Raw genomic sequence first — 57671 nt, forward strand, 5'->3', positions numbered from 1 at the left:
AACCTTAAAATCTCGTAAACACTAAATCAATCTCTCAATCTTTTCAGTGCTTTAGCGATTAGCCAATCTCTCAATCAACCAATCTCAAGGGCGAAGCTCTCTGCCGCTAGCAGCGCCGCCGCCCTCGTTGTTGAGCTCATATAGACCTCACCAAGCCAAACTGTCAACACGACAAAACGAAAATAATGCAATTTTCTCAATCTTTCTTTCCACAGGGAAAACTTCAGATTTTAAGAAATTATTAACCATCAGCCAGAACCCGTTAATCCGGATTCGACTGCTTCCCCCCCTCCTCCCCGCTCTCAGCATTTGATACCTGTAAGCAGCTGCGCTACACATAGAGTGCAATAACTATATAAAGCAGGGAACACCGCTTACATGCTGACTAAAAAAGGGAAATACGGCCTCAAAGCCATGGTGCATCTGGCCGAAGCCCCGCAGGACAATCTTATTTCTGTGGGCGAGATTGCCAAAGCCCGCAATATACCGCGTAAATTTCTGGATAATATCCTGACGGATTTGCGTGTAGCCGGCTTTGTACAAAGCCGTAAAGGCAAAGGTGGCGGCTTTTGTTTAGCTAAGCCTGCCGATCAGATATCCATAGGCAATATTATTCGCAGCCTTGACGGCCCGCTGGCCCCCCTCCCCTGCGCAAGCAAGACCGGATATAAAGCCTGCGAGGATTGCATTGAAGAAGACTGCAAAATCCGGCGCATGATGCTTGAAGTGCGTGAAGCCATCGCCAATGTACTGGATAAGCGCACACTGGCAGATGGCTACAGCGATTATTGATCGTAATTATTGCAGACAGCTCTTGAGCGACGTCGCGAGATTACGGATCAGCTGCGGATAAAGCTCCGGCCCATCCTGAAGCTCAGCGCCAAGCGGGTCCAGAACACCCGTTTTGGCCTGCGTTCCCTCAAGAACAGTTTTAACCAGAGCAGATTCAAATTGCGGTTCGGAAAAGACGCAGGTTGCCCCCAGTGATTTTACCTTGGTCTGAATTTCACGGATACGCGCTGCCCCAGGTGCTTTTTCCGGATTTACTGTAATAGAGCCTGCCGATGCGAGGTCAAAACGGCGCTCAAAATACTGATAGGCATCGTGGAACACAATATATGGCTTGGTGCGTACCGGCTCGAGTTCTGCGGATACTTCTTTCTGCAACGCATCAATCTTATCGGCATAGGCAGCCGCATTGTCCTGATATTGCTTTGCATGTTCCGGATCAGCCTTACTCAAAGCCGCCGCGATCGGCTCCAGCATTAGTTTAGCATTTTGCGGGTCAAGCCAGATATGCATATCATCATGATGATGGTCATGTGCCTCAGCCTCCCCATCATGGCTGTGGCTATGCCCGTGATCGCCATGATCATGGGCTTCAAAATTACCGCCTTCACGAGCCGACAGGATTTCAAGCCCTTTCACCTGATCCAATTGCACGATTTCCGCTTTTGCACCGAGACTGCCCAAAGGCTTTGTCAGATAAGTTTCCATTTCCGGCCCTACCCAGAAAATGACCTTCGCCTTTTCCAGCGCACCCGCATCTGAAGGTTTCAGACTATAACCGTGCTCTGACGCTGCGCCTTTAACGATAAGCTCCGGCTCCCCTGCTCCCTGCATCACTGCGGAGACCAAGGAATGGATTGGTTTAATGGAAACGACGACATCACCTTTTTCCGCGGCAAAAACAGCCTGCGCTGAAACAGACAACAGAGCGGATGCAAGTAAAACCCGTATAACAGACATAAAACCTCACATAAACGAATTGAACGCCATCACGGTTGCAATGACAAAGGGCAGATACAATATGTTATAAAGTTACATTATTGCGTAATGCTATAACGTATGAGATAACCCGTGACAAGAGCACAAAATGCTTTTCTGAAATCCGAAAGCGAACAATGCATCATCCGACATCAGTTGCGCCTGCCGCACCGAAACCTGACATTCTTCTGCGTTTAGAAAATGTAGGTATTGAACGAAACGACCGCTGGCTGGTTCGCAATATTACGCTCGATCTGCATCGCGGTGAGATCGTGACCTTAATCGGCCCCAATGGCTCCGGTAAAAGCACCACGGCGAAACTGGCGCTCGGCATCCACAAACCGGATGAAGGATCGGTGAAGCGCGACAAGCACTTACGCATTGGTTATGTACCGCAAAAAATCACCATCGATCCCAGCCTTCCGCTCACTGTTGAGCGAATGATGTGTATGACCGCATCATTGAGCAAACAGGCAATTGATGAAGCACTCACTCTTGCTGGCATACCGCATCTGCTCAATGCACAGGTGGTACATTTATCCGGCGGTGAATTTCAGCGTGTGCTGCTTGCCCGTGCTTTTGGGTGTAAACCAGACTTATTGGTTCTGGATGAACCGCTGCAAGGCGTCGACTTTGCCGGTGAAGCAGAGCTTTATGAGACCATTGCCAAATTCCGTGACCATACCAGCTGCGGTGTGCTGATGATCTCCCATGATCTGCATATTGTAATGGCTGCAACAGATCGTGTGATCTGTCTCAACGGCCATATCTGCTGCAGCGGCACACCAGTTGATGTGGCTGCCAGTCCGGAATATGCCAGACTATTCGGCCTGCGCTCCCCACGCGGCGCAGAAATACCGCCATCTCTGGCCGTGTACACTCACCACCATGACCACACCCATCTGGCTGACGGGCGTGTGCAACATGCAGACGGCACAGTGACCGATCATTGTCACCACGATGACGGCCACCACCATCATGACAGCGAATACAATTCAGAAGCCGGCGGACATAAACATGCTTGATGACTTTTTCTTCCGCGCCATGCTTGCCGGTGTCGGCCTTGCTTTGATCACAGGGCCAATAGGTTGCTTCATAGTCTGGCGACGTATGGCCTATTTTGGTGACACCATGGCGCATTCCGCCCTGCTCGGTGTTGGCCTCGCCATGCTGTTTGATCTCAATATTATGATCTCTGTTTTTGTGATCGCCTTTACCATCGCCATGTTGCTGGTGGTTTTGCAAAAACGGCACACGCTCTCGGCAGATTCACTGCTCGGCATTCTTTCCCATGCTACTCTGGCTTTCGGCCTTGTGCTGGTTGCCTTCATGTCATGGATCCGCTTCGATCTGATGTCACTGCTCTTTGGCGACATTCTCGCGGTATCCGTTTCAGACCTCATCGCCATCTACGCCGGTGGCACACTGATATTGGCAGTGCTTATTAAACTATGGCGACCATTGCTTGCCGCAACGATTAGTGAAGACATTGCCCGTGCAGAAGGCCTGCAGCCGGAATTGCACCGCACACTCTTCATGATCCTACTGGCACTGCTCATTGCTATTGCAATGAAGATCGTCGGTATTTTGCTAATCACCGCCCTGCTGATCATTCCGGCAGCCACGGCACGACGCTTTGCTTTGTCGCCGGAGCAAATGGCCATTTATGCGGCTTTTATCGGCGTATGTTCCGTTATCGCTGGACTCTTTGGTTCACTGAATTATGACACGCCGTCCGGACCATCCATTGTCGTGGCATCTGTGATCTTTTTTGCTATAAGCATGTTACCATGGCAAAAACTCAAAACATCTCTGCCATCTGCACGTCATAAGGAGCCAACATCATGACCGGTCACACCCATTCCGGAACTGCATCCGCAGCAGCACGCGCTCCGAAACTGACACGCAATCAGAGCCTTGTTTTAGACTCTCTGGCGAAAGCAGAGTTTCCGCTGAGCGCCTATACAATTCTCGACCAGTTGCGTGAGGAAGGCTTTCGCGCGCCTCTGCAAGTCTATCGCGCCTTGGATAAATTGCTGGAATATGGCCTGATCCACCGCCTTGAAAGCCTGAATGCCTTTATCGCCTGTGCGCATCCGCATCATCAGGAACACGGCCATCTGCATGGTATTGCGGCTTTTGCGATTTGCGATAAGTGCGGCTTAGCCTCGGAATTTACAGAACCGGAAATTGAAGATTGTGTTCAGCACTGGACACAGAAGAACCATTTCCATCCGACGAAGACAACGCTGGAAATTCGCGGGCTTTGTGCAAGTTGCGCGCATAATTAAATTTCATGGATTACTCCCGCGCCTCTCATAATTGGCGCGGGAAAGATTGCCATAACCTCAGCTCTGAAGATGGGATGTATCCGGCAGCGGAATAATCCCCAGCGACATTGCTACCGCAACTGCGGAAGTGCGGTTTGCGCAACCGAGTTTTATCTTGGCATTTTGCAGATAGGTTACCACCGTCCAGCGGGCAATGCTGAGAATATCCGCAATTTCGCCATCGGTCTTGCCCCGTGCAGCCCATTTCAGACAATCAATTTCACGCGGCGTTAAAGAGACCAGCGACTGCACTTCTTTCTTTTGCGTTGAATGATCGCTGACCGCTGTGAGAACAGCCTCATGCACCTGCGTCGCCGCCTGCATAAACTCTTTCTCAAGCAAGCGGATCAGATCTGTTGCACTCATATCATGCTTACCGTTCTGATCTTTCAAACGATCAAACGCAAAAATCGTATGAGCATCGCCATATCCGTTCAGGCGTTGCGTGACCATAATATAGGTCTGGCCGAACTGATGCGCGCGCATATCATCAACAAAACCTTGCAATGCCGGTGTATTTTGCTTTGGCGGGTAAATTTCCGTAAGGCTGACGCTTTGCGCCGGCGCAGGACTTGACCATTTCTGATGGAACAGCGGATCAATATCAAAATAGCTTTTTACCGCATAATTAACGACCCAGTCTGACGGATAAGTCGAGACAACAGTTCTGACATCTTCCTGCCCCGGATACTCATCCGGATGCTTTGGCGTAATATGCGTGATATGTTTGCAGGACAGCCTTTTGCGCACTGCGCAATATGTCTCAAGTATTGATGAGCGATATTCTTTGCCAAAGAAACTGTTCTGAAAGTCAGGGAAATGGATGAATTCAAATTCCATGAAAAAATTCCGTTCTGAACACCTTTAAACGTCGGTGAAATGAAAACATAAAATATAAAGCACCATAAAAACGCGCAAATGTGAAAATGATTCGAAAGCGCCAAGCGCAAAAACTGTTTCTTGAATTAGTAGTAAGTCTTAAATAAAGCAAAAATTGTATTTTATCATGATGGCGCAAATCAGACATTCCCGATTCCAATAAACATTACTTACCGTCTGAAAATCCCTCCTTCTCTCTGGCTTCGCCTGCGAAATATATTTATAAAAATAAACATTAAAAATCATACAATTAATATAAATTCCTACAGCCATAAAATCAAAAAGGCCACGTAGAACTGAAGTATTTTATTAAAATGTTTTTATCACAATGCACAACCACCAAATAGTTACCCGCAATAATTAGCTCATTTACGACATTGTTTATTTTAGAAAAATGATATTTTCTAAAATTTCAAATCGCAATTCCAAAAACATTAGCGCTCGATAAAAATCAATTTATTCAAGACATTAAGTATATTGCGGCTTTTTTTGTTTTTCATTGCTTGCAAACTGTAACATTCAATTGATTGCGCTATAAAAACATGGTTCACTTGGCCAACACAAAAGATAAACGATAGCTGTCATGGTACTTTCATAAAAGCAGCATATCGGAAAAACACGAGGATGGCCTGAAGCAGGCATCCCGTAGATCGAAGGGGAGTATGTCAATGCTGAACAGAACAACGCGCTTGTTGTCCCTGACAACTGCAATCGCTTTTGCCGGAACCACATTATCGGTGGCTGCTCCGTCAGAAGAACTGATTGCTGCAGCCAAAGCAGAGGGTCAGCTTACCACAATTGCACTGCCACACGACTGGTGCGGCTATGGTGAGATCATCAAGAGCTTCAAGGACAAATACGGTATTCAGGTCAATGAACTGAATCCGGATGCCGGTTCCGGTGATGAAATCGAAGCCATTAAAGCCAACAAAGACAATAAAGGCCCGCAGGCGCCTGATGTGATCGATGTCGGCTTCACATTCGGTACAACGGCCAAAGCAGCCGGTCTGCTGCAGCCATATAAAGTATCAACATGGGATTCGATCCCTGATGATGCAAAAGATGCTGAAGGTTACTGGTACGGTGACTATTACGGCGTGCTGGCCTTTGAAGTGAATAAAGACATTATCAAAGACGCACCACAGGATTGGGCTGACCTGCTCAAACCAGAATTTGCGAATGCGGTTGCCCATTCCGGTGACCCGCGTGCTTCCACACAGGCAATTCTCAGCGTCTACGCTGCCGGTCTCTCCCTTGGCGGCAAGCCAGGTGAGGAAGCAGCCCAGAAAGGTCTGGAATTCTTCCGGGATGTGAACAAAGCAGGCAATTTCGTACCGGTTATCGGTAAAGCCGCCTCTTTGGCACAGGGTTCAACCCCGATCGTCATCCGCTGGGACTATAATGCTCTGGCCGACCGCGATACGCTGAACGGCAATCCGGAAGTTGAAGTGATCATTCCGAAGACCGGCGTTGTCGCCGGTGTTTACGTGCAGGGTATCAGCGCCTACGCACCGCATCCGAATGCCGCCAAACTCTGGATGGAACACCTCTATTCCGATGAAGGTCAGGTCGGTTACCTGAAGGGCTATTGCCATCCGATCCGCTTCAACGCCATGGCAAAAGAAGGTAAGATTCCTCAGGATCTGCTAGACAAGCTGCCACCGGCAGAAGCTTATCAGAAAGCCGTTTTCCCGACCTTGGAAGAGCTTGATAAATCTCAGGCCGCTATCACCAAGAACTGGGACAGCGTTGTCGGCGCAAATGTTCAGTAATCTGAACAACTAAACGCACAAATCCTGTTGCGGAATGATATCAATCATTCCGCAACACCATCTGTTTTTAAGCAGATCAAGTGCAGACAACTTTGGAAAACACCTTTTCCGCTAACGCGAAATTACCTCGTCAGCCGTGTTTTCAGCCTTTATCCTTTTCAATCTGCGGAAATCTTTCCGCCGCAGACCATAAAAAGCAAAAATAATATGAGCTTATCCAGCAATGGTATAACATCTGACACGCCTCCGGTGCGTCGCTCCAAGCGTCGCCTGCCTTTAGAGTGGCTGGGTGTTGCCCCTTTTTTCGCTTTCGCAATTTTGTTTCTGCTCTGGCCGACCATGTATCTGGTGGTTGGCGCATTTCAGGATGATCAGGGTAATTTCACCCTGCAAAATATTATCGGTCTGTTTGAACCCGGCATTATGAGTGCCTATTGGGTCTCGATCAAAATCAGCTTTGCCTCCGCTTTGGGTGGCGCTGTGATCGGTTCCTTCATGGCATGGGCAATTGTTTTGGGCAAACTGCCTCGTTTTCTGCGCCCGACCGTGCTCACTTTCTCCGGCGTAGCATCCAACTTTGCCGGTGTGCCACTGGCTTTTGCCTTTCTGGCCACTTTGGGACGCACCGGTTTTGTCACCATTTTGCTGCGGGAATGGTTCGGTTTTAATCTCTATGCCACCGGTTTTAACCTGCTCAGCTTCTTCGGCCTTACACTAACCTATCTGTTTTTCCAGATTCCGCTGATGGTGCTGATTCTCACCCCCGCTTTGGATGGGCTGAAAAAAGAATGGCGTGAAGCCTCATCCATTCTTGGTGCTACCACTTTTCAGTATTGGCGTATGGTCGCCTTTCCGATTCTCTGGCCAAGCCTGCTCGGCACCAGCCTGTTACTGTTTGCCAATGCCTTTGGTGCTATTGCCACAGCCTATGCGCTGACCGGCTCGTCTCTGAATATCGTACCGATTCTGCTTTATGCGCAGATTCGCGGCGATGTTCTGCACAATCAGAATCTCGGTTATGCATTGGCTCTGGGCATGATCCTGATTACCGGCATCTCCAATCTGCTTTATATCTGGCTGCGTATGCGTGCAGAACGGTGGCAGAAATGAAACTGAAATATTTCATTCCTAAAACCCTCGGCGCATGGATCGCCTTTCTCATCGGCGCGATCTATTTTGTCGTGCCTCTGATCGGCACCTTTGAATTCTCGCTGCGTATGCGCCGTGGTGAATATTCTTTTGACGCTTACCGCGTTGTGCTGACAGACCCGAATTTTCAGGCGACATTCGGTTATTCCATCCTGCTGGCAATCATGACGATTATTTTCGGCGTGCTTCTGGTGGTGCCAACTGCCTATTGGGTGCGGCTGCGCATGCCATATTTGCGCCCTGTCATTGAATTCATCACGCTGATGCCACTGGTTATTCCGGCTATTGTTATCGTATTCGGCTATTTGCGGATTTATAACTCATCCTCATGGCTGCCATTTACCGGCTCAACATGGGCAACGGACCTGCTGCTGATGTTCGGTTATGTGACACTGGCGCTGCCTTATATGTATCGCTCAATCGATACAGCCATGCGCACGATTGATGTTCGTACCCTGACCGAAGCCGCTGAAAGTCTTGGCGCAAGCTGGCCGACGATATTGTTCAAAGTGATTTTCCCGAATGTGCTTTCCGGTGTTATGAGCGGTGCGTTCATCACCTTTGCCATTGTTATTGGTGAATTTACACTGGCGTCGCTGCTCAACCGTCCGGCTTTCGGCCCTTATTTGCAGCTTGTCGGTGCAAACCGTGCCTATGAACCATCAGCGCTCGCGATTATTGCATTCGGCATCACATGGCTGAGCATGATCATGCTGCAGCTTGTCACCCGCTTCTCCAAATTTAAGACAGCAGGCAATTAAGTCATGGCTTTTCTCAATATTAAAAATCTCAAAAAAAGCTTCGGCGCGAATACTGTTGTTCATGATTTCAGTCTGGCTGTTGAAAAAGGCGAGTTCATTTCCTTTTTGGGACCATCCGGCTGCGGTAAAACCACCGTTTTGCGCATGATTGCGGGTTTCGAGACACCTGATCAGGGCGTGATCGAGATCAACGGTCAGGATGTTGTCGATCTCAAACCGAATAAACGCAATATCGGCATGGTGTTTCAGGCCTATGCGCTGTTCCCGAATATGACTGTCGCACAAAATGTTGCCTTTGGTCTGCGTGTTTCCGGCAAGCCAAAAGCCGAGATTGATGCGACCGTCAAAGAAATGCTGGAACTGATCCGCCTTGAACATCTGGCTGACCGCTTCCCTTATCAGATGTCCGGCGGGCAGCAGCAGCGTGTAGCGCTTGCCCGTGCATTGGCAACAAAACCACAGGTCTTGCTGCTGGATGAACCGCTTTCCGCATTGGATGCTAAAATCCGTATTTCGCTGCGTGAAGAAATTCGAGCAATTCAGCGCCAGCTTGGCATCACAACCGTATTTGTTACCCATGATCAGGAAGAAGCCCTGTCGATCTCTGATCGTATTGTAGTGATGCATGAAGGCAAGGCTGATCAGATCGGCACGCCGTTCGATATTTATAACCGGCCGGCCTCACGTTTTGTCGCGTCTTTCGTCGGCACGCTCAATATGCTCGAAGCACGGGTCACCGATCCGCAGCAGAATCAAGCTGATCTTGGCGGCGCAATCATCACCGTTCCACAATCCTTGGCCGCTTATAAACAAGGCGATATGGTCACGCTGGCATTGCGTCCGGAAGCGATCAGCCTTGATACCTCCCCTGCCCGCGACAGCAAAGCGGAAGTCATCGTGCAGGATGTGCATTTCTTAGGCTCTGTGATCCGCACCCGCGTGATGCTCGGCGGCAATCAGCTGTCTTTTGATAGCTTCAATAATCCTGCCGTGCGCCCGCCACAACATGGCGACAAAATCACCGTGCATTTCTCGGCACAGGATTTACTGGTACTTGGTAAATAACAAAAAAGCCCCGAACGTCACGTTCGGGGCTTTTTTATAAAACCATTCTTTTACAGGCCATCACCCCAAGGACCATGGAAATCACCTTGCTTGTCGATTCTTTTGAATCCATGGGCACCAAAGAAATCGCGTTGCGCCTGAATAAGATTTGCCGAACCGCGCTTTTGTCTGAAGCCGTCAAAATAGCTGATCGCCGAACTCAGAGCCGCAACAGGCACACCGGCACTCACAGCCGTAGCAACGACCTTGCGCAATTCCTGAGCAGCAGTGTTCATTGGCACCACAAATGCAGGCGCCAGTAACAGGTTCTCAACCTCACCAGCCGCAAAAGCTTCACCGATTTCATCAAGGAATTGCGAACGGATAATACAGCCGGCGCGCCAGATACGGGCGATTGTTGCCAGCGGCAAATTCCACTCATGCTCCTTGGAAGCGGCGGCCATTACCGCAAAGCCTTGTGCATAGGCAGCAATCTTCGCTGCAAGCAAAGCCTGCTCCAGTGAATCAATAAAGGCCTGATCCGCTTTGATCGCCCCTGCCTGTACAGGATCGCCGTAAGTTGCAGCCAACTTTTGTCGTAACTCAATCGCAGATGAAATCGAACGGGCGGCAACAGCCGCTTCCATACCCGTTGCCGGAACACCGAGGATCTGGCTTTCAATCGCCGCCCAGCGTCCGGTACCTTTCTGCCCTGCCGCATCCAGAATAATATCCGGCACCGGCTTGCCCGTTTCCGGATCCAGCGCCTTCAAAACCTCTGCCGTAATTTCAATCAGGTAAGAGTTCAGCGGCCCTTCATTCCATTTTGCAAAAATCGGGGCGATTTCTTCCGCCTTCAAACCGCAGGCATCACGTAGGATGCCGTATATTTCCGCGATCATCTGCATATCGGCATATTCAATGCCGTTATGGATAGTTTTAACAAAATGCCCCGCACCGTCCGGTCCCATACGGGCACTGCATGGCTCACCTTTATAACGGGCAGCGACTGCATCCAGTATCGGCTCGATTCGTGCATAAGCCTCTGCCGTGCCACCAACCATCATTGACGGGCCGTTACGGGCACCTTCCGCACCACCGGAAATTCCCATACCTACGAATGTCGGATCATTCTCACCAAGGGAGTTCAAACGGCGGATTGTATCGCGGTAATCGGAATTGCCGGAATCAATGATAATGTCGCCCTTCTCAAGAAAGGTCTTGAGTTTGGCCATTTCCGTATCAACCGGACTACCAGCTTTAATCAGCATAATAATCGGGCGCGGCTTCGCAATATTCTGGCTCAGCTGCTCCATACTCGCGCAGGGGATAATCCGCTCCTGTAACGCACCCGCATTGGCGTGGAACTTCTCCAGCACCTCTGCCTCACGGTCATAAACGGCAACACGATACCCTTTTTCAGCAATATTGAGTGCCAGATTGGAACCCATAACGCCAAGCCCGATCAGTCCGATATCCGCCAGTTGCATGCTGTTTTCCCTAAATATGAACCATTCCGGACAAAAGCCGGATCAAAAACGCTCGTTCTATATAGGTATGTTATTCAAAAGCGGTTTCAACTGAAAGCATAAAGCGGACAGCTGAAACCGTGTTGTTCTCAAAAAATAGTAATTTTAAACAGCAAGTGCCTGACGCTCAGTGATCAGCTTGCCGGTGGCAGTTAGCACACCGGATGCACCATCCAGATAGTTTTCTTCCAGCTCCAGCGCCAGAAAACGATGCCGCTCAACCGGCCCCGGCATTGCCAGAGCAGATGTTTTGGCAGCAACAAAACCAAACCGGCTGTAATAGTCAGGATCGCCCACCAGCAAAATCGCTTTGTGGCCAAGTGCCTGCGCGTTGCGGATAGCCTGACGCATTAACCCTGAGCCAACACCGCGCCCCGCATAGGCATCTTCAACCGCCAAAGGCCCCAACAACAAAGCAGGTACATCCTCACCTCCGGCTTTTTTGCCGGCAGAAATATGCCAAAGCCGAACAGTACCAATCATGGCACCGTTATCATCGCGGGCAACAAGCGCCGCTCCAAAGGCAGGCACACGTTTACGGCGCAGCTTTTCAGAAGATTTGCGCTTGCGTCCCTCTCCCATCACACGGTCGAGCAGAGCTTCACGCGCACTGCTGTCCGCAGGCGTTTCATGAGCAATCGAAAAAGAAGCCGGATTATGGGTCGGATTATGGGCCAGAGTATGGGTTTGCGTGACTGACAATTCAGCCGTGGTTCCGGCCGCAACAGAAGAAGCAGACATCAGCGTGAACCTTAAAGCATTTGCGTGTCAAAAATGCGTAGCAGTTTTGGCTCGGATAATGCGCTAAAACAAAACGTTAAGAGGTATTGTGTCCTCACACATATGTAAGAGGATAAACACAAAGCAAAAATGTTATGTGACAAAACCGGTGAAATCTCTTCACCGGTATCATTCGCAATACGAGACCCAATATGCGTCCCTGACGAGACGCATATCAGCTTCAGATCACATAAGAGCGCAGCGGTTCAAAACCGTTAAATGCAACAGCCGAATAGGTTGTTGTGTAAGCGCCTGTGCCTTCGATCAGCACTTCATCACCGATGGTCAGCGAGACCGGCAGCGGATAAGGTGTCTTTTCATAAAGCACATCTGCACTGTCACAGGTCGGGCCTGCCAGAACACAAGGTTCCATTACATCGCCGTCACGTGGTGTCACGATCTGATAACGGATCGCTTCATCCATAGTTTCTGCAAGGCCACCAAATTTACCGATATCGAGATAGACCCAACGGTTGTCATTGTCAGCTTTGCGAGAAACCAGAACCACTTCGGTTTTGATCACACCGGCATTACCAACCATACCCCGACCCGGCTCGATAATGGTTTCCGGCAGACGATTGCCGAAATGACGGCTGAGTGCGTCGAAAATCGCTTCGCCATAGGCCTGTGCAGTCGGAATATCCTTGAGGTAACGGGTCGGGAAACCACCGCCCATATTGACCATCTTCAGATTGATACCTTCTTTGGCCAGCAGGTCGAACACGCCCTTGGTGTCTGCCAGAGCGCGATCCCATGCAGTCAGATCCACCTGCTGTGAACCGACATGGAAGGAAACGCCATAGGCATCCAGACCAAGCTTGTGGGCGGCACGCAGCACATCAACAGCCATTTCCGGCACGCAACCGAATTTGCGCGACAACGGCCACTCAGCGCCTTCACCATCAGCAAGAATGCGGCAGAAAACGCGGGAACCAGGAGCCGCACGGGCAACCTTTTCCGCTTCTTCAACGCAATCAACAGCATAGAGGCGAATGCCATATTCATAGGCACGAGCAATATCGCGCTCTTTCTTGATGGTGTTGCCATAAGAAATGCGATCTGCTGTTGCACCGGCATTCAGTGCCATTTCAATTTCTGCAACCGATGCGGTGTCGAAGTTCGAGCCCATGGAGGCGAGCAGCGACAGGATCTGCGGTGCAGGATTTGCCTTTACAGCATAGAAAATGCGCGAGGCAGGCAAAGCCTTTTCAAAATGTTCATAATTTTCACGCACAACGTCGATGTCAACGACAAGGCAAGGGCCTTCCGGACGTCGGGTGGCGAGAAAGTCGATAATGCGCTGTGTAGCCATCCTGATCTCCTGAACTGCATTTAAGCAGTAAAAAAAGCCGCATCTTCATATCATTAGCGATGCGAAAGCCTGCCCCCGTGCGATGACGCACAAGGCTGAGCATGATTTCAAAGGACTGATGAGCAAATACCTGCGCTTTCACGCAACAAAAGTCATCAGAGGGACAAAATGCCTTGCGGCAAATATGAATCAGCCTCGCGCGTAACCAACCTTTGGAGATGTGGGAAACACGGAACAAATACATATGCAGATGGATCAACGCCCTGAATTTAGCGTTTCTCCGCTTTGTCTGCCTTGGCTTGGAATGGGGAAATCCCGGTTCCGCACTTAGGGCAATGAGGGTGTGCCTCTTTGAGTTCCCGACCTGTGGAGAGCCGGAAGACACCAGAAAGGCCCGCACCGTCGTTGCTTCAAGATGTCCTCGATCCGTGGTTGGCCATCAGATCGACTGGAGCGGTTAGGTCCAGGTTACCGTACCGGGTCATTCTCCATTAAGAATACCGGCGGACACCCACAGGCACGTGCGACTTTGGGCAAGGGCGATATAAGATGATTTATGTGTCCACACAATGACAAATTTGAGCCGATTTGATTTTTTTTGGTTAATAAATCACTTCTTTATTCAAAATACGGCGTAGTGCTTTATGAAGATCATTAAAATTGCTGTCACAGAAGCCGATTATGACGAATCACTTTGAAATTTCTGAGACATTTTGAATATTCAGGATCGCGATATATGGTGCGGTTTCGTCCCTGATCCGGGGCCGATTTGGAGGGAAGAGTTCATGGACACATTGACACGGATGCGTGCTTTTATTGATGTTGTGGAGGCTGAAGGCTTCTCCGCAGCAGCACGCAAAATCGGCCGTTCAAAAGCACTTCTTTCCAAATATGTCCGCGAGCTGGAAGATGATCTGGGCGTACGGCTGCTGAACCGCACAACACGGCAATTCTCGCTCACAGAGAGCGGCCACACTTATTACCACCGTGCGACGGAAATCCTGCGCGAGCTGGATGATCTGCAAGATTCCATCTCTGAAAGCAGCGGCGATGTACGCGGCAAAATCAAACTGACCGCGCCGCGCAGCTTTGCCGATGCTTCACTGGGCATGTCCCTGATTGATTTTTGCGCTGATCATCCTGAAATCTCCCTCGACATTCATCTGGATGACCGTTTTGTGGATCTGATTGAAGAAGGTTTCGATCTTGCCATCCGTATTACCCGTTTGCAGGATTCATCGCTGATCGCCAAAAGACTGACCGCTTTTCACACTGTTGTTTGTGCCTCACCGGATCTGATTGCACGGCTTGGCATGCCGGAAACACCGGAGCAGCTGCGGGATATGCCATGCATTGTCGACACCAACAGCCGCTCACGTAATAACTGGCAGTTCCGCAATCAGGACGGCTCGATGATGACCGTCGCCATTCGCGGCCCGCTGGAAGTAAACAGCCCGCTCACCACAATGGCTGCAACCGTCAAAGGTCTGGGTTTCAGCGTCTTGCCGCGCTTTGTCGCCGATAACGAACTGGCAAAGGGTACACTTGTACCGGTGCTGCGGGAGTTCATGCTCAATGACGGCGGTATTTACGCTGTTTATCCGCACCGCACGTACCTTCCTGCCAAAGTGCGCCTGCTGGTCGACTATCTTGCCAAATGGTTCAAAGATAATCCCTGCAAAGAACTGACCGGCGGCGAGGAATAAAACGCGATAGCGATAAACCAGCCGTAGTTTTGCCTCACTACTCACTCAATTTGCCACTTTGCGCATTAAAAGATTTTCGATTCATGACGAACAGTAACAACAGGCATTTTCTGAATCTGTCCGGACTGGCCTGCATAGTTGCAGGGCTTAGCGCTGTGCCAGCTGCAGCACATCCGCATGTTTTTGCTGAAGCACGTCTGGAAATCACTATCTCACCGGAGCGCATGGTTGAAAAACTGGCGCATGTCTGGCGTTTTGATGACTTGTTTTCATCCACTGTGCTGCTGGAATTTGACAAGAAAGGCACATTGAAACTCGATGCAGCAGAGCTCAATGAACTCAGCACAACCATCGACACATCAATTGCCGAATATAAATATTTTCAGACCGTTACGCAGGACGGCAAAGATATAACCATGAAAAAGCCCGAGCATCTGATTGCCGATCTGCCTGATAATCAGTTGATTGTGCTGTTTGAAAGCAAGCCTGACAAACCATTGAAACTGGAACCGGGTCACAAAGTCAGTTTCGGGGTCTATGATCCGACCTTTTACACTGCAATTGACTATCTGAAAGATGAAGATCTGGTGGTCACAGGTATGCCTGCCGGTTGCAGTTCTGCAGTCGTGCGCCCTGATCCAGATGAAGCACTGGCACAAAATCAGGACAGCCTGACCCAAGCGTTTTTTGACGAAGCAGCGGCCATGACCAATGATGTGTCCAAATTCTTCGCCACCCGTATAGAAATCACCTGTAAATAATCTCCCGGCGGCCACTTAATTGGTCGCGTATAAACCGAAATCGTTACGTTATATCATCAGAGGTACCGCAGTATGAATTTCATCAACAGGCAAACGCTTCATCTCTTCCCCGTAAAGCGTTCCGCTCTGCTCCTGACCATACTGCTTACCAGTCTTTTACTTGTCTCCGTTTCGCAGACATGGGCGCAATCTTCACTGGGCATCGGTGCCAGCGAAGTCTCACTGCAACCAACCGGCCCCTTTGCCCATCTGATCCTGTGGATCAATGCCGAGCAAAAACGCTTTTATCTGATGATGACCACGGCGCTCAAAGCCATGCGGGAAGACCCTTGGGCGGCATGGACATTGGTGAGCCTGTCGTTTCTCTATGGCATATTGCATGCCGCAGGCCCTGGTCACGGCAAAGCGGTGATTTCTTCCTATATGATTGCCAATGAAACTGCTTTGCGTCGTGGTATTTTCCTGTCGTTCATCTCATCCATATTGCAGGCAATCTCTGCCATTATTCTTGTCGGACTGGCATGGTTCGTTTTGCGCGGCACCGGCATCTCTATGGGCATGACAGGGCGCTATATGGAAATTGCCAGCTATGTGCTGGTGATCCTCTGCGGCATCTATATTCTCATCCGCAAATTCCGCACCAAACCACAGGTTGCTCCGGTTATACCGGCAGAGGTGGCAGCGCCGTCACCTGTCTGGCAAGGCTCACTCTCAGCATCCGCCACACAAAAACCGACCGCGCTCAACACATCCATGCGGCTCAAATATCAGCCTGCCAATGCCAAAGCAGCGACTTTCGATCATGAGTTTTCCGGCAGCGGTGCCAATTGCACTGCCTGCGGCCACAGCCACCTTGCAGACCCGTCCACGCTGAGCGGTGATTTCAACTGGAAAACCGCATGGGCTGCCATCATTGCAGTGGGCGTTCGTCCCTGCTCCGGCGCTATCATTGTGCTGACATTCTCGATGCTCAACGGCCTGATGCTCGGCGGCATTCTTTCCACATTTGCTATGGCAATCGGCACATTCATCACTGTGGCTGCGCTGGCAACTTTGGCTGTCACCGCCAAAAACACTGCATTGCGACTTGTTAAAAACCCGCTGATGTCAACGCGGCTGCAAACGGCAATCGAGGTCGCCGCCGCATTATTTATCATTCTCACCGGCGTATTATTGCTAACCGCCGCTCTGAGTTAAACACCGGTCAATGTTGGCGTTTTTTCTGTGCTTTTGCCCGCAGCCAAAACACAGCGAAAAACGCCATCACAAAGACTATGGCAATCAATGCAGCCAGCACATGACTATAGGGTCCGACTGCCAGCATGATAATCGGCATAAAGTAAAACAACGCACCGAACACCACCAGTATCAGTGCGGCAGCGATAGCGGAGTTGCGCGTTTCATTGTTATTTTGTTGCGGCGCTGTCATATGATCCTCCCCGATCCTGACTACGGCATAATTCCTTAAATCCTTATCAGTTTAAGGTAAAATTATGCTGTAAATAAAAAGCGTTAGAGCGAGTTTTGTGCACCCAAGAGGGTGCGCGGCGCTCTAATTACGAAACGCTTCCAGCTTTTGAATTTGCTGCCCGTCCGCATCAAAATTCTCCGGAGACAACCAGTTCTGATAGGCCTGCTTCAAAGCCGGCCACTCGCTGTCGATCATAGCATACCATGCTGTGTCGCGGTTCTTGCCCTTAACAATCAGATGCTGGCGGAAAATACCTTCAAACTGGAAACCGAAACGCTCTGCAGCACGCTTTGATGGCAGATTGTCATTGTTGCATTTCCATTCGTAACGGCGATAGCCAAGTTCATCGAAGATATATTGCATGAACAGATATTGCGCTTCTGTTGCTGCCGGTTTGCGGGAAATCAATGGCCCCCAATAGACATTGCCGATTTCAATACTGCCGTTCTCTGCATCAATACGCATCAGCGCCTGACGACCGGCGATTTTGCCTGTAGCCTTGTCAATAATCGCATAAAACAGAGTTGTCTGGCTGGCTGCGGATTTCTCCAGCCACGGACGCATATCTTCCAAGGTTGCGGGAACAGTATCAAACAACCATGTAAAGCGGCTGTCTGCATCCTCAACACTGGACGCCTCAAACAGACCTTGCCCGTGCTTATCCGCGTCAAGCGGTTCCAGCCGGACATAGCGCCCTTCAAGAACTTTGCGTTCCGGCAACGGACGTGGTGTCCACTCAGACAAATCCCGCATAATCATTCTCCTCATTCTCAGGGAGAAATGATCATATTTTATGACATTTGCAAACTGATTTCATTTTGCTGCAAGCGTGCAGCGCTGCGATCTATCGACACTGCTTTGATAAGCGCGAAAATCTGCTCACCCTTTTGCAGATTGAGATCTTGCACAGATTTACGTGAAATGCGTGACAGCAACTGCACATCACCCAATTGCAAATTGAGCTCCGCAAAAGGCCCGTCATCGGTCAAAATAGAATTAATCACCACCGGAAAAATATTACGGATACTGATATCAACCGGCGCATAGCGTGACAGCGACACATCACGGGAGCGGATGCGCAACCGCACCTTCATACCCGTTTGCAAAGCGTGATCTGTGAGCTGGAAGCAATGCCCGCCAATGGCGATCTCAGCCATTGCATAGGCATCATCGCTGCGGGTTACTTCGCCCAGTAGCAGCACGCTTGTCGTATCGCCTGTGCCATCAATCTGGCTGAAAATATCAAACACTGAACCGCTTTCCTTTACGCGTCCCCGCTCCAGCAGCACAAGCGTATCTGCCAGCCGTGCAACCTCGTCCACTTCATGACTGACAAAGACGATCGGCAAACCGCTCTCGTCACGCAGGCGCTCCAGATAAGGCAAAATCTCCTGACGCCGTGCATGATCCAGCGATGACAATGGCTCATCCAGCAAGAGCAGGCGCGGTGCTGATAGCAATGCCCGTCCGATGGCAACGCGCTGTTTTTCACCGCCGGACAACTGATGCGGCTTGCGCTGCAACAATGCACCGATGCCAAGCAGTTCGGTGATCTCTTCAAGCTTACGTTCCGGCTGGCGCTTGCCTGCCCATTGCGCATAGGTCAGATTGCGCAAAACACTAAGATGCGGAAACAAACGGGCATCCTGATAGACATAGCCGATATGGCGCTGTTCAGGTTTCAGATTAATATTCCGGGCACTGTCAAACAGCACCAAATTACCGATTGCTATGCGTCCGGCTTCAGGCCGCAGGGTTCCGGCAATCATCCGCAGCAAAGTGGTTTTACCGGCACCGGAAGCGCCGAACAGGGCTGTCACGCCAGTTTCTGCGCGGAAGGCCGCTTCAACACGAAAGCCGCCATTGCCACCTTTGACACTCAATTCAAGCGCATTGGAGGAGAATTTCGACATTATTTCCCTCCTCTGCTGAGACGGCGTTGCAGCCATTCAGACAACACCACAGCCAATACTGACAGCACCACGGAGACCAGAATAAGCTTCAGCGCAGCGGCATCACCGCTCGGGCTCTGCATCAGCGCATAAATCGCCAGCGACAACGTCTGTGTCTCACCCGGAATATTGGAAACGAAGGTAATTGTGGCACCGAATTCACCCAGCGCTTTGGCAAAACCCAGCACACTACCGGCGATAATACCGGGCATCAGCAACGGCAGTGTCACCGTCATAAAGGCTTTGATGCGCCCTGCACCGAGCGTGCGGGCAGCTTCTTCCAAGCCCTTGTCAATATTTTCAATCGCCAGCCGCATCGGACGGATCAGCAATGGCAAGGCCATCACACCAGCCGCAAGGGCTGCGCCGGTCCAGCGGAAAGCAAAGCTGAAACCGAACCATTCCAGCAACAGACTGCCGATTGCACCGCGTGCACCAAACAGCACCAGCAGGAAATAGCCGGTAACCACAGGCGGCAAGACCAAAGGCATGGTCAGCACCGCCTGCAACAGGCTTTTGCCGGGAAAATCATAGCGCGCCAATATCCACGCAAAACCAAAAGCAACCGGCAGTGCCCCGAGAATAGCAATGCCTGCTATTCTCAGTGACAAAGCGATGATTTCCATTTCCGGCGTAACCATCATCAAACCAATGCTTTATTTCGCATCGGCCGCAGGCACAAAGCCTTTATCGGCAATGATTGCCTGTCCGGCATCACTGCGCAGGAATGCCAAAAAGGCCTTCGCATTTTCGTCAGGTGTACCGACCAGCGCTGCCGGATACAGGATTGGCGCGTGGCTGGAAGCAGGGAAGCGGTAAACTTCTGTCAGTTCCGGCACCTGCGCGCGGTCAGACGCATAGACAATACCGGCATTCACTTCGCCACGGGAAACATATTGCAGTGCAACACGCACATTTTCCGCGAAAACAGCATTGGCAGAAACATCACCCCAGATGCCGAGCTTTTCCAAAGCAGCCTTGCCATATTTACCGGCAGGCACATTGGAAGGGTCGCCCATCGAGAAACGACCGGCTTTCAGAATTTCAGCAGCTTCCGCAGGTTTTGCATCCTTGGCACCGGCGATAACCAGTGCATTACCGGCAATCACAGCGCGGCTGTCATTATCGATCAGCTTGCGCTCCTGCACATAGTCCATCCAGTCGAGATCCGCTGAGATGAAAATACCGGCAGGCGCACCGGCTTCGATCTGCTTTGCCAGCACCGAAGAAGACGCATAGGACGCGGTCACTTCCGAACCGTTTTCGGCTTTAAATTTTTCTGCCGCCGTATCAATCACGTCTTTCATGCTGGCCGCAGCGAAAACAACAATTTTCTCTGCCGCAAAAGTTGGCAGGGCAGTACCGGCCAGCAGGCCAAGCGCAACAACAAATCTGATCATGACATCCCTCAATATTTTCAATCATTATATTTCTTCATGCATAACGTGTCCTATCCCATGCATCAAGCAATAAAAAAGGCCCTCCGGAGGGAGAGCCTTTGATAAAAAAATCTGAGCCGACGTGAAATCAGTCACCTATATGCTGCTTGGCACCACGCTCTTTCGCCAGCAATACCTGACGCTGGCGCTCGGCATAGCGGGCGCGGTCAGCATCGCTACGCTCATGGTAGCAGCTGTCGCAGGAAATACCTTCTTCGTAGAACTGAGACAATTTGCCTTCCGGAGTCACCGGATTGCGGCAGGCGCGGCACAGTTGCACATCACCTTCCACCAGTCCGTGACCAACGGAAACGCGCTCATCAAACACAAAGCATTCGCCTTCCCAGCGTGTATCCTCCGCCGGCATATCTTCGAGATATTTCAGAATACCGCCTTTGAGGTGGTAGACATCATCGAAGCCTAAGCCCTTCACGAAAGCGGTGGCCTTTTCGCAACGGATACCACCAGTACAGAACATGGCAATTTTCTTGCCTTCCAGATCACCGCGATGATCTTCAACCCATTGCGGAAACTCGCGGAATGTCTTGGTCTTCGGGTCAATCGCACCTTTGAAAGTGCCGATGGCATATTCATAGTCATTACGTGTATCGATAAGAATGGTATTCTCATCGTCAATCAGTGCATTCCAATCTTCCGGCTGCACATAGGCGCCGACGCTCTGCAACGGATCAATGCCTTCCACACCCATCGTCACGATCTCTTTCTTGAGACGGACTTTCATGCGGTTGAATGGCATCTGGCTAGCTGTCGAATATTTCAATTCAATATTCTGCTCGCGCAAGGCAGGAATGGCTTCAATAAAAGCAATCAGCGCGGCGATGCCGGACTGGGTTCCGGCAACAGTGCCGTTCAAACCTTCTGCAGCCAGCAGCAAAGTTCCTTTGATACCATTCTGGTCGCAAAGTTCAGTCAGCGGAGCCTGATAGGCTTCAAAATCCGGAAAACGCGCAAAACAATAAAGCGCAGCAACAGTGAAATGTGCTTCACACATAAATAGACCTCAATAGCTGGTCGCCTCGCAAAGGCGCTGCCGTGATATTCCGCCTGACAATTTCGAAACTTGTCAGACAGCCGAAAACAAACGAATTTGTCTTTGTGTGCTCTAAACCCGCTTTAAGCGGATTTCAAGATCATGACCGGATTTTGCCTGCACAAGAGATATCTATCCCCGCCCTGAACGGGCATGGCAAATTCACAGCGGTTTTGTTTCAGGAGATATGGCAATGTTCGATGCAGATATCAGAGAGCTGTTTCTCAAGGCAGGGCATGAGCATAATCTCGATGCCGCAGCACTCGCCGCCATTGCCCAAACAGAAAGCGGCGGGATAACTACAACCCGCATCAATGGCCGTGACGAACCCCTGATCCGTTTTGAAGGTCATTATTTTGACAAGCGTCTCAGCCCAGCAGATCAGGCGCAAGCGAGAGCGTTAAAACTCTCCTCCCCCAAAGCCGGAGCCATTCGCAACCCTGCGACACAGGCCGCACGCTGGAAACTCTTACAGCAAGCCACGCAAATTAACCGCGATGCAGCTTATGAATCCACGTCCTGGGGTATCGGGCAAGTGATGGGTGCTAATTGGCACTGGTTGGGCTACGCCTCAGTCAGCGACATGGTTGATACTGTGTGCAGTTCTGTCCAGCAGCAAATTGAACTGATGAGCCGTTTCCTCATCTACAGCAATCTACGCGACGCACTGAACAATCACGAGTGGCAGAAAATCGCCTATAATTATAACGGCCCGCTTTATGCGAAAAACCAATATGACCGCAAACTCGCGCAGGCCTATGCGCTTTATCAGCCATTGTTTCCGCCCTTCTCTCCCTCTGCCCTGTTAAGAGCATAGACAAATTCACACTCGCCCGTTAAATCGATTATAAAACAATCGTGAGGGTGAGATGTCGCAGAAAACTGAAAAGCTTATTCCTGTCATGACAGGGCAAACCGTCATTCCGGTTCTGTTGATCGACAAAGCAAAGGACGCCGTGCCACTTGCGCGCGCTTTGGCCAAAGGCGGCCTGCCTGCCATCGAAATCACCCTGCGCACAACAGCAGCGCTAGATGCAATTCGTGCCGTGGCAGAGGAAGTACCGGAAGCCATTGTCGGCGCAGGCACGATTCTCAATGCTTCACACTATGAACAGGCCGTGCGTGCCGGATCGCAGTTTATCGTCAGCCCCGGCGTGACCGATGCCATTCTCGATGCAGCAGACCAAAGCAGCATTCCCCTACTGCCTGGTTGCGCCACTGCCAGCGAAGTGATGAGCTTGCGCGAGCGCGGTTACACCCATGTCAAATTCTTCCCTGCTGAACAGGCAGGCGGCGCGCCTTATCTCAAAGCCCTGTCCTCCCCGCTTGCAGGCACATTTTTCTGCCCGACCGGCGGCATCAGCCTCAGCAATGCAATGAGCTACCTGCAGCTTCCGAATGTGCTGTGCATCGGCGGCTCATGGATTGCACCAAAAGAATTGGTAAATGATGGCAAGTGGGATGAAATTACTACACTTGCAGCAGCGGCGTCAGCGCTTAAAGGCTGAATTTACTTTTCAAATCAGAACATAAAAAAGGGGGCTTTCGCCCCCTTTTTGTTATCCCTCTACAGAGATCAGTTCACTTTAGAGAATTTAGCAATTGGAATGAAAGTCACCGCATTGCCTGTAAAGCGATGTGCATTATCGGCAGGAAGGTCTTTCTGGAAACCGGCTGTATAAACAACGGTTGGTGCCTGACGCATCGCATCATTACGCAGTACCGGATTGGATACTGGCACAACTTTGGCGACCGGTTCATTCGAAATTACCGCATCTGTTGCTGCATCAGCAGGCTGGAGAACAGCATTGGCTGCAGCTTTGGCATTCGCACGGTCTGAACGACCGGCTTTTGCCGTTGTGCGCACAGCTTCACCGCTTACAGCATTGCTCTCGGCGTTAGCAGCCGGATTGCGTCCGGATTTACCACCGCGTACATCCTGCGGCATGACCATAGCAACCTGCTGTTCCTGTGCCTGCGGGCGCGGAGCCGGAATTGCGGCCACATGTTCATTATTGCTCAGGAGATCCGCAATGACATCCTGTCCGGCATTTGCACGAGCCACTGACGGTTCAGCAACTGGCTCCGGACGGCTCGCAGGAATCGCAGCCGATGCGAGCACTGTATTGATTGCCTGACCAGCAGCCTGCGGGCGCTGTACCGGAACCGGCACATAACCGCTCAGCATGGCATTAGTATTCGTATTACCTGCATCTGCCGCAACCAGCGCAGCAATCTGGTCATTAGCCGGTTGTGCAGGAGCGGAAGGCGCACCCGAAGCACCGGCAAAAGCCTGCGCTTCCAGCGTATTCGGCGGCGGAGGTGTCATCGCCATCAGCACTTCCGCTTCCGTTTGCGGGCGCTTGGTTGGCAAAGGCACAGCAAACGCCATCGCTGCTTCTGCATCCGGTGTCATTTCAACTCCGGCAGCAGGACGCGGCGCATTCATTGGCAATGGCGCATTACGGGCCGGCAGAGCAGCAATCACAGTTTCCTGCTCTGGTTCAGGCTGCGTTGTGCGATTTGGTACGGCAGGAACCGGAGCCTGACGAGCGGGCACAGCTGCTGCAGGTGCATTGCGTGCAGGACGGGCATTCGCCACTGCACGGCCGGTGCTCTCACCATTATCTTCTTCTTCATCTGCACCACCGCCAAACAGCATACCAAACAAGGATTTGCTCTTCGGCTTGGCAGAAGCCATCTGGATCGTACCGCCGCTTGCCTTGCGCGCTTCATAAGCAGCAAGTGCCTGTTGATAACCCGGTAATGGCTTACCATCAGTTGGTACGTGAATTGTCTTACCATCCGGGAACACGGCCAGCAGCTCGCGGCGGCTCAGGCGCGGCCAATGGCGCACACTGCCCACATCAAGATGCACGAATGGCGAACCCGAAGTCGGATAATAGCCTACGCCACCAATCTGATAACGCAGCGCCGTATCACGCAATTTTTTCAGCGGCACACCCGGAATATAAAAGTCCATCGCTTTACCAAGCGTATGCTGACTGCTTTTGGCAACGCCGCGTGTGCGCGAGCGCAACATAGAGTTGGTCGCCGGAGAACGGTAAGCGGATACGACTGTAATATAATCACGGCCACCGGCGGTCTGATAAACCTGCCAAACCAGATCGAACAAACGCGGATCCATCTTGGTCGGCTCATTACGGCGCCAGTCACGCAGGAAGACATTCAGTTTCTTCAAACCATCCGGCAGATATTTGCCGTTTTTCTTGAAAGTAATTTCGGCACGTTCACCGGTATGCACAAAATGCAGCTTCAACGTACGGGTTTCGGCTGCAGCCTGTGACGGTGCGAAAGCTGTAACAGCCGTGAAAACAAGAGCCAGCTGCACGCTGAGTTTAACAACTCTGCTCGCCCAGCCTGCCAGTTTAGATGTTTTGCTGTTTTTCAATTTCGAATGCCTTACCGTTTACAGTCACGCTATTCAGACGAATATCGGATTTAATGGTTAATAGACACTTATTGAACAGACAATGAGTTTTCACCATGACGAAAAAAACCTATTTCGGAAGCACTTTCCATCATGGTAAAGAGTTAATGAACAGAAATTTCAATCTTAGCGTGCACTAATTTTAAAATGCACGCAAATCACCCGCGAAACATTAACCCCGCCATGAATGTTGCATATATGCACCATCCAGTTGAAAATGTTCATTTTTCATAAGCGCTCGATGAGCACGACTTATCTTGCCCTTGCTAAAAATTTCTTTTTAATATCCGAAAATTTACATAATATTTCAGAGATATAACCGGCCTTGGTCCGGAAATTTTCGCACAAATTTCCTCACTTTATTTCATATATGTAACGCAATGTGATGGGATAAATGTCGTAATTTCGGGAACCAAATCCGTTTTTCCGTCGCATCAAACGGAAAAAGCCCAAATCAACCTCTGCTCGGACACTGATTTGCGGGCTCACATTAACAAAAGCGGCAAACCCACACCTGCATTTTCACCCGCAATTTTCACACTGCTTAGACATATGAAATCTGCGCGGGAACGTCCTATATAGTCATCAGCAATGAAAAGAATCGTATGAGGTTGAACCGCTATGAATTTACGCAACCAAGCAGAACTTCTCCGTATGCCCGCTGATGCGCCGCAGGCACAGGCAGCAGCATCAACGGATCTGAGCAATCTGCCACGCTGGAACCTCACCGATCTTTACCCTGCACCGGACAGCCCTGAGCTCGCACGTGACCTTAAAATCTCTGCGGAGCAAGCCGTTGCCTTTGAGACAAAATGGAAAGGCAATCTGGAAGCCGAGGTTTCCAAAGCACAAGGCGGTGACTTCGCCAATGCTATCAAAGAATTCGAACAGCTCGAAGAACTGATGGGGCGCATCTATTCCTATACGGGCCTGCTCTATGCCGATGATACATCCAGTGCTGCCAACGCCAAGCTTTATGGTGACGTACAGCAGAAACTGACGGATGCGAGCAGCCATCTGATCTTCTTCTCACTGGAACTGAACCGTATTGATGATACCCTGCTTGATAAGGCCATCGCCGATAATCCGGCCATTGGTCATTACAAGCCATGGCTGGTCGATCTGCGTAAAGACAAGCCTTATCAGCTGGATGACAAGACCGAAGCATTGTTCCACGAAAAATCCGTCACCGGTTTTGGCGCATGGAACCGTCTGTTTGATGAAACGATGAGTGGTTTGCGCTTTACAATCGACAGTGAAGCGCTGCCGATTGAGCCGGTACTGTCCATGCTGCAGGATGCCGATGGCGCAACCCGTAAAAAAGCATCGGAAGCGCTTTCCAAAACCTTTGGCGAAAATCTGCGTCTCTTTACCCTGATCACCAATACGCTGGCCAAGGATAAGGAAATCTCCGATCGCTGGCGCGGCTTTGAAGATATTGCTGACAGCCGCCACCTTGCCAATCGCGTCGAACGCGAAGTTGTCGACGCACTGGCCAGTGCGGTCAATGCTGCTTATCCGCGTATTTCCCACCGCTATTATGCGCTGAAAGCCAAATGGCTTGGTCTTGAGCAGCTCGACAACTGGGATCGCAATGCACCGCTGCCGGAGAGTTCACAGGCGACGATCGGCTGGGATGAAGCCAAAGCGACTGTGCTTGATGCTTATGCAGGCTTCGCCCCGGAGATGGCCGATATCGCCCGCGATTTCTTTGACAAGAACTGGATTGATGCCCCAAGCCGTGCGGGTAAAGCACCGGGTGCTTTTGCACATCCGACCGTGCCTTCCGCACATCCTTATGTGCTGCTCAACTATCTCGGTAAGCCGCGCGATGTCATGACCCTCGCCCATGAGCTGGGTCATGGCGTGCATCAGGTTCTGGCGGCCAAACAAGGTGCGCTGATGGCATCCACACCGCTGACTTTGGCAGAAACTGCATCGGTTTTCGGTGAGATGCTCACCTTCCAGTCGCTGCTTGCAAAAGCCAAGGACAAGCGTGAGCGCAAAGCGATGCTGGCACAAAAAACCGAAGACATGATCAACACGGTTGTGCGCCAGATCGCATTCTATGAGTTTGAACGCAAAGTGCATACCGAGCGCAAAAACGGCGAGCTGACAGCCGAGCAGATTGGTGAAATCTGGATGGAAGTGCAGCGCTCAAGTCTTGGACCGGCAATCCGCCTCAATCCGGGCTATGAGAGCTTCTGGACATATATTCCGCATTTCATCCATTCACCGTTCTATGTCTATGCCTATGCATTCGGTGATTGCCTCGTTAACTCGCTCTATGCAGTGTACCAGAACAGCCCTGAAGGTTTTCAGGACAAATATTTCGATATGCTGAAAGCCGGTGGTACACGCCATCATAAAGAGCTGCTGGCACCATTTGGTCTCGATGCATCTGATCCGGCTTTCTGGCAGCAGGGTCTGTCGGTCATTGAAGGCATGATCGATGAGCTGGAAGCGATGGAAGACTGATCACAGTGATCCCGCACATCTCTGAAGGCACTATCCTGTTTCGTGATGATGTTGAACAGCACTCGCAGCTGTTCAACAATCCCGAGCAACTGATCATCATCGAGCAGGCTTCAGATTTTGAAGTGGGGTTTGCTGCGCTGGAAACCGCACGCCGTCAGGGAAAATGGCTTGCGGGCTATTTCAGCTATGAAGCAGGTTTCTTACTGGAGCCAAAACTGGCAGCGCTGTTGCCGGAGCAACGCCGTGTGCCGCTGATCTGCTTTGGCGTTTTCAGTGAGCCACCCGCGACTATATCTGCTGACACGCAACCCAAAGACACCAATGCCGGCCTCTCAAACTTCCATGCCGGTTGGTCACAGAGCGATTATCAGCAGCGCTTTGATCGCCTGCACCGTCATTTACGCGAAGGCGATTGCTATCAGGGCAACCTGACCTTTCCGATCACAGCACAGTATCATGGCGCGCCGGAAGCCCTGTTTAACAACCTCAGCAAGCGCCAGCCGGTGCGCTATAGTGCATTTGTTCATCTGACATCACAGGACAAGGCACCGCTTATCCTGTCGCGCTCACCGGAACTGTTTTTCGAAGTCGATAAAGACGGCTGGATTGAAACCCATCCGATGAAAGGCACCACACCACGCGGAGCAACACCACAAGAAGATGATGCCTTGCGTGATTTCCTGATCCATGACGAAAAAAGTCAGGCAGAGAACCGCATGATCGTAGATCTGCTGCGTAACGACATTTCTCTGATTAGCGAAGTCGGCAGCCTCTCAGTCCCTAAACTGTTCCATGTCGAACGTTATCCGACCGTGCATCAAATGGTTAGCCATGTGAGGGCCAAGCTGTTGCCCGATCTCACACTGCGACAGATTTTTGCAGCATTATTCCCCTGCGGTTCCATTACTGGTGCACCGAAAATCAGCGCGATGACAATCCTGCATGCGCTGGAACAACAAGCACGGGATATGTATTGCGGCTCCATCGGCTGGATCGCCCCATCAGGCGAAATGCGTTTCAACGTCGCCATCCGTACGCTGTCGCTTTATCCTAACGGAGAAGCCGTTCTCAATGTTGGTGGCGGCGTGGTCTATGATTCAACGGCCGAAGCTGAATATGCTGAATGTCTGCTGAAAGCCCGTTACGCGACCGGTGACAGTCCTGTTTCCGGCACCTGAAAGACGAGAGCGCATCCCGAAAAGTGTGAAGCGGTTTTCGGAAAAGATGCGCGTAAAACAAAGAGACAGAGCATTTCTAATGATTCAATTTAAACTGGAAATGCTCTGACATGCGAAAACCTGATTTTGGCCTGATCGAAACTTTACGCGTTGAGTCTGCCAATGGCTTTTTGCGTTTAGAGCAACATTTGCAGCGCCTGCAATCTTCGGCAAAAGAACTCGGCTTTATCTGCGATGCAGATGCTATCCGTACAAAATTACAAGCACATAGCACCGGCGATCAGGCCTTGCGTGTCCGGCTTTGCTTAACCGCAGACGGCAAAACGGAGATCATTACAGCCCCGTTCCAGCCCTTGAGCGCCGATACGCACTGGGTTGTGGCCATTGCGAAAACACGGCTCAACAGTGTTGATCCGTTGCTCCGTCATAAAACCACCCGCCGCGCAATTTACGAGGCCGCCCGGGCTGAGTTCACGCCAATGCAGGCGGATGAAGTCCTGCTTCTCAATGAAAAAGACGAGCTATGCGAGGGCACTATCACCTCGCTTTTCGTTGATATGGGTGATGGTCAATTACTGACGCCGCCTTTGCAATGCGGTTTGCTCAATGGCGTTCTGCGGCAGGAATTATTGCAAACCGGCACGGCCAAGACTGCAATCCTCACCCTGCAGGATTTGCAAAATGCCAAAAAGATTTTTGTCGGGAACGCTCTGCGCGGTATGATTCCAGCACGGCTTGCCGCACAAACCTGATCGCAACCGACGTTAAAATGCCATGCTTACAGCCCAGATTGCGCCTTGAAAAACACGTCCGAACACGACCAGTCACCAAGATGTGAGGTAAAAAAGCAACAGATACAAGGCTCTTGATGGTTAAGAAACCTATAATGCTCTTGTATTTAGCAGTAATTCCATACATCAAATTGGTATAAAAATTTTGCAGAATCCCGGGAGAGCTCGCTTATGAAAACATTCCGCACGGCCGCATCCCTTTGTTTGGCTGCCACCCTCGCCGCCTGTACAACTTATGGCCCGATCAATGATGGCGGCGGCAACAATGTTCCGACCCGTCCGGCCAATGCCGGTATTGATGGTGGCTGGGTAGATGCTAACGGCATTACGTCCAATTTCAACGGCGGCATTTTCGAAACCCGTACAACAGACACCAATGAAAAGCTGGCAGAAGGTAATTACCGTTACCTGTCACCACGTCTGGTAGAAATTGACATGCGTTCGATCGTTCGCGGCACCACGTCCAAAGTCAATTGTGCGCAGGTAACCCAGTCGCAGCTCAATTGCACCACCTCCACAGGTTCGCAATTCTCGCTGACACGCAAAGCCTGAACCACTGCGCTTTGAATTTGAGAGACGCCCGCAGCACGCTGCGGGCGTTTTGCATTCCGGTCTCTCAATATTGCCGCCACCAGAAATTGGGAGATGCAAAGAGCATTCGTCATATTATCGTGCTATTTTGAATGATCTGTCAGCGGAGAGAACCATGTCCGGACTGTTTAAAATCCTGTTTTGCAGCGCAAGCCTCGCCGTTTTGTCCCTGCCCGCCTATGCTGATTACACCCTGACCATCCTCCACACCAATGATACGCATTCACGTATTGAGGAGGTCAATAAATATGACGCGACCTGCTCAGCCAAAGAGAGTGCGGAACAACAATGTTTCGGCGGTATGGCACGGTTGAAGGCGGCCATTGATACAGAACGCGCCAAGACAGACAATGTGCTGGTGCTGGATGCCGGTGATCAGTTTCAAGGCTCGCTGTTTTTCACCACCTATAAAGGAACGGACAATGCCGAGTTCATGAATGCCATCGGCTATGATGCCATGGCGCTCGGCAATCACGAGTTCGATCTCGGGCAAGAAGGGCTGGTGCCTTTTCTGAATGATATCCGGATACCGGTTCTGTCAGCCAATATTGAAAGCACTGCCACCTCGCCTATACATGGCAAATTTGCGCCTTATCTGATTAAAACTGTTGGCGGTGAAAAAATCGGCATCATCGGCCTGACGACACCGGATACCGTGGCAATTGCCCGCCCCGGTAAAGATATGCGCTTTCTCGATGCCAAAGAGACACTGCAACGCACAATCCCTGAGCTGAAACAGCAGGGCGTCACCAAGATCATCGCCCTCACCCATCTGGGCTATGATGTGGATCAGCAACTGGCGGCAGAGCTGGATGATCTGGATGCTATTGTCGGCGGACACAGCCATACATTGCTTGGCGACAATGCACGTGCTTCCGGCCCTTACCCTACTCTGGTCAAAAATCCGTCCGGTAAAATGGTGCCCGTCGTTACGGCTTATGCCTATACGCAATATCTGGGCAGGCTGGTGCTGAATTTTGATGATGAGGGCAATCTCAAAACCGCCTCCGGCTCACCGCTGCGCCTTGATGCCTCGATCAAACCGGATGAACAATTGGCACAGCGCATTGCAGAAATGGCCAAGCCGATTGAAGAGCTGAAAAACCGGCGCGTTGCAGAAACCGCCAAGCTGATTGATGGTTCCGCTGTCAGCTGCCGCACGCAGCAATGCCCGATGGGCGATCTGGTGACCAATGCCATGCTGGATCGTGTCCGCGATCAGGGGATTACTGCCGCATTGATTAATGGCGGTGCGTTGCGCGCATCCATCAAGGCCGGTGAAGTCACAATGGGCGATGTGCTTGTCGTATTGCCATTCCAGAATACGGTAGCAACCTTCCAGATCAAAGGCAGTGATTTACGCGCAGCACTGGAAAACGGTGTCAGCCAGATCGAAAAAGGTAGCGGCCGTTATCCGCAGGTCTCCGGCATTAAATTTACAACCGATATCGCCAAACCTGCGGGGCAGCGCATCGGCACAGTTGAAATACAGAACGCCGATAAAAACTGGCAGTCTCTGGATGACAATAGGTTTTACGGCATTGCTGCAACCGATTATCTGCGCACCGGCGGCGACGGCTATACGATGATCGCTGAGAAAGCTGAAAAGGCTTATGATTACGGCCCCGCGCTGGATCAGGTTGTTGCGGAGTATTTACAGGCACATTCACCTTATTCCGGTGAAGTCCAACAACCCGCCAAACGACCGGAGTCGAAAGTTACAACAACCTATGTCATCAAAAAGGGTGACAGTTACTGGTCAATTGCCGAAGCGCTTTATGGTAACGGCATGAAATGGAAACAACTGTTTCAGCAGAACCGGCATTATAAACCCCGCCACCTGCCGGTTGGTGCAAGTTTGAAAACCGGCGCTCCTGCTTCACCTTAACAATTATAATTTGAGTTCTGTTCTCATATTATAGTTATATTCTGGCCATGCCGGACAGAATACTGTTATGATAGGTAAAATTTATTCGGCAGCTTTCGTTGATCCGGAATTCTGACAGTCTCCGGACAAGTCTGGCACCGGCACAACAGGAAGTTGCCTCATCAGGATAGAGACAAAAACATGCATGATGATGTGATGAGCCAATCCGCGATCGCCCAGCCGGTGCAAGCAAAACCTGTGCTTGAAAAAACGGGCGTTATGCTGATCAATCTGGGTACCCCTGATGGCACTGACCGCACATCTATGCGCCGCTATTTGCGTGAATTTCTGATGGACTCCCGCGTAATCGAATGGCCGAAAGCAATCTGGTATCCGATCCTGTTCGGCATTGTGCTCAATACACGCCCTAAAAAATCCGGTGCCCTTTATGATCGCATCTGGAATCGCGAGCGTAATGAATCGCCGTTGCGCACCTATACGCGCTCACAGAGTGATCAGCTCGGCACACGCCTGTCCGATCTCGGCAATGTGGTCGTGGACTGGGCTATGCGCTATGGTCAGCCATCGATTGAAGATGTGCTGACACGCCTGCGCGAACAGGGTTGTACCCGTATTGTCGCCTTCCCGCTCTATCCGCAATATTCCTCCTCAACGACCGGCAGCGTGATTGAAAAGCTCAATGATGCGCTGAACAAGCTGCGTTTTATGCCTGCTGTTCGCACCGTGCCGTCCTATCAGCATGAGCCGGTCTATATTGACGCGCTGGCACGTTCGATTGAGGAACATCTCGCCAAGCTCGATTTCGAGCCACAGGTGGTGGTAGCATCCTATCACGGTATTCCCCAAAGCTATGCACGCCGCGGTGATCCGTATCCGCAACAGTGTCTTGAAACCACACGTCTGCTACGCGCTCGCCTCGGCTGGGATGAGAACAAGCTGATCAGCACCTTCCAGTCTCGTTTTGGTCCTGAGGAATGGCTGCAGCCTTATACAGATAAAACCATCGAAGACATGCCGAAAAACGGCATTAAATCTGTCGCCGTTTTCAATCCGGGCTTTGTTGCAGATTGCCTTGAAACCGTGGATGAGATCGGTAACGAAGCCGCCGAAGCATTCCACGAAAACGGCGGTGAAAACTTCAGTCACATTCCGTGCCTCAACGATACTGACCTTGGTATGCGCGTTATCGAAGATCTCGTGCGCCGCGAATTGCAGGGCTGGGTCTGAGGCATTTTTAAAATACCGCCATTATATTTTCCGGCCGATTAAAAAGGAACCAGAATGGAATTCGGAGCAAATCTTGCCCTGTTGATTTTAGCCGCAGTGGTTATTCTTACACTGTATGCCGGTATTAAAATTGTGCCTCAGGGTTCCAATTTTACTGTTGAGCGTTTTGGCCGTTACACCCGCACTTTGTCGCCGGGTCTTAACATGATCGTCCCGTTTTTCGATCGCGTCGGCGCACGCCTCAACATGATGGAACAGGTGCTTGATGTACCGACACAGGAAGTGATTACCCGCGATAACGCCACCACATCGGTGGATGCAGTGGCTTTCTTTCAGGTGCTGAATGCAGCACAGGCGGCCTATCAGGTTTCTGATCTGCAATATGCAATCCTCAACCTGACCATGACCAATATTCGTACCGTTATGGGCTCGATGGATCTGGATGAGCTGCTTTCCAACCGCGACACCATCAATGACCGTCTGCTGCGCGTGCTGGATCAGGCAGCCCATCCTTGGGGCATCAAGATCACCCGCGTTGAAATTAAAGACATCAACCCGCCGAAAGATCTGATTGATTCCATGGCGCGCCAGATGAAAGCCGAGCGCGATAAACGTGCGCAGGTTCTGGAAGCAGAAGGTGACCGTAATGCGCAGATTCTGCGTGCGGAAGGTCTGAAACAGTCGCAGATTCTCGAAGCGGAAGGTAAGCGTGAAGCGGCCTATCGTGAGGCGGAAGCCCGCGAACGTCTGGCAGAAGCGGAAGCCAAAGCGACGACCATGGTATCCGAAGCGATTGCGCAGGGTGACGTGCAGGCTCTGAACTATTTCGTAGCGCAGAAATATACGGATGCGCTCGCTGAAATGGCATCAGCCAAAAACCACAAGGTTATCATGATGCCGCTTGAAGCCACATCGCTGATCGGCTCACTGGGCGGTATCGGCGCGATTGCCAAAGAGGTTTTCGGCAATTCCGGTACAGGCAGTGAACAGACTGCACCATCTGCGGCACCGCGCAAAGCACCGGCAAAAGCAGCCCCTGCCCGTAATGATGGCACAACCCGCAGCGGTTCTGCCGATTATGTCTCGGTTCCTAACCACATTATCGGTAATCGCGTACCACCGACAGGATCACGCTAATGCCGGACATGCTCGCAGCATTGGGTATCTGGAACTGGGTTATTCTCGGGCTGCTTCTGTTGTTTCTTGAACTGGTTACACCCGGTATTTTCCTGATCTGGATCGGCCTCGCCGCTCTGGCAACCAGCTTGTTTGCATTTACCGGCCTCAGCTTTATAGCAAGCTGGCAAATGCAATTGCTGCTTTTCATGATCTTGTCGGTGATCTTTGTCCTGATCGGGCGCAGATATTTCAATCCACGGGCACAAAACAGTGATGAGCCGCTTCTCAACCGCAGAGCCGATCAACTGATCGGCATGCGGACAACTTTGGAAGAGCCTATTGTCAACGGTCATGGCCGTGCCCGTTTTGATGACACATTGTGGCGGGTAACCGGCGCGGATTTGCCGGCCGGCACAACAATCATTGTCCGGAAATATCTCGACGGCTTATTGCAGGTTGAAGAAGTGAAATAAAAAAAGCGGCTGAAAAGCCGCTTTTTCTTTATCCGAAGCAGTGCCGGTTTACGCAACACCGGCACGCAACAGGTCGTGAAAATGTACCAGTCCGACAGGACGATTTTCTTCAACCACAATCACGGCACCAATCCGCGCTTCATTCAACAATGCCAGTGTAGCGCCCAGCAACTGATCAGGGCTGACGGTCTTCGGTGAGCGGGTCATAATATCATCGACCTTCAGTGTCGCCATCGGACGGTCAACATTCCGCGTCAGATCACCATCAGTAATAATGCCTGCGAGGGTGCCATCTTCATTCTCGACAATCACACAGCCAAAATGCTTATGCGAATGAATACGCATAGCCTCCGGCATCGGGGTGCCGGTTTTAACCAATGGCAGTTCATCACCACGATGCATAACATCTTTAACGTGAGACAGGCTCGCACCTAAAGAGCCGCCCGGATGGAACACGCGGAAATCACTGGCCGTAAAGCCGCGTCGTTCCAGCAGTGCCAGTGCCAGTGCATCACCAATAGCCAGCTGCATCAGTGTGGATGTGGTCGGTGCCACACCATGCGGGCAGGCTTCCGCCACTTTCGGCAGCAGCAGCAGCACATCAGATTCACGTCCAAGCGTGGAATGTTCACCGGAAGTCAGCGCAATCAGCGGTACTTTGAAACGGCGGGAATAGCTGACAATCCCTTTAAGTTCAGCGGTTTCACCGGACCAGGACAGCGCCAGAATAACATCATTGTTGCTGACCATACCGAGATCGCCGTGATTGGCTTCTGCGGCGTGAACAAAAAATGCAGGCGTGCCGGTTGAAGCAAAAGTTGCTGCCAGCTTGGAGCCGATATGACCGCTTTTGCCGATACCGGTAACAACCACACGCCCCTTCATCGAGGCAATCGCTGCGACGGCACGCTCAAACGGCTCTGAAAGACCGTTTTGTAACGCCTCTTCAAGCGCGCTCATACCCGCCTTTTCAACGGCAATGGTATTCAGGGCGGAGCGGATAGCTGGGCTGTGATTGCTCAATGGACTTCTCTCACTTTATTCATCCGGCAAATATTGCTTCTTCTATATAGAAACCGGAACTGCATTCTGCAAAACGAATTATGAGGTAAAACTTTACGCCTTGCCTGTCCAGCCTGTCCTTACACCGAAACCCGGCACATTCATACTCAAGCAAAAGCATGCTCTGAAGAGTGTGAAGAGGTTTTCGGGCTAAAATGCACGCAGAATAAAAAAGCAAAAGCTAAAAAACTGAATAGTCCCAACCGATTACACCAAAAGAAACCTTGTATTAACCATAAGCATTTACCGTCAGTCATTAAGCCTGCCCTGTGCAGGCATTTTCTGATTCCGATTCATTTCTGGCAGGACAATGAAAAAAACAGCCGATACGGGTCACTTTACCCCGCTCACGCTTCGCGGTCTGCACACAGCAGCCCTGCTTGCAGGCGTTGTGCTGTTTGCAATTTCCACCACATCACAGGCACAGACCGTAACGGCAGAACCTTTGCCGGATGTTGCTAATATTACTTATGACGCCAATGGCCGTATTATTGAGCAACCGACAGCCCCAACAGCTACCCCTGTCCTCAATACTGCAACCATTCCTTTGTCCGATGACATGGGTGGTTTACGCACAGGTCCGGCGGAGAGCGACAGAGCTACCCGCGAAGGCCGCGAGAACTTGCCGGAAGGCTCGGTTGACGGTCGCCCGCGCGCGCCTTTTGAAGCCGATCCGTTTGAGCCGCAGGGGCTTCGTGCCGGCAGCTTTATTCTGCGCCCGTCACTCGATCAGGGTATCCGCGCCACCAGCAATGCTGATAACAGCGCCTCAGGCAGTAGCGGTGTCTTATCTGAAACCGCATTGCGTCTTAATGCACGCTCAGACTGGGCAAGCCATTTAGCAACTTTGGACGCGACAGGCATTTTCGAGAAGAACCTGTCCGGTCAATATGTCTCTAATCCGCGCGGGCAGATTGATGCTGCATTGCGGTTGGATATGAGCGATGACACACGGCTGAATTTTGGTCTCGGCTATTCGATCAATCGTGAAGATGCATCCGATCCGAACGGCATCAGCGCAGCCCGCACGCGTCCTTTGGTACACAATTTATCTGCCCAGGCCGGCGTTGAGCGCGATATCGGTAAGATTTTTGCCCGTGCCGTCGCACGTGTCAATAATACCCGTTATGGCAATGCCAAACTTTTCAACGGCGATCAGCTGGATCAGAGCGACCGTAACAATACCTATGTCAGTATGACCCTGCGCGGCGGTTTTGAAGTCAGCGCGATTATCCGTCCATTTGCGGAAGTGGAAGTCGGTCGCCGCATTTATCAGAACGATAATGGTCTTGATCGAAATGCCACTCAGCTCGGTCTGCGCACCGGTTTACAGATCAATAGCGGCGAAAAACTCAATGGCGAGTTTTCTGTCGGTTATATTGGCGCACGAAGCGAAGATGACCGTCTGCGCGATACCGGAGGTCTGTCACTCGATGCAGCCATGAACTGGTCACCGCAGCGTGGCACAGATGTGCAGTTTGGCTTACGCACCTATCTCGACAGCAGTCCCGATATTGGCGGTAATTCATCTATCCTCTATCTGGCGAATATCAATGTCACCCGCATGATCCGTGCAGATCTCAGCCTCAATGCACGGCTGGATGCATCCGTCCGTGACAATCGCGACGGCAGCGGTACCGATTACGGTATGGGAGCAGAAGCTGGAGCAACCTACTGGTTCAACCGCTTCTTCGGTGTGGACGGTAAATTGCGCCATGAATTTATCAAGAGTGATGTGGCCAGCCGCGACTATCAAAGCAACAGCGTCTATCTCGGCGTAAAACTGCGCCGCTGATCACACCAAACACAATAAAAAAGCCGGTCAGTGACCGGCTTTTTTTATTTCATCATGACAATTTAATTGTCTTCAGCAATTCATCAATGCTGACTTCAACCAGCGGACGGATATCATGGCGCCACAGGGCAAAAGCCACATTCGCCTGAATAAAGCCTTCCTTGGAACCGCAGTCAAATGTACGGCCCTGATAATTAAAGCCGTAGAATTCCTGCTCTTTCGCCAGTTTCAGCATGGCATCAGTCAGCTGAATTTCATTACCGGCGCCTTTTTCCTGTTTGCTCAGCAGTTCAAAGATTTCCGGCTGCAGAATATAACGGCCATTGATATAAAGATTAGACGGCGCAGTGCCTTTGGCAGGCTTTTCAACCATCTGATTGATTTCAAAGCCATTGCCGATTGCATTGCCTTTACCGACAATACCATATTTATGCGCTTCTTCCGGATCACATTCCTGAACGGCAATCACATTACCGCCGGTCTGCTCATAAAGCTCAACCATTTCCTTGAGACAGCCTTTTTTCGACTGCATCACCATATCCGGTAACAGCAGTGCAAATGGCTCATTGCCAACGATTTCGCGGGCACACCATACGGCATGGCCTAATCCCAGCGGCACCTGCTGACGGGTAAAGCTGGTGGTGCCGGGTTGCGGCTGCAATTCCTGCATATGGTTCAGCTCATTGAGCTTACCGCGTTCCTGTAGTGTTGTATAAAGTTCAACCTGAGCATCAAAATAATCTTCGATAACCGCCTTATTACGGCCGGTCACAAAAATCAGATGTTCAATACCCGCTTCGCGCGCCTCATCAACCACATACTGAATGACCGGCTTATCGACGACAGTCAGCATTTCTTTCGGAACCGATTTTGTGGCTGGCAGGAAACGTGTCCCCAGTCCGGCGACAGGAAAAACTGCTTTGCGGATTTTTTTAACTGAACTCATGTCATTTCCCGTTTTTATCCGGTTTCACCCCGATGATAACATCAGGCTGACCGGTCGTATTTTTAAGATGGCGAAGCTGTAGAACAGTCGCCGCTCAAACCCGATTTATAAAAGGCATTACAACCAAACTATGAAAAAAGCCTGTATTATCTAAAGTTTACGGTCACATTTCATGTGCGATTATTAATGGATTTGACCGCAGCAATAGATACCCGATTGTCTTCATATCCGGTTCATGAGGAATGCAGTATTTCGAATAAGCAGGAATTACAGAGATATAGGGAATGCCTGTCCGGATTGTCCTTCACACAATCCGGACAGGATTTTTACCCGTTCTTAATTCTGAGATCGCATGGTAAACTAAATGCTAACTTCCGTGTGGCATAAAGAATGAACTTAGAGCGTATCCGGAAGAAATGTGAAGCACTTTTATTTCCGGTGTTCAGTTCACTATTGGTCGCATTCTCGTGCCCCCGACATATTTGAAGAATATTGTTTGTTTACGAAATGCCAAGGTTTTTATTCAGGGAGAAAAGCATGCTTCGAACCCATATTTTCAGTAGCCGCCTGTGGAAGACAGCCGCGACAACAGCTTCCGCTGTTGCCCTGTCGCTCATGCTCTCAACAGGATATGCTTCTGCAGACGCAAAATTCCGTCAATGGGTTTCCGGCTTCCGGCCTGTAGCACTCCAGAGCGGCATTGCTCCGGCCACATTTGACCGCGCTTTTGCCGGTGTGAATGAAATTGATCCGGAAGTGCTGCAAAAAGCCCGTTATCAGCCTGAATTCACCTCACCGGTCTGGGATTATATTGACAACCGCGTCAATGAACATTCCATCGGTACCGGTCAGGCCATGGCGCGTAAATATAGTAAAGCGCTCAATGCGATTGAAAAGCAATATGGGGTCGACAAAAACGTGCTGCTGGCCATCTGGTCGATGGAAACCGGCTATGGCGAAATGATGCAGCGTCCGGATGTGATGCGCGATGCGATCCGCTCGCTTGCAACACTGGCTTATGCTGACCAGCGCCGCGCAAAATATGCCCGTACACAGCTGATTGCCGCGATGAAAATCCTTCAGACCGGTGATATCGACCGCAGCCATCTCAGTGGCTCATGGGCGGGCGCTATGGGACATACTCAGTTTATCCCGACCAGCTATCAGGCCTATGCGGTTGATTTTGACGGCAACGGCAAACGCGACATCTGGAATTCCGTTCCCGATGCGCTGGCAACCGCCGCCAATCTTTTGCGTAAAAACGGTTGGCAGCCAGGCCGCACCTGGGGCTATGAAGTGGTTCTGCCAGCTTCCGGTAAGTTCCCATCGGGCAGTCTGAGCATTGCCGACTGGCGTCGTCTTGGCATTGTACGTGCCAATGGTCGTCCTTTCCCGAGCGATGCTGAAAAAGCCACGCTTAAAGTTATGGACGGACGCAGCGGCCCTGCCTTCCTGATGACCAAAAACTTCTTCGTCATCAAACGCTATAACAATGCCGATAAATACGCACTCGGCGTTGGTCTTCTGGCCGATCGCGTTGCCGGTTATCAGGGCCTGGTTCAGGACTGGAACCGTCCTTTCACCCCGATCACCATGAAAGAGCGTGAAGAACTGCAAGGCCATTTGCGTGCACTCGGCTATTATGACGGCAAGATTGACGGCAAAATCGGCTCCAGTTCACGTAAAGCGATTGAAGCTTTCCAGCAGCGCAACGGGCTGCAAACCGACGGCCACCCGAGTAAGGAAGTGCTGAGCGTCTTACGCCGCCGCTAAACGGATACAATCTTCAGGCCGGTTCATCCGGCCTGATTTTTTTGTGCAACGGAGATCCGTTTGCAGCATCATACTAAAAAGTGAAGAATGGATATGCACGGTCAGACAATTTTACCCAGAGCTTTTTCAGGTAAAACCTGCCGGATCGTTCTGGCTGTCTTATGTATTTTATCTGTTTTGCTAAGTATGCCGGAAATTGCACAAGCTCAGGAAACCACCATTCAGCTTGCCCAGCAGCAGCAGCCGCCACAACAAAAGCGGCGTACATTATTTGATATGCTGTTTGGCAATTCCCGTGAGCGACAGCCGCAGCAAAATACTGTTCGTCCACCTGCGCAGCAGCAGCAACAACAACGGCGCACCACAACTCCGGTTAAGAAAAAGCCGGTCGTCGCCAAACCAAAACCTGTGATCGCCGCGCCGCCACCCGCACCTGTTATTGTCAAAAACCCTGATGCCGCTAAAATTCTGGTCATCGGTGATTTTATTGCCGGCGGGCTGGCTGAAGGTTTAACGGAAACCTTTGCAGAAGCCGCTGATCTGCAAGTCATCAACCGCAGCAACGGCTCATCCGGTTTTGTCCGTCAGGATTATTATAACTGGAGTAAGGAACTGCCTGCTATTCTGGCAGAGCAAAAACCCACTGTCATCGTCATGATGATCGGTGCCAATGACCGCCAGACCTTAACCCAAAAAAGCATCAGTCTTGCACCCGATACGGATGAGTGGAAAAAACTTTATCAGGCGCGTGTGGACGAGTTTTTGCAGGTCTCAGCCAAATCCGGTATCCCTGTCATCTGGGTCGGGCAGCCTCCCTATCAATCCGCGGCACTTTCCCAGACCATGCTGTCTCTGAATACGATTTATAAACAAGCCGTAGAACAGACGCCTGCCAAAGACGGCACAGCGAAAGCGGTTTTCGTTGATGTCTGGGATGGCTTTGTTGATGATAAGGGCGGCTTCACCCAAACCGGTGTTGATGTGAATGGTCAGACGGTGCGCCTGCGCGGCAATGACGGGATTAATATGACAGCAGCGGGCAAACTGAAGCTTGCTTTTTATGTTGAGAAACCGCTGCGCCAATTATTGAAACCGGCACCATCCGAAACAGCCCCGACTGACAACAAAAGCAATGAGCCAATGGCCATGCCGGTTCAGAAAGAAATCACCCGCATCGGACCGATGAAGCTCAACGATCTTGATCAATCCAGTGATGATGTTTTGTTGGGCGATACAACCAGTACTGCAAAAACCTCCGCGCCCCGTGCAGAAAACAAACCTGCTCCGCTCGGACGCGCGGATAATTTTCACTGGCCAAGACCTTGAGCTTTTAACCAGCGTTTATGACGGAAGCAGGCTGGCACCCATCAATTGCAGATCAATAGCCCGCGCAGCCTGTCTGCCCTCACGGATAGCCCAGACAACCAGCGACTGACCACGGCGCACATCGCCCGCAGCATAGAGCTTCGGCACCGATGTGTGACAATCCGTTTCATTGGCCAGCACGCTCTCCCCGCCTCGGGCATCTTTCCTGAGTTTCAGCTTGTCACCTAATTCCGGCAAAACACCCTGCTTTGCAGGACCACTGAAACCAAGGGCAATGAATGCCAAATCAGCCTGCAAAATGAATTCAGAACCGGCAATCGGTTTGCGTCGTTCGTCCACTGCACTGCAAAGCACATGGGTCAGTTGGTCGTCTTCGCCGCCAAAGCCAAGTGTTGCTACCTGAAACTCACGCACAGCGCCTTCCGCCTGACTGGACGAAATACGGATCTTTGTCGCCCAATAAGGCCACACGCCGAGCTTATCTTCCCGTGCCGGTGGTTCAGGACGAATATCCAGCTGCGTTACCTGTACTGCGCCCTGCCGGAACGCTGTTCCCACACAGTCAGAGGCAGTATCACCACCGCCAACAACCACAACGCGTTTGCCGGCAGCCGAAATACTGTCTTCCAATGCCCATGCACGCGACTGTTCATCTTCCCCTGCAACTCGGCGGTTCTGTTGCACCAGATAAGGCATGGCATCATAAACACCGTTTAAATCAGATCCCGGCAAAGCCGGATCGCGTGGTGTTTCCGCACCGCCGCAATAGAGCACAGCATCATAATCTTTGAGCAATTGCTTGACCGTAATGTCCTTACCGATTTCCACAGCGCAATGGAACGTCACGCCTTCGACTTCCATCTGGGCGATACGTCGGTCAATCAGGTGCTTTTCCATTTTAAAATCAGGAATACCATAGCGCAGCAAACCACCCGCACGGCTTTCTCGCTCATAGACATCAACACCGTGACCAGCCCGTGCAAGCTGTTGTGCAGCGGCGAGACCTGCCGGACCCGAGCCGATAATCGCAACACGTTTGCCGGTCTTAACAGCCGCGATTTGCGGTTGTATCAACCCCAGTTCAAAAGCCTTGTCGGCCAGTGCCTGCTCAACGGTTTTGATCGCCACCGGCATATCTTCCAGATTGAGCGTGCAGGATTCTTCGCACGGCGCAGGGCAAATCCGCCCTGTAAATTCCGGAAAATTATTGGTGGAATGGAGATTGGCAATCGCCTCTTCCCACTGCCCCGCATAAACCAGATCATTCCAGTCCGGAATCTGATTATTCACCGGACAACCACTGTCACCGCTTTTATCGCCATGGCAAAATGGCACACCGCAATCCATGCAGCGTGCAGCCTGCTTCTGCACTTCGGGCTCACTCATCGGCAGAGTGAATTCACGAAAATGCCTGATACGATCTGATGCCGGCTGATATTGTGCAACCTGCCGGTCGATCTCCAGAAAACCTGTAACTTTACCCATTTTAAAAACCTGTTCTTTTCTGGAGTGCGGATTATTCTGCGGCAACCGGATTGCGCAAAAGTTCCATCTCTTCCAAAGCGCGGCGATATTCGACCGGCATGACTTTGACGAATTTCGGACGATACTGTTCCCAGTTATCAAGGATCATCCGTGCCCGTTGCGACCCCGTATAATGATGATGATTGGCCAGCAACTGTGCCAGACGCTCCTCATCATGACGGGTCATATTGCCGGAAACATCCACGCGGCCTTTATGCATCAGGTCACCGCCGTGATGATGCAGCTTTTCGAGAATGTCGTCCTCTTCGGGCACCGGCTCCAGTTCGACCATCGCCATATTGCAACGCTGGGCAAAATCACCGGCCTCATCCAGCACATAGGCCACACCGCCAGACATACCGGCCGCGAAATTGCGCCCTGTTTCGCCGATCACAACCACCACACCGCCGGTCATATATTCACAGCCGTGGTCGCCCACGCCTTCAACAACTGCAACAGCACCGGAATTACGCACGGCAAAACGCTCGCCCGCCTGTCCGCGAATATAACATTCGCCTTCAATCGCGCCGTAGAGCACAGTATTGCCCGCAATAATCGCCTCATCGGCTTTGAGCCGGCTGTCTTCACTCGGACGGATAATAATCCGCCCGCCGCTTAAGCCCTTGCCGATATAATCATTGCCTTCACCATGCAGTTCGAAACTGATGCCATGTGCCAGAAATGCCGCGAAGGACTGCCCTGCAGTACCATTGAAACGCACCTGAATCGTATCTTCCGGCAGACCTTTATGGCGGTAACGGCTGACCAGCGCACCGGACAGCATCGCCCCTGCCGAGCGATCGGTATTTTTAATGCTGCGGATAAGTGTAACCTTCTCACGATTTTCCAGCGCCGGTGCGGCAGCTGCAATCAGATCACGATCCAGCACATCATCAATCGGGTGCTGCTGTAATTGCGTATGGCGCAGCTGTGCCTCATCGCCAGCAATGGCGGCATAAGGGCGATAGAAGATACGGCTGAAATCCAGACCCTGCGCCTTCCAGTGATTAATTGCTGCCTGTTTCTCCAACAGGTCAGAACGACCGATAATCTGCTCAAGCTTGGTAAAGCCAAGTTCGGCCAGCAGCACGCGCACTTCTTCTGCCAGATAGAAGAAGAAGTTGATCACATGCTCCGGTGTACCTTTGAAACGCTGGCGCAGCACAGGGTCCTGTGTCGCCACGCCAACCGGACAGGTATTCAAATGGCATTTGCGCATCATGATGCAACCAGCAGCAATCAGCGGCGCAGTGGAGAAACCGAACTCATCCGCGCCAAGCAGCGCACCGATAATCACATCGCGCCCTGTGCGCAGACCGCCATCGACCTGCAGGGCAATACGCGAGCGCAAACCATTGAGCACCAATGTCTGATGCGTTTCCGCCAGACCGGTCTCCCAAGGCGAACCGGCATGTTTGAGCGAAGTCAACGGTGATGCACCGGTACCGCCGTCATAGCCGGAAACGGTGATATGATCGGCACGTGCCTTGGCAACACCGGCAGCAACCGTACCGACACCGACTTCCGACACCAGCTTGACCGAAATATCGGCTTGCGGATTGACATTCTTCAGGTCGAAAATCAGCTGCGCCAGATCTTCAATGGAATAAATATCATGATGCGGCGGTGGTGAAATCAAGCCGACACGTGGGGTGGAATGACGTGTCTTGGCAATTGTCGCATCCACTTTATGACCCGGCAACTGGCCGCCCTCGCCGGGCTTTGCACCCTGCGCCACCTTAATCTGGATCATATCAGCATTGACCAGATATTCCGTGGTCACGCCAAAACGCCCTGAGGCCACCTGCTTGATCGCCGAGCGCTGCGGATTTGGTGAACCGTCGCGCAGCGGATAGAGACGATCCGGCTCTTCACCACCCTCACCGGTATTAGACTTGGCACCTATCCGGTTCATAGCAACGGCCAGTGTTGTATGTGCCTCGCGCGAGATCGAACCGAAGGACATGGCTCCGGTGGAAAAGCGCTTGACGATTTCAGCCGCAGGCTCAACTTCTGCCAGATCAACCGGCCTCTTGCCGCGTTCACCAGCGCGCTTTAAGTGAAACAGGCTGCGGATAGTTTTGGCTGCCGCAGAACGGCTATTGAGCATTTCGGAATATTCGGCAAAGCTCTTCGGATTATCATTGCGCACCGCATGTTGCAGCTTGGCCACCGCATCCGGCGACCACATATGCGCCTCACCGCGAATACGATACGCATATTCACCACCCGCTGGCAAAGCACCGGTACCACCGATTTCTTTCACAAAGGCCGTGTTGTGCCGTAGCACAGTTTCCTGCGCCACTTCATTTAAGCCCACACCTTCAATCATCGAAGCTGTGCCGAAGAAATACCGGTCAACAAAATCCTGTTTTAAGCCGATGGCATCAAAAATCTGCGCACCGCAATAGGACTGATAGGTGGAGATGCCCATTTTCGACATCACCTTCAGCATGCCTTTGCCGATCGACTTGATGTAACGGCTGACAATCTCACTGCTATCAACTTCCGGCGGGAAGTCACCGCGCTGATGCATGTCGGTCAGTGTATCAAAAGCGAGATACGGATTGATCGCCTCGGCACCATAACCGGCAAGGCAGCAGAAATGATGGACTTCGCGCGGCTCACCGCTCTCAACCACCAGCCCCACAGAGGTACGCAGCCCTTTGCGGATTAGATGATGATGCACGGCAGCAGTCGCCAGCAAAGCCGGAATGGCAATACGATCTGCCCCGACTTGCCGGTCTGACAGGATAATGATGTTATAGCCGCCATGCACCGCCGCTTCCGCACGGTCGCACAGACGTGCCAATGTGCCATCCATACCTGCCGCACCTTCATTCACCGGATAGGTAATATCCAGTGTCTTGGTGTCAAAACGGTCTTCCGAATGGCCAATGGAGCGGATTTTTTCCAGATCAGCATTGGTCAGGATTGGCTGGCGTACTTCCATCCGCTTGCGCCGTGAAGTGCCCACCAGATCAAACAGGTTCGGACGCGGCCCGATAAAAGACACAAGGCTCATCACCAGTTCTTCACGGATCGGATCAATCGGCGGATTGGTGACCTGCGCAAAATTCTGCTTGAAATAGGTATAAAGCAGTTTGGCCTTGTCCGAGAGCGCAGAAATCGGTGTATCCGTCCCCATCGAACCAACCGCTTCCTGCCCCGTTGTCGCCATCGGTGCCATCAGCAATTTGGTGTCTTCCTGTGTGTAACCAAAGCTGCGCTGACGCTCGATCAGGCTGACATCACGGCGTAGTGCGCGTGGTTCCACCGGTGCCAAATCTTCCAGCACCAGCTGTGTGTTTTTCAGCCATTGGCGATATGGATGCGCGCTGGCGATCTGGGATTTCAGCTCGTCATCACTGACAATGCGTCCCTCTTCCAGATCAATCAGCAGCATACGCCCCGGCTGCAACCGCCATTTTTTGACAATGCGGCTTTCATCTACCGGCAGCACGCCAGCTTCCGAAGCCAGAATGATCCGGTCATCATCGGTCACCAGATAACGTGCCGGACGCAAACCGTTACGATCCAGTGTCGCGCCAATCTGACGGCCGTCGGTGAAAGCAACGGCGGCAGGACCATCCCAAGGCTCCATTAGAGCTGCATGATATTCGTAAAATGCCTTACGCTCATCTGCCATCAGCTTGTTATTACCCCAGGCTTCAGGGATCAGCATCATCATAGCATGGCTCAGACGATAACCGCCCTGCACCAGAAATTCGAGCGCATTGTCAAAACAAGCCGTGTCCGACTGGCCTTCATAGGAGATCGGCCAGAGCTTGGAAATGTCATTACCGAACAGCTCGCTATCAACCGAAGCCTGACGCGCAGCCATCCAGTTTACATTGCCACGCAACGTGTTGATCTCGCCATTATGCGCCACCATGCGATAAGGATGCGCCAATTTCCATGACGGGAAAGTATTGGTTGAAAAGCGCTGATGCACCAGTGCAATCGCACTCTCAAAGCGCGGATCGGCCAAGTCTTTGTAATAGGCACCAACCTGAAAGCTAAGAAACATGCCCTTATACACAACGGTGCGGGCAGACATGGAGACAATATAGAAACCGTTGTCACGACCTTCGGTTTCCTGAAAAATCCTGTTGGAGATCACCTTTCGCAGCACGAACAACCGGCGCTCGAAATCATCATCACTGGCAATATTCGGGTTGCGGCCAATAAAGACCTGACGATGCACCGGCTCGGTTGCGGCGATATCCGGCGCTTTGGACAGTGAACTATTATCCACCGGCACGGTGCGGAAACCGAGCAATGTCTGACCTTCTGCGGCAATCACTTCCGTAATCACCCGCTCCAGATGCGCACGCAATTTTACATCCTGCGGCATGAAAATCTGGCCGACAGCATAATGTCCGGCATCCGGCAGATGAATACCGGTTTTTGCCATTTCCTCTCGAAAAAAACGATCAGGAATTTGCACCAGAATACCGGCACCATCGCCCATCAGAGGATCGGCGCCCACGGCACCGCGGTGCGTCAGGTTTTCGAGCATCTGCAAACCGTCCAGCACAATCTGATGCGACGGTATGTTTTTCATCTGCGCAATAAAGCCGACACCGCAGGCATCATGCTCATGTCGCGGATCATAAAGCCCTTGTTTCTTGGGCTGAGTGCGAAGTGTTTTGGTGGTTTTGATCGATGTTGTGGTTTTGCCGCCTTGTTCTGTAAAATTATGAGCCTGAAATGCCCCAACAGAATGCGACTTGATCAACATCGAAACCTCCTTAGACCCGGTACAGGGCCATATGCCGGTTCAGGCGTGCGGCACCAACCCGTCCTCCGGACGGGATAAAGGCCAGAGCTGAAACGACAGAATTGTTAATGGAATGTGTGAAGTGGCCTGCCCGTAAAACACAGCAAAGGAAGCAGGCAGCATTCTGCAACAGATATGTCATGAACCAGCCTCCTTGATGCAAAGCGCACGATTGCCGTACTTGTTTAAACGGGATGCTTTTGCCGCCCAGCGGAAAAGCAGTGCATGAATGAGAGCAAAATCCGTCTAATAGCGGTTGTGACGAAGCTTGCTTAATAGGTCAGCATTGCTGCCATATCATTTTATTGCAGAATATTTTTCACTCTACAAGCACGAAATATTCAATTTTAAATCGGTTATTTGTAATTTTATTGCGCAAATAATTTCCGCTTATGAAAAAACAAGGATTTAGCTACGCCGAAGTTCCAACGGCGGAGCCAAACTGCGTCAATGTGACCACACACGGAATTGATGACATGTTTCATTCGTGTGCGACAAAAAATTCGCTATAACACCTGCAACATTCAAGCATACGGAGCCTGTTGATGTTTTTCGCTTCCGATAACTGGGCGGGTGCCCATCCTGACATTACCGCCAATATCGCTGCCAATGCCGGTGGCTTTGCTGCCTCCTATGGTGCCAGTGAAATCGACAAAAAGGTCGAACAGCGTTTCAACGAATTATTCGAGCGTGAAGTTGCGGTTTATTTTGTCGGCACAGGCACAGCCGCCAATTCTCTGGCACTGGCCAGCGTCAACCGTCCGGGCGGCGTCTCCCTCTGTCATCGTGAAGCCCATGTGATCGAAGATGAATGCGGCGCTCCTGAATATTTCACCGGCGGTGCGCGTCTGCATCCGGTTGACGGTGCTCTGGGCAAAATGGAACCGGCAAACCTGCGCAAAGAACTCAAGCGCTTCAATCCGGGTTTCATTCATGCCGGTCAGCCAATGGCTGTTACCATTACGCAAGCCACAGAAATCGGTACGCTTTACACATTGGATGAGATCGCGGCTATTTCCGCGATTTGCCGTGAACAGAATTTGCCGCTGCACCTCGATGGTGCCCGTTTCGCCAATGCTCTGGTAACACTCGGCGTAACACCGGCAGAAATGACCTGGAAACAGGGCGTGGATATTGTCTCTTTCGGTGGCACCAAAAACGGTTGCTGGTGTGCAGAAGCACTGGTGTTCATGAATCCTGATCAGGCCAAAGACCTGCCATTTATCCGCAAACGCGCGGCGCAGCTGTTCTCCAAAACCCGCTTCATTGCCGCACAGTTTGATGCTTATCTCAAGGATGACCTGTGGCTCACTCTTGCCCGTCATGCCAACGCGATGACCGGCAAACTGGCACAGACAATCAATGGTTCAGATAAGGTGAAACTGGCATGGCAGCCGCAGGCCAATGAACTATTTGCGATTTTGAAAAAATCCGACAGTGAAAAGCTGAAGGCTCAGGGCGCTGTTTTCTACGACTGGAACCCGCCGCATAGCGCTGACCCAATTGCCGAGGATGAGACCTTTGTCCGTCTCGTCACCAGCTTCGCCACCACGGAAGCTGAGATTGATCAGTTCTCCGTTCTGATCAAAGCGCTTTAAACAAAAAGGGCAGGAAATTTCCTGCCCTTTCTTCATTCAGACTATAGCAGCTTGTTAGGTGCTGCTGATCGCTTTCGCATCAACGGTTTTGGCATCAATGCTTTGCGGGGCATCACCGGATACAGCCGTGACATTAATCTTGCGCGGCTTCAATTCTTCCGGAATTTCACGCTTCAGATCAATATGCAGGAGGCCGTTTTTAAGGCTTGCACCGGCGACTTCAACATGGTCGGCCAGATGGAAGCGGCGCTCGAAAGCACGCGAGGCAATGCCGCGATACAGGAATTCTTTTTCCGTATCACTGTCATCCGCAACCTTGGTACCTTTAATGGTCAGCTGATTGCGATGGGCTTCGATTTCAATCTCATTCTGGTCAAAACCGGCCACAGCCATAGTAATACGATAGGAGCTTTCACCGGTGCGCTCGATATTATAAGGCGGATAAGCCTGCGCACTTTCCGGCTGGCCAAGGCTATCCAGCATGGTAAACAGACGGTCGAAACCAACGGTTGAACGGTAAAGCGGAGAAAAATCAAAATGACGCATAATATGCCCTCCTTCAGAGCGACGTTGCGTTAAAGTACAGACTGAAAAACTCCCGTTTTCGGCGAGCTTTTCTCGTTCATGCAGCCCCTTATCAGGCGGCTACACCAATGATCTGGTATTACAGAAAACACATTTCAAGGGGGCAATATCAGCATTTACAATTTGTTTTCTGCCCGTCATCATCCTGCTATATTTAACTAGAATTTCTGGAATACTATTTTTTCAGAACCGGCTTCATGAGTAAAAGCGCAATGACATCAATCTATTTTGAAACCGAGAATAACCCTGCACCGGCAGGCTTACAGGCAGGCTATTTCAAATCTGCTGATGGTTTTCAGCTGCGCTATGCCTTGTGCAAAACTACGGCAGAATCATCCCGCCAAGGAACTGTCATTCTGCTGCATGGCCGCAATGAAGCTTTCGAAAAATATTTTGAAACCATAGCCGATCTGAACAAACGCGGTTTCTGTGTTGCGACAATGGACTGGCGCGGTCAGGGCGGATCGTTCCGTATGCTCAAAGATGCGCAGCGTGGCTATGTCCGCAATTTCGCCGATTATCGCAGCGATTTTGAAATCTTTCTCAAAACCATCGTGATGCCGGACTGCCCGCCGCCATTCTATATTCTGGCGCATTCTACCGGCGCGTTGATTGCCTTGCAGTCGCATGAAATGCTGCAATCCCGCATCCAGCGTATGGTGCTGGCCTCTCCGTTTTTAGGTTTAGCGCGCAGCATTTTTTCTGACCGGCAATTGCGGCCGCTGGCAACCTTGCTGGCCTATGCCGGATTTGGCAGCCGCTATGCAGGCAAAGTTCCGTTACAATTGCCGCCGGAGAGCTTTGCCCGCAATCCGCTGACCCATGATCAGACACGCTATATCCGCAATGCCACGATTACGCGTGATCAGCCGCAGCTCGGTATTGCAGGCCCGACAATTCAATGGCTGGCACAGACGCTGCGTGCCATTCACAGCATCAATACAGCTAAATTTTACGAGAGTTTCTCGATCCCGACCCTGTTTCTGGTTCCGGGAGCAGATCGAGTTGTGGACGCTCGGGCAGCAATAAAGCTAGCAGAAAATCTGCGCACAGCTTCACTGATCACCATTGACGGCGCTTATCATGAATTGCTGCAGGAGAGCGACTTTTACCGCGAGCAGGTCTGGGCAGCTTTTGATGCTTTTATCCCCGGATCAGCCGCGCCGGAACAGCTGACTGAACCGGCGCTGACTGAACTATAGAACGGTCAGGAATTCAGCAGTTTCAAAGCCTTTTCATGCAATGCCGGTGTTGCAGCAGCAACAATATAGCCGCCCTTCTCAGCGGGGCCGCCATCAGCCTGTGTGATAACGCCGCCGGCCTGCTCAATCACCGGAATAAGCCCCATCACGTCATAAGGCTGCAAACCGCTTTCGATCACCAGATCAGCAAAGCCGGACGCCAGCATCGCATAGGCATAACAATCAACGCCATAACGCGACAAACGTACCTGCGCTTCCAGACGATCAAATGCCGCGCGCTGCCCGTCTTTGAATAGTGACGGCGAAGTTGTAAACACAGTCGCCTCGGCCAGATCTGTGGTCTGTCGGGTTTTCAGCTGCACCTGTCCGCCATTACCGGCATATTCAGGCCCGCTCCAGAATGCGCCGTCACCCACGGTATAGAACAATTCATTGGTAAACGGTTGAGACATCATCCCAATGCGGGCATCGCCATCAATCATCAGGCCAACCAGCGTGCCCCAGACCGGAAGTCCGGAGATAAAAGCACGGGTGCCATCGATCGGATCAATCACCCAGATATGGCTGCTGTCGAGCTTTTCGCCGCCAAATTCCTCACCCAGAATACCATGTTCAGGAAAGTGCTCATTGATCACTTTGCGGATGGCAACTTCAGCCTCACGGTCAGCTTCCGTTACCGGATCAAAACCAACCTCATACTTGTTATCAATCGCAAGTTTCTGCCGGAATCGCGGCAAGGTTTGTTCGGATGCTGCCAAAGCAACTTTTCTCAAAAACGACGAATCCACCACAGAAATTCACTCCATTTCACAGCCATAAATGTGCATTTCGACGAAATTCCGGCGATATTTCGCATCAAAATGTTTAATCCTTATTATCAGGATAAAAAATTTTAAGCAAAAATATCAAATAGTTATAATGATTGTAAGTTCAGAAAATTCAGAATTTTCATCAATTAGTCTTATTTGGCCGGATTCCGAATTGACCGCGCCCAGTCTACAAAATAAAATGGTTAACGGACAATATGTCTGTTTTCGCCCGCAAGGGCGTTTCCTCCCTAGATTTTGGACCGCACGTTTGTGCGGTCTTTTTTTATGCGGATTTTACTCTGCAGCCTGCTGATGTCGTAAAAATACATAGTCCGGCAAGGCTGTCAGATCGGCCATAAACTGTGCCAGATCACGATACAGAGTGGCAAAGGATGGCAGACGCTCCAGACTGGTTTCATTCACATAGAGCGCACGATTAATCTCAATCTGCAAAGCATGAAAATCGCGGTGCGGCCGCCCGTAATGTTCGGTGATATAACCACCGGCATAGGGCTTATTATGCGCAACGTGATAGCCCATATTTTGCAGTAATTCGATTGCCGCCCAGGACAAAGCATCAGAACAAGACCGGCCGAAACGATCACCGATAATAAAGTCCGGACGTGATGGCTGATTTGTCAGGCTGTTCGGCTCGCCCCACTCCACACCGCTTGGCATAGAGTGGCAGTCAATCAGCACAGCATAGCCGAATTGTGCCCGTGTATCGCTTAATAATTGTCCGAGCTGATGGTGATAAGGCTTGTAGATCGTCTCAATCCTGTCCATCGCTTCATTCAACGGCAAACGGGATTTGTAAATATCCTGCCCCTCGCCGACGATTTTAGCGACAGTACCAAGTCCACCAGCCACCCGCACGGAGCGGATATTGGCATAGGACGGCACCGGTTCGTTAAACATCTTCGGATCAAGCTCATAGGGCTCGCGGTTCACATCCAGATAGGCACGCGGAAAATGCGCCCGCAGCAATGGTGCGCCTAAGGGCACTGCTGAGGCGAATAATTCATCCACGTAGCAATCCTCCGACTGGCGGATATCATGCGCATCAAGGCGGGATTGTTGTAAAAACTCGGGCGGATAGTAATGCCCGCTATGGGGCGAATTGAAAACGAACGGAATGCGCTGTTGCGCCGGAGCGCAAACTTCAAAGGGAACCACTGTCTGAAAATCCCGTTGCAGGCTCATTATCCGTCTTTTATCCGCTTTCTGTTGTGCAGCGCTTTAGCCCTGCTGCTGTATCGGACAAGCCTAACTGATAATCAGGAAAAGCAAAGCCGGAATTGTCATATTTCTTCATAAAATCATAGTGAACAGTGGTTCCGTTATCACGACATAATAATTTTCAATGCAAGTCCGTGACATTTCTATGAAGCGCCCTATATCGGAAAGTTAAAGCGCTCTGCTCCGCAAAGCCTGCACATCTGAGACCTGCTCAGTCTGTCTTGCCCACACAATAAGGCGGAACAGATAATTATGAATGATTCATCCGATATTTACCAAAGCAGCGTCTTATAGGATCAGATTGAATCGCTTTTATTGCCATCTTATCACCGCAATATCGTGCAGGGGATAAAACATATCGTATATAAGAGCGTACAGATATTCGGACGGACCAATGAAAAGAATTCTGCTTGCTGAAGATGATAATGATATGCGCCGTTTTCTGGTGAAAGCACTGGAAAAAGCCGGCTATCATGTCACCCACTTTGACAACGGGGCCAGCGCCTATGAACGCCTGCGTGAAGAGCCGTTCTCTTTGCTGCTGACAGATATTGTTATGCCTGAAATGGACGGCATTGAACTGGCGCGCCGCGCGACCGAAATTGACCCTGATCTGAAGGTTATGTTCATCACCGGTTTTGCTGCTGTTGCACTCAATCCTGATTCACATGCGCCGCGTGAAGCCAAGGTTCTGTCCAAGCCATTTCACCTGCGTGATCTGGTCAATGAGATCGAAAAAATGCTGCTGGCTGCCTGATCACAGGTCAAACAGCTCAACCTGTTAAAAAACAACAGGTAAAACAAAGATTTTTCTCTTTATTCTTCAAAAGGGCATTGACGCGCGCGAACCAATATGGTGTATGCGCGTCATCGGATGGGCGTATAGCTCAGCGGGAGAGCACTACATTGACATTGTAGGGGTCACAGGTTCAATCCCTGTTACGCCCACCATCCAGATCCAGCCTTAAAATTTTAAAATATATCATTACCAAGTTCGTTGGTGATGTGCCGGATTTATACTGCTTCAAAATAATGATTTGCAGATACCGGCTAGAGCATAATTCCTTAAACTTGAATCAGTTTAAGGAAAAATTATGCTCTAATTTTAATGTGTTAGAGCGACCTTTGTGTGCCAAGTATGGCACACGGCGCTCTAGTAAAATAGCCTACTTATACTCTTTGCAATATTGCGGCGCTGCGGCTCCGCTCTGCTCACAACCGTTTTTAATTTCATCCATCATCAGACGGCAGCTATTTTCAGCATTGCATGGCGGATGGCTGCTGCCGGACATTTCCAGACAGCGGTCAACGAGCACTTTCGCCTTTGCTGCACCAACCGCTTGTGCGCATGTTCCCTTATCCAGATTTCCGCTCAATTTCTGTACAGCAGGCTTTTGTGCTGCGGCCGGTTGAGCAGGCTTTACAGCCTTATCTGCATCAGCCTGTTTATGCGGCACACAGGACAAATCCCCCTCTTCGCAATTCAACTGTACCCGCAGGTCAAGAATGCGCTGGCTGGTAAGTTCTGTAACGCAAGCCGCGATCAAAGACGGAGCAACAGAACCATCCTGATAAGGTGCTGTTCTGAATGCACATTCTTTGTCACGATAAACAATCCAAGCGCGCTGAGCGTCACGCAAATTGGTTTTATCCTTGGCACCGAGCTGCTTCATCAGAGTTTGATAATTCTTGTTCAAAAGCGCATCCGCACTTTTCATATCATCCCCCAGACAGGCGGTCATTTCAGACTGGGTTCGCGAAGTGCTACAATCTGCACCGCTTGCAGCCGCCTGCGCGACATTTCTGTCAACTGCGCCAAAAAATGCGGTGATGGCGAGACCAGCGATAAGAAAACCACGCTGTAAACAGACCTGAAACATCTTAATTCCCCCGATCAAAACTACCGGACACAATGAAAATGTAAAATTACTCCGCCATAATCCGTCTCGTCGGAGCCTGTTTTACAGTCCGGCACAGATATATTATTATACTGATCTGCATACTTCACAAGAGTATCAGTAAAACAGACGCAAAACGCAGTTAATGATCAGAACAATGGAATAAATAGCAGATGAATGCTGACACACTGATCCCGCAGACACATGAAATCTTCGTTCATATCCGCATCATTATCGGCATGATTTTAGGATTAAGTGTCGCGCGTCTGGTCAGCGGATCAACACGCTTTATCCAGCATCCGGGCAAAGATAAAATCTATCCGGTACATTTCGGCTGGGTCATCTGTATATTTTTATTTATTCTTCATTTCTGGTGGTTTGAATTTGCACTATCACAGATCAAGGTCTGGACATTCACACTCTATTTTCTGCTGATCTCTTATTCCATTATCTTTGTAATGCTGGCAGCAATGCTGTTTCCGGATCAGCTGACTGAGTATCAGGGGTTCAAAGATTATTTTCAGAGGCGGAAAAAGGGATTTTATATTCTTCTGCTCGCGCTGTTTACGATTGATAGTCTGGATACCCTGATCAAAGGCAAACAATATTACGACCATTACGGTATCTTATATCCGATACGCCAAACTCTCCTGATCGCCGGTGCCATAGGCGGGCTCATTTTCCGTTCCGAACGCTATGACACAATCTATGTCTTTGCGGCACTGGCATCACAAGTCGTGTGGATCATGGTGCTCTTTAATTTGCCGAGCTAAGCGAGGCCTTAAATTTGAGCGCCGGTCAGCCGGCTGCGCAAGACACCAAGCGCTTGTGCTTTTCGGATAATCGCGGCGCGGTAACGATATTCGATCTCAATCTTGGTATTAATTGCCCCATAAATCGCCGCATCCGAGTTCAAAAGATCTGTCAATGAGCGCTTGCCAAGCTGATACTGTTCAAAAAACAGATCGCGCGAGTCAATTGCCCGTTTGATTTGCTGCTCGATAACTTTTTTCTGCGATGCCGCACCCGAGGCATCTTCCACCGAGGCATCAAACAATGTTGAATTTGTCAGGCGGATCGAATCCACCCGATAACGTGCAGCACGCTCATTATCATTGGCCGCGGTTACACGAGCCCGTGTCGCACCGCCCTGATAAATATTGCCTTTAATTGAAAGCATAACATTCGAGCTGGTATCGCCTTTTGAAGGATCATAAGAATAAGAGCCGCCGACACTCACACTTGGATAATACGAGGCTTTCTCAGCATTCAGCTGATATTTTGTCGCTTCCACCTCCTGCAAGGCCGCAATAATACTCGGATGTCTGTCGAGCATGCTGCGCTTCAGCGAGCGGTCGATACTCTCCAGCAGCGGGTCGACCACTTTCAATCCCTGATAACTACCGCCGACTAAACTGATCAGAGTGGATCGTGCAGCCTGCTCAGTGGCAGTGGCGCCAATCAGATCCGATTCCGCCCCATCCACACGCACATTCGCCAGCACCAGATCAGCCTGATCGGATACACCACTGTCTGAACGCAGCTTGATAATATCTCTCATGCGCTGCAGCGAGGCCAGACTGTCCTCTGCGGATTCTTTCAGCATCTGCGCTCGCTGGGCGGCAACAAAGGCCATTGCCACTTCTGCCGCAACGCGCTCACTGGTAACATCAATTTCCGCTCTCGCCCGCACTTCACTGCTTTTGGCCGCTTTGATAATATTTTTTGAGCGTCCGAAATCATAGACAAGCTGTTCCGCATTCAAACCAACAGAGTTTGAAATCGTGCCGCTGGCTTTATCATTTTTAAAACTGCTGCCGACACCACCGCCAAAAGAGATTTGTGGATACTGAACAGACTGGGCGACCAGCACATTTGCCTTCTCGCGCCCTTCCATCGACTGCGCCGTCACAATATCCGGATGACGCCCGATTGCTTTCTGGATAGCCGCACCAACTGACAAGGCTTTCTGCGGCTGGATAACACGGCGCGGCATCAGCGGCAGCAATGTCGCCTTATCTGAAGGCACCTTGTCCTCGGCGCTTGCTAACTCAGCAGCCTTTTCCTCAGCGTTCTTTTCAGCGGGCTTTGCGCTCTCCGGCTTTTTCTCCGCAAGCTTATTATCTGAAGGTTTCTTCTCTGCAGATTTTACGTCCTCTTCCGGCAACATAGCCAGAGTTGTACTGCGGGAAGGCATTTGAAAGCTGCTGGTCTCAGCGGCGGTTGCTATTG

The 57671-nt window shown here is 51.0% G+C and carries 49 protein-coding genes and 1 tRNA gene (1 of these 50 running past the window's edge); 29 read left to right on the top strand and 21 right to left on the bottom strand.

Features of this window, described 5'->3' with window-relative positions; genetic code table 11:
- Window positions 1-378: 378 nt before the first annotated feature.
- The gene (locus DFR47_RS13915) at window positions 379-792 is read left to right on the top strand and encodes an RrF2 family transcriptional regulator (RefSeq protein ID WP_113945031.1); all 414 of its coding nucleotides are present in this window, start codon (window positions 379-381) and stop codon (window positions 790-792) included.
- A 6-nt stretch (window positions 793-798) separates the two neighbouring features.
- Here the strand turns inward: DFR47_RS13915 and znuA are convergent, their stop codons facing one another.
- Complete coding sequence (gene znuA, locus DFR47_RS13920) at window positions 799-1749, bottom strand: zinc ABC transporter substrate-binding protein ZnuA (RefSeq protein ID WP_113945032.1); 951 nt, start codon at window positions 1747-1749, stop codon at window positions 799-801.
- 155 nt (window positions 1750-1904) lie between these two features.
- Between znuA and DFR47_RS13925 the strand changes: the two genes are divergently transcribed.
- The 3 genes from DFR47_RS13925 to DFR47_RS13935 are packed head-to-tail and all read left to right on the top strand — an operon-like array spanning window position 1905 to window position 4058.
- Window positions 1905-2792, top strand: coding sequence for an ATP-binding cassette domain-containing protein (locus DFR47_RS13925; protein ID WP_113945033.1), 888 nt, complete (start codon window positions 1905-1907; stop codon window positions 2790-2792).
- Window positions 2746-3615, top strand: coding sequence for a metal ABC transporter permease (locus tag DFR47_RS13930; protein ID WP_374788393.1), 870 nt, complete (start codon window positions 2746-2748; stop codon window positions 3613-3615). The genes DFR47_RS13925 and DFR47_RS13930 overlap by 47 nt, the downstream gene beginning before the upstream one ends.
- The gene (locus DFR47_RS13935) at window positions 3612-4058 is read left to right on the top strand and encodes a Fur family transcriptional regulator (RefSeq protein WP_113945035.1); all 447 of its coding nucleotides are present in this window, start codon (window positions 3612-3614) and stop codon (window positions 4056-4058) included. The genes DFR47_RS13930 and DFR47_RS13935 overlap by 4 nt, the downstream gene beginning before the upstream one ends.
- A gap of 57 nt (window positions 4059-4115) precedes the next feature.
- Here the strand turns inward: DFR47_RS13935 and DFR47_RS13940 are convergent, their stop codons facing one another.
- Window positions 4116-4937 (bottom strand): helix-turn-helix transcriptional regulator, encoded by an 822-nt coding sequence (locus tag DFR47_RS13940; RefSeq protein WP_113945036.1) that lies wholly within the window; start codon window positions 4935-4937, stop codon window positions 4116-4118.
- Window positions 4938-5644: 707 nt separating this feature from the next.
- Between DFR47_RS13940 and DFR47_RS13945 the strand changes: the two genes are divergently transcribed.
- The 4 genes from DFR47_RS13945 (at window position 5645) to DFR47_RS13960 (ending at window position 9723) form a co-directional block, all read left to right on the top strand.
- The gene (locus DFR47_RS13945) at window positions 5645-6748 is read left to right on the top strand and encodes an ABC transporter substrate-binding protein (protein WP_113945205.1); all 1104 of its coding nucleotides are present in this window, start codon (window positions 5645-5647) and stop codon (window positions 6746-6748) included.
- A gap of 207 nt (window positions 6749-6955) precedes the next feature.
- A complete protein-coding gene (locus tag DFR47_RS13950; RefSeq protein ID WP_113945206.1) occupies window positions 6956-7858 on the top strand; it encodes an ABC transporter permease in 903 nt (300 codons plus the stop codon).
- Window positions 7855-8658: an ABC transporter permease gene (locus DFR47_RS13955; RefSeq protein ID WP_113945037.1), complete on the top strand. Its 804-nt coding sequence runs from the start codon at window positions 7855-7857 to the stop codon at window positions 8656-8658. Before DFR47_RS13950 ends, DFR47_RS13955 begins: the two co-directional genes overlap by 4 nt.
- 3 nt (window positions 8659-8661) lie before the next feature.
- Window positions 8662-9723: an ABC transporter ATP-binding protein gene (locus DFR47_RS13960; RefSeq protein ID WP_113945038.1), complete on the top strand. Its 1062-nt coding sequence runs from the start codon at window positions 8662-8664 to the stop codon at window positions 9721-9723.
- A gap of 50 nt (window positions 9724-9773) precedes the next feature.
- Here the strand turns inward: DFR47_RS13960 and gndA are convergent, their stop codons facing one another.
- The 3 genes from gndA to DFR47_RS13975 all read right to left on the bottom strand — a co-directional run bounded on the left by gndA (window position 9774) and on the right by DFR47_RS13975 (window position 13323).
- Window positions 9774-11192, bottom strand: coding sequence for an NADP-dependent phosphogluconate dehydrogenase (gene gndA, locus DFR47_RS13965; RefSeq protein ID WP_113945039.1), 1419 nt, complete (start codon window positions 11190-11192; stop codon window positions 9774-9776).
- A 144-nt stretch (window positions 11193-11336) separates the two neighbouring features.
- The gene (locus tag DFR47_RS13970) at window positions 11337-11972 is read right to left on the bottom strand and encodes a GNAT family N-acetyltransferase (RefSeq protein WP_113945040.1); all 636 of its coding nucleotides are present in this window, start codon (window positions 11970-11972) and stop codon (window positions 11337-11339) included.
- A 220-nt stretch (window positions 11973-12192) separates the two neighbouring features.
- The gene (locus DFR47_RS13975) at window positions 12193-13323 is read right to left on the bottom strand and encodes a type III PLP-dependent enzyme (RefSeq protein ID WP_113945041.1); all 1131 of its coding nucleotides are present in this window, start codon (window positions 13321-13323) and stop codon (window positions 12193-12195) included.
- A 785-nt stretch (window positions 13324-14108) separates the two neighbouring features.
- On the opposite strand from DFR47_RS13975, the gene DFR47_RS13980 reads away from it, so the two are divergent.
- From DFR47_RS13980 to DFR47_RS13990, 3 genes are all read left to right on the top strand, one after another.
- Window positions 14109-15029 carry a LysR family transcriptional regulator gene (locus DFR47_RS13980; protein WP_113945042.1) on the top strand — a complete coding sequence of 307 codons (921 nt, stop codon included), beginning with the start codon at window positions 14109-14111 and terminating at the stop codon, window positions 15027-15029.
- Between the two features lie 83 nt (window positions 15030-15112).
- The gene (locus DFR47_RS13985; protein ID WP_113945043.1) at window positions 15113-15790 is read left to right on the top strand and encodes a DUF1007 family protein; all 678 of its coding nucleotides are present in this window, start codon (window positions 15113-15115) and stop codon (window positions 15788-15790) included.
- A gap of 72 nt (window positions 15791-15862) precedes the next feature.
- Window positions 15863-16987, top strand: coding sequence for a nickel/cobalt transporter (locus tag DFR47_RS13990; RefSeq protein ID WP_113945044.1), 1125 nt, complete (start codon window positions 15863-15865; stop codon window positions 16985-16987).
- 7 nt (window positions 16988-16994) lie between these two features.
- On the opposite strand, the gene DFR47_RS13995 is transcribed toward DFR47_RS13990, so the two are convergent.
- The 6 genes from DFR47_RS13995 to trhO form a co-directional block, all read right to left on the bottom strand.
- On the bottom strand, window positions 16995-17219 hold the full coding sequence (locus tag DFR47_RS13995; protein WP_113945045.1) for a hypothetical protein: 225 nt from the start codon (window positions 17217-17219) through the stop codon (window positions 16995-16997).
- Window positions 17220-17342: 123 nt separating this feature from the next.
- Complete coding sequence (locus tag DFR47_RS14000) at window positions 17343-18014, bottom strand: GNAT family N-acetyltransferase (protein ID WP_113945046.1); 672 nt, start codon at window positions 18012-18014, stop codon at window positions 17343-17345.
- Between the two features lie 38 nt (window positions 18015-18052).
- Entirely contained in the window at window positions 18053-19174 is a 1122-nt protein-coding gene (gene modC, locus DFR47_RS14005; RefSeq protein WP_245416570.1) for a molybdenum ABC transporter ATP-binding protein, read from the bottom strand.
- A complete protein-coding gene (gene modB, locus DFR47_RS14010; RefSeq protein ID WP_113945207.1) occupies window positions 19174-19854 on the bottom strand; it encodes a molybdate ABC transporter permease subunit in 681 nt (226 codons plus the stop codon). The genes modC and modB overlap by 1 nt, the downstream gene beginning before the upstream one ends.
- Before the next feature lie 15 nt (window positions 19855-19869).
- Window positions 19870-20625, bottom strand: coding sequence for a molybdate ABC transporter substrate-binding protein (modA, locus tag DFR47_RS14015; protein WP_374788394.1), 756 nt, complete (start codon window positions 20623-20625; stop codon window positions 19870-19872).
- A gap of 115 nt (window positions 20626-20740) precedes the next feature.
- Window positions 20741-21664, bottom strand: a complete 924-nt coding sequence (gene trhO, locus DFR47_RS14020; RefSeq protein WP_113945049.1) for an oxygen-dependent tRNA uridine(34) hydroxylase TrhO — start codon at window positions 21662-21664, stop codon at window positions 20741-20743.
- 232 nt (window positions 21665-21896) lie between these two features.
- Between trhO and DFR47_RS14025 the strand changes: the two genes are divergently transcribed.
- Both DFR47_RS14025 and DFR47_RS14030 read left to right on the top strand, forming a co-directional pair.
- Window positions 21897-22520 (top strand): N-acetylmuramidase family protein, encoded by a 624-nt coding sequence (locus DFR47_RS14025; protein WP_113945050.1) that lies wholly within the window; start codon window positions 21897-21899, stop codon window positions 22518-22520.
- Window positions 22521-22572: 52 nt separating this feature from the next.
- On the top strand, window positions 22573-23211 hold the full coding sequence (locus DFR47_RS14030) for a 2-dehydro-3-deoxy-phosphogluconate aldolase (RefSeq protein WP_113945051.1): 639 nt from the start codon (window positions 22573-22575) through the stop codon (window positions 23209-23211).
- A 68-nt stretch (window positions 23212-23279) separates the two neighbouring features.
- On the opposite strand, the gene mepK is transcribed toward DFR47_RS14030, so the two are convergent.
- Window positions 23280-25115, bottom strand: a complete 1836-nt coding sequence (gene mepK, locus DFR47_RS14035; RefSeq protein WP_113945052.1) for a peptidoglycan L,D-endopeptidase MepK — start codon at window positions 25113-25115, stop codon at window positions 23280-23282.
- Window positions 25116-25775: 660 nt separating this feature from the next.
- On the opposite strand from mepK, the gene DFR47_RS14040 reads away from it, so the two are divergent.
- The 8 genes from DFR47_RS14040 (at window position 25776) to DFR47_RS14075 (ending at window position 34899) form a co-directional block, all read left to right on the top strand.
- Window positions 25776-27632: a M3 family oligoendopeptidase gene (locus DFR47_RS14040; RefSeq protein ID WP_113945053.1), complete on the top strand. Its 1857-nt coding sequence runs from the start codon at window positions 25776-25778 to the stop codon at window positions 27630-27632.
- A 17-nt stretch (window positions 27633-27649) separates the two neighbouring features.
- Entirely contained in the window at window positions 27650-28810 is a 1161-nt protein-coding gene (locus DFR47_RS14045) for an aminodeoxychorismate synthase component I (protein ID WP_113945208.1), read from the top strand.
- Window positions 28811-28920: 110 nt separating this feature from the next.
- Window positions 28921-29562 carry an aminotransferase class IV family protein gene (locus DFR47_RS14050; protein ID WP_113945054.1) on the top strand — a complete coding sequence of 214 codons (642 nt, stop codon included), beginning with the start codon at window positions 28921-28923 and terminating at the stop codon, window positions 29560-29562.
- 210 nt (window positions 29563-29772) lie between these two features.
- Complete coding sequence (gene omp10 / locus DFR47_RS14055) at window positions 29773-30153, top strand: outer membrane lipoprotein Omp10 (protein WP_113945055.1); 381 nt, start codon at window positions 29773-29775, stop codon at window positions 30151-30153.
- Window positions 30154-30307: 154 nt separating this feature from the next.
- Window positions 30308-32080 carry a 5'-nucleotidase C-terminal domain-containing protein gene (locus DFR47_RS14060; RefSeq protein WP_113945056.1) on the top strand — a complete coding sequence of 591 codons (1773 nt, stop codon included), beginning with the start codon at window positions 30308-30310 and terminating at the stop codon, window positions 32078-32080.
- Between the two features lie 180 nt (window positions 32081-32260).
- Window positions 32261-33307, top strand: coding sequence for a ferrochelatase (gene hemH, locus DFR47_RS14065; RefSeq protein ID WP_113945057.1), 1047 nt, complete (start codon window positions 32261-32263; stop codon window positions 33305-33307).
- A gap of 54 nt (window positions 33308-33361) precedes the next feature.
- Window positions 33362-34444 carry an SPFH domain-containing protein gene (locus tag DFR47_RS14070; RefSeq protein WP_113945058.1) on the top strand — a complete coding sequence of 361 codons (1083 nt, stop codon included), beginning with the start codon at window positions 33362-33364 and terminating at the stop codon, window positions 34442-34444.
- Window positions 34444-34899, top strand: a complete 456-nt coding sequence (locus tag DFR47_RS14075; RefSeq protein ID WP_113945059.1) for an NfeD family protein — start codon at window positions 34444-34446, stop codon at window positions 34897-34899. The genes DFR47_RS14070 and DFR47_RS14075 overlap by 1 nt, the downstream gene beginning before the upstream one ends.
- Before the next feature lie 48 nt (window positions 34900-34947).
- On the opposite strand, the gene DFR47_RS14080 is transcribed toward DFR47_RS14075, so the two are convergent.
- Entirely contained in the window at window positions 34948-35922 is a 975-nt protein-coding gene (locus DFR47_RS14080; RefSeq protein ID WP_245416571.1) for a KpsF/GutQ family sugar-phosphate isomerase, read from the bottom strand.
- A 349-nt stretch (window positions 35923-36271) separates the two neighbouring features.
- Here DFR47_RS14080 and DFR47_RS14085 point away from each other — a divergent pair, with 349 nt between their 5' ends.
- A complete protein-coding gene (locus DFR47_RS14085) occupies window positions 36272-37756 on the top strand; it encodes an outer membrane beta-barrel protein (protein ID WP_113945060.1) in 1485 nt (494 codons plus the stop codon).
- 52 nt (window positions 37757-37808) lie between these two features.
- Here the strand turns inward: DFR47_RS14085 and galU are convergent, their stop codons facing one another.
- The gene (gene galU, locus DFR47_RS14090) at window positions 37809-38702 is read right to left on the bottom strand and encodes a UTP--glucose-1-phosphate uridylyltransferase GalU (RefSeq protein WP_113945061.1); all 894 of its coding nucleotides are present in this window, start codon (window positions 38700-38702) and stop codon (window positions 37809-37811) included.
- 507 nt (window positions 38703-39209) lie between these two features.
- Here galU and DFR47_RS14100 point away from each other — a divergent pair.
- Window positions 39210-40475: a lytic murein transglycosylase gene (locus DFR47_RS14100; RefSeq protein ID WP_374788395.1), complete on the top strand. Its 1266-nt coding sequence runs from the start codon at window positions 39210-39212 to the stop codon at window positions 40473-40475.
- Window positions 40476-40562: 87 nt separating this feature from the next.
- Window positions 40563-41801, top strand: coding sequence for an SGNH/GDSL hydrolase family protein (locus tag DFR47_RS14105; RefSeq protein WP_113945063.1), 1239 nt, complete (start codon window positions 40563-40565; stop codon window positions 41799-41801).
- A 15-nt stretch (window positions 41802-41816) separates the two neighbouring features.
- On the opposite strand, the gene DFR47_RS14110 is transcribed toward DFR47_RS14105, so the two are convergent.
- Window positions 41817-43286, bottom strand: coding sequence for a glutamate synthase subunit beta (locus DFR47_RS14110; protein ID WP_113945064.1), 1470 nt, complete (start codon window positions 43284-43286; stop codon window positions 41817-41819).
- Window positions 43287-43317: 31 nt separating this feature from the next.
- Window positions 43318-48066, bottom strand: a complete 4749-nt coding sequence (gene gltB, locus DFR47_RS14115) for a glutamate synthase large subunit (protein WP_483470857.1) — start codon at window positions 48064-48066, stop codon at window positions 43318-43320.
- Between the two features lie 587 nt (window positions 48067-48653).
- On the opposite strand from gltB, the gene DFR47_RS14120 reads away from it, so the two are divergent.
- Window positions 48654-49706 (top strand): threonine aldolase family protein, encoded by a 1053-nt coding sequence (locus DFR47_RS14120; RefSeq protein WP_113945066.1) that lies wholly within the window; start codon window positions 48654-48656, stop codon window positions 49704-49706.
- Window positions 49707-49760: 54 nt separating this feature from the next.
- On the opposite strand, the gene DFR47_RS14125 is transcribed toward DFR47_RS14120, so the two are convergent.
- Window positions 49761-50252: an Hsp20 family protein gene (locus tag DFR47_RS14125; protein ID WP_113945067.1), complete on the bottom strand. Its 492-nt coding sequence runs from the start codon at window positions 50250-50252 to the stop codon at window positions 49761-49763.
- A gap of 251 nt (window positions 50253-50503) precedes the next feature.
- Between DFR47_RS14125 and DFR47_RS14130 the strand changes: the two genes are divergently transcribed.
- Entirely contained in the window at window positions 50504-51493 is a 990-nt protein-coding gene (locus DFR47_RS14130; RefSeq protein WP_113945211.1) for an alpha/beta fold hydrolase, read from the top strand.
- A 5-nt stretch (window positions 51494-51498) separates the two neighbouring features.
- On the opposite strand, the gene hisN is transcribed toward DFR47_RS14130, so the two are convergent.
- Together hisN and DFR47_RS14140 are read right to left on the bottom strand one after the other, a co-directional pair.
- Window positions 51499-52290, bottom strand: coding sequence for a histidinol-phosphatase (gene hisN, locus DFR47_RS14135; protein ID WP_210207319.1), 792 nt, complete (start codon window positions 52288-52290; stop codon window positions 51499-51501).
- A gap of 306 nt (window positions 52291-52596) precedes the next feature.
- Entirely contained in the window at window positions 52597-53505 is a 909-nt protein-coding gene (locus tag DFR47_RS14140; RefSeq protein WP_113945069.1) for an N-formylglutamate amidohydrolase, read from the bottom strand.
- 430 nt (window positions 53506-53935) lie between these two features.
- Here DFR47_RS14140 and cpdR point away from each other — a divergent pair, with 430 nt between their 5' ends.
- Together cpdR and DFR47_RS14150 are read left to right on the top strand one after the other, a co-directional pair.
- Window positions 53936-54298 (top strand): cell cycle two-component system response regulator CpdR, encoded by a 363-nt coding sequence (cpdR, locus tag DFR47_RS14145; protein WP_113945070.1) that lies wholly within the window; start codon window positions 53936-53938, stop codon window positions 54296-54298.
- Window positions 54299-54417: 119 nt separating this feature from the next.
- Window positions 54418-54492: transfer RNA gene (locus DFR47_RS14150), tRNA-Val, on the top strand.
- A gap of 215 nt (window positions 54493-54707) precedes the next feature.
- Here the strand turns inward: DFR47_RS14150 and DFR47_RS14155 are convergent.
- Window positions 54708-55421 carry a lysozyme inhibitor LprI family protein gene (locus tag DFR47_RS14155; protein WP_113945071.1) on the bottom strand — a complete coding sequence of 238 codons (714 nt, stop codon included), beginning with the start codon at window positions 55419-55421 and terminating at the stop codon, window positions 54708-54710.
- 191 nt (window positions 55422-55612) lie between these two features.
- On the opposite strand from DFR47_RS14155, the gene DFR47_RS14160 reads away from it, so the two are divergent.
- Complete coding sequence (locus DFR47_RS14160) at window positions 55613-56212, top strand: hypothetical protein (protein WP_113945072.1); 600 nt, start codon at window positions 55613-55615, stop codon at window positions 56210-56212.
- A gap of 8 nt (window positions 56213-56220) precedes the next feature.
- Here the strand turns inward: DFR47_RS14160 and DFR47_RS14165 are convergent, their stop codons facing one another.
- Window positions 56221-57671, bottom strand: the 3' portion of a protein-coding gene (locus DFR47_RS14165; RefSeq protein WP_147245573.1) for a TolC family protein. 199 nt of this gene lie beyond the right edge of the window; the window shows 1451 of its 1650 coding nt (coding positions 200-1650); the start codon falls outside the window, past its right edge; the stop codon is at window positions 56221-56223.

The sequence above is a fragment of the Pseudochrobactrum asaccharolyticum genome (genome assembly GCF_003314995.1).
GTDB lineage: Bacteria > Pseudomonadota > Alphaproteobacteria > Rhizobiales > Rhizobiaceae > Pseudochrobactrum > Pseudochrobactrum asaccharolyticum.

Bases quoted from the DNA above. Each gene is read 5' to 3' on its own strand.
- DFR47_RS13980 (WP_113945042.1), top strand. From the start codon at position 14,109: ATGGACACATTGACACGGATGCGTGCTTTTATTGATGTTGTGGAGGCT.
- DFR47_RS13945 (WP_113945205.1), top strand. From the start codon at position 5,645: ATGCTGAACAGAACAACGCGCTTGTTGTCCCTGACAACTGCAATCGCT.
- DFR47_RS14070 (WP_113945058.1), top strand. From the start codon at position 33,362: ATGGAATTCGGAGCAAATCTTGCCCTGTTGATTTTAGCCGCAGTGGTT.
- modC (WP_245416570.1), bottom strand. From the start codon at position 19,174: ATGTCGAAATTCTCCTCCAATGCGCTTGAATTGAGTGTCAAAGGTGGC.
- DFR47_RS14130 (WP_113945211.1), top strand. From the start codon at position 50,504: ATGACATCAATCTATTTTGAAACCGAGAATAACCCTGCACCGGCAGGC.
- DFR47_RS13925 (WP_113945033.1), top strand. From the start codon at position 1,905: ATGCATCATCCGACATCAGTTGCGCCTGCCGCACCGAAACCTGACATT.
- DFR47_RS14120 (WP_113945066.1), top strand. From the start codon at position 48,654: ATGTTTTTCGCTTCCGATAACTGGGCGGGTGCCCATCCTGACATTACC.
- DFR47_RS14000 (WP_113945046.1), bottom strand. From the start codon at position 18,014: ATGCGGGATTTGTCTGAGTGGACACCACGTCCGTTGCCGGAACGCAAA.
- DFR47_RS14155 (WP_113945071.1), bottom strand. From the start codon at position 55,421: ATGTTTCAGGTCTGTTTACAGCGTGGTTTTCTTATCGCTGGTCTCGCC.
- hemH (WP_113945057.1), top strand. From the start codon at position 32,261: ATGCATGATGATGTGATGAGCCAATCCGCGATCGCCCAGCCGGTGCAA.
- DFR47_RS14125 (WP_113945067.1), bottom strand. From the start codon at position 50,252: ATGCGTCATTTTGATTTTTCTCCGCTTTACCGTTCAACCGTTGGTTTC.
- DFR47_RS14025 (WP_113945050.1), top strand. From the start codon at position 21,897: ATGTTCGATGCAGATATCAGAGAGCTGTTTCTCAAGGCAGGGCATGAG.
- DFR47_RS13995 (WP_113945045.1), bottom strand. From the start codon at position 17,219: ATGACAGCGCCGCAACAAAATAACAATGAAACGCGCAACTCCGCTATC.
- DFR47_RS13990 (WP_113945044.1), top strand. From the start codon at position 15,863: ATGAATTTCATCAACAGGCAAACGCTTCATCTCTTCCCCGTAAAGCGT.
- DFR47_RS14105 (WP_113945063.1), top strand. From the start codon at position 40,563: ATGGATATGCACGGTCAGACAATTTTACCCAGAGCTTTTTCAGGTAAA.
- DFR47_RS13950 (WP_113945206.1), top strand. From the start codon at position 6,956: ATGAGCTTATCCAGCAATGGTATAACATCTGACACGCCTCCGGTGCGT.
- DFR47_RS13930 (WP_374788393.1), top strand. From the start codon at position 2,746: ATGACAGCGAATACAATTCAGAAGCCGGCGGACATAAACATGCTTGAT.
- cpdR (WP_113945070.1), top strand. From the start codon at position 53,936: ATGAAAAGAATTCTGCTTGCTGAAGATGATAATGATATGCGCCGTTTT.
- gndA (WP_113945039.1), bottom strand. From the start codon at position 11,192: ATGCAACTGGCGGATATCGGACTGATCGGGCTTGGCGTTATGGGTTCC.
- DFR47_RS13940 (WP_113945036.1), bottom strand. From the start codon at position 4,937: ATGGAATTTGAATTCATCCATTTCCCTGACTTTCAGAACAGTTTCTTT.
- modB (WP_113945207.1), bottom strand. From the start codon at position 19,854: ATGGTTACGCCGGAAATGGAAATCATCGCTTTGTCACTGAGAATAGCA.
- DFR47_RS14050 (WP_113945054.1), top strand. From the start codon at position 28,921: ATGCGAAAACCTGATTTTGGCCTGATCGAAACTTTACGCGTTGAGTCT.
- DFR47_RS13915 (WP_113945031.1), top strand. From the start codon at position 379: ATGCTGACTAAAAAAGGGAAATACGGCCTCAAAGCCATGGTGCATCTG.
- DFR47_RS13935 (WP_113945035.1), top strand. From the start codon at position 3,612: ATGACCGGTCACACCCATTCCGGAACTGCATCCGCAGCAGCACGCGCT.
- DFR47_RS14040 (WP_113945053.1), top strand. From the start codon at position 25,776: ATGAATTTACGCAACCAAGCAGAACTTCTCCGTATGCCCGCTGATGCG.
- DFR47_RS13955 (WP_113945037.1), top strand. From the start codon at position 7,855: ATGAAACTGAAATATTTCATTCCTAAAACCCTCGGCGCATGGATCGCC.
- DFR47_RS13970 (WP_113945040.1), bottom strand. From the start codon at position 11,972: ATGTCTGCTTCTTCTGTTGCGGCCGGAACCACGGCTGAATTGTCAGTC.
- omp10 (WP_113945055.1), top strand. From the start codon at position 29,773: ATGAAAACATTCCGCACGGCCGCATCCCTTTGTTTGGCTGCCACCCTC.
- DFR47_RS14060 (WP_113945056.1), top strand. From the start codon at position 30,308: ATGTCCGGACTGTTTAAAATCCTGTTTTGCAGCGCAAGCCTCGCCGTT.
- trhO (WP_113945049.1), bottom strand. From the start codon at position 21,664: ATGTGTGAAGCACATTTCACTGTTGCTGCGCTTTATTGTTTTGCGCGT.
- DFR47_RS14110 (WP_113945064.1), bottom strand. From the start codon at position 43,286: ATGGGTAAAGTTACAGGTTTTCTGGAGATCGACCGGCAGGTTGCACAA.
- znuA (WP_113945032.1), bottom strand. From the start codon at position 1,749: ATGTCTGTTATACGGGTTTTACTTGCATCCGCTCTGTTGTCTGTTTCA.
- DFR47_RS13975 (WP_113945041.1), bottom strand. From the start codon at position 13,323: ATGGCTACACAGCGCATTATCGACTTTCTCGCCACCCGACGTCCGGAA.
- DFR47_RS14030 (WP_113945051.1), top strand. From the start codon at position 22,573: ATGTCGCAGAAAACTGAAAAGCTTATTCCTGTCATGACAGGGCAAACC.
- galU (WP_113945061.1), bottom strand. From the start codon at position 38,702: ATGAGTTCAGTTAAAAAAATCCGCAAAGCAGTTTTTCCTGTCGCCGGA.
- DFR47_RS14085 (WP_113945060.1), top strand. From the start codon at position 36,272: ATGAAAAAAACAGCCGATACGGGTCACTTTACCCCGCTCACGCTTCGC.
- DFR47_RS14100 (WP_374788395.1), top strand. From the start codon at position 39,210: ATGCCAAGGTTTTTATTCAGGGAGAAAAGCATGCTTCGAACCCATATT.
- DFR47_RS14140 (WP_113945069.1), bottom strand. From the start codon at position 53,505: ATGAGCCTGCAACGGGATTTTCAGACAGTGGTTCCCTTTGAAGTTTGC.
- DFR47_RS13960 (WP_113945038.1), top strand. From the start codon at position 8,662: ATGGCTTTTCTCAATATTAAAAATCTCAAAAAAAGCTTCGGCGCGAAT.
- DFR47_RS14075 (WP_113945059.1), top strand. From the start codon at position 34,444: ATGCCGGACATGCTCGCAGCATTGGGTATCTGGAACTGGGTTATTCTC.
- DFR47_RS14160 (WP_113945072.1), top strand. From the start codon at position 55,613: ATGAATGCTGACACACTGATCCCGCAGACACATGAAATCTTCGTTCAT.
- DFR47_RS13985 (WP_113945043.1), top strand. From the start codon at position 15,113: ATGACGAACAGTAACAACAGGCATTTTCTGAATCTGTCCGGACTGGCC.